Origin of the sequence: Dickeya zeae NCPPB 2538 (genome assembly GCF_000406165.1) — a bacterium.
Taxonomy (GTDB): domain Bacteria; phylum Pseudomonadota; class Gammaproteobacteria; order Enterobacterales; family Enterobacteriaceae; genus Dickeya; species Dickeya zeae.
In genome coordinates this window covers 2,260,015-2,317,060 of sequence record NZ_CM001977.1, presented here as the reverse complement: position 1 = coordinate 2,317,060, position 57,046 = coordinate 2,260,015, and the positions used below count along the sequence as shown (strand labels likewise).

56 protein-coding genes, 1 pseudogene and 1 riboswitch (1 of these 58 cut by a window edge) are annotated in these 57,046 nt (G+C 50.9%); of the genes and pseudogenes, 32 read left to right on the top strand and 25 right to left on the bottom strand.

Translation table 11 applies throughout. From position 1 onward, the window contains the following. The 6 genes from aspS to ruvB all read left to right on the top strand — a co-directional run. A protein-coding gene (aspS, locus tag DZE2538_RS10100) for an aspartate--tRNA ligase (protein WP_023639791.1) crosses the window boundary here: on the top strand, window positions 1–1,666 show its 3' portion. Its footprint begins 125 nt before the window's first position; 1,666 of the gene's 1,791 nt are visible here — the last part of the coding sequence; its start codon lies beyond the left edge, outside the window; it ends in the stop codon at window positions 1,664–1,666. A gap of 1 nt (window position 1,667) precedes the next feature. Further along, window positions 1,668–2,117 carry a dihydroneopterin triphosphate diphosphatase gene (gene nudB / locus DZE2538_RS10095; protein ID WP_038916251.1) on the top strand — a complete coding sequence of 150 codons (450 nt, stop codon included), beginning with the start codon at window positions 1,668–1,670 and terminating at the stop codon, window positions 2,115–2,117. Between the two features lie 71 nt (window positions 2,118–2,188). After that, the gene (locus tag DZE2538_RS10090; protein WP_012884870.1) at window positions 2,189–2,932 is read left to right on the top strand and encodes a YebC/PmpR family DNA-binding transcriptional regulator; all 744 of its coding nucleotides are present in this window, start codon (window positions 2,189–2,191) and stop codon (window positions 2,930–2,932) included. A gap of 40 nt (window positions 2,933–2,972) precedes the next feature. After that, window positions 2,973–3,494, top strand: coding sequence for a crossover junction endodeoxyribonuclease RuvC (gene ruvC, locus DZE2538_RS10085; protein WP_012884869.1), 522 nt, complete (start codon window positions 2,973–2,975; stop codon window positions 3,492–3,494). Between the two features lie 231 nt (window positions 3,495–3,725). Further along, entirely contained in the window at window positions 3,726–4,343 is a 618-nt protein-coding gene (ruvA, locus tag DZE2538_RS10080; protein ID WP_038914023.1) for a Holliday junction branch migration protein RuvA, read from the top strand. 7 nt (window positions 4,344–4,350) lie between these two features. Then, complete coding sequence (gene ruvB, locus DZE2538_RS10075) at window positions 4,351–5,361, top strand: Holliday junction branch migration DNA helicase RuvB (protein ID WP_019845011.1); 1,011 nt, start codon at window positions 4,351–4,353, stop codon at window positions 5,359–5,361. A 120-nt stretch (window positions 5,362–5,481) separates the two neighbouring features. Here ruvB and znuB read toward each other — a convergent pair whose 3' ends face one another. Both znuB and znuC read right to left on the bottom strand, forming a co-directional pair. Next, on the bottom strand, window positions 5,482–6,267 hold the full coding sequence (znuB, locus tag DZE2538_RS10070; protein ID WP_012884866.1) for a zinc ABC transporter permease subunit ZnuB: 786 nt from the start codon (window positions 6,265–6,267) through the stop codon (window positions 5,482–5,484). Then, window positions 6,264–7,022: a zinc ABC transporter ATP-binding protein ZnuC gene (gene znuC / locus DZE2538_RS10065; protein WP_019845013.1), complete on the bottom strand. Its 759-nt coding sequence runs from the start codon at window positions 7,020–7,022 to the stop codon at window positions 6,264–6,266. Before znuC ends, znuB begins: the two co-directional genes overlap by 4 nt. Before the next feature lie 75 nt (window positions 7,023–7,097). On the opposite strand from znuC, the gene znuA reads away from it, so the two are divergent. The 5 genes from znuA (at window position 7,098) to DZE2538_RS10040 (ending at window position 12,187) form a co-directional block, all read left to right on the top strand. Next, window positions 7,098–8,123: a zinc ABC transporter substrate-binding protein ZnuA gene (znuA, locus tag DZE2538_RS10060; protein ID WP_038914022.1), complete on the top strand. Its 1,026-nt coding sequence runs from the start codon at window positions 7,098–7,100 to the stop codon at window positions 8,121–8,123. A gap of 12 nt (window positions 8,124–8,135) precedes the next feature. Then, a complete protein-coding gene (gene mepM, locus DZE2538_RS10055; RefSeq protein ID WP_038916248.1) occupies window positions 8,136–9,554 on the top strand; it encodes a murein DD-endopeptidase MepM in 1,419 nt (472 codons plus the stop codon). Between the two features lie 149 nt (window positions 9,555–9,703). Further along, a complete protein-coding gene (gene lpxM / locus DZE2538_RS10050; protein ID WP_038916247.1) occupies window positions 9,704–10,690 on the top strand; it encodes a lauroyl-Kdo(2)-lipid IV(A) myristoyltransferase in 987 nt (328 codons plus the stop codon). A 413-nt stretch (window positions 10,691–11,103) separates the two neighbouring features. After that, on the top strand, window positions 11,104–11,508 hold the full coding sequence (locus DZE2538_RS10045; protein ID WP_038916246.1) for a hypothetical protein: 405 nt from the start codon (window positions 11,104–11,106) through the stop codon (window positions 11,506–11,508). 256 nt (window positions 11,509–11,764) lie between these two features. Next, a complete protein-coding gene (locus DZE2538_RS10040; protein WP_023639782.1) occupies window positions 11,765–12,187 on the top strand; it encodes a hypothetical protein in 423 nt (140 codons plus the stop codon). A gap of 153 nt (window positions 12,188–12,340) precedes the next feature. On the opposite strand, the gene pyk is transcribed toward DZE2538_RS10040, so the two are convergent. Both pyk and DZE2538_RS10030 read right to left on the bottom strand, forming a co-directional pair. Continuing rightward, a complete protein-coding gene (gene pyk, locus DZE2538_RS10035; protein ID WP_012884859.1) occupies window positions 12,341–13,783 on the bottom strand; it encodes a pyruvate kinase in 1,443 nt (480 codons plus the stop codon). Window positions 13,784–13,967: 184 nt separating this feature from the next. Then, on the bottom strand, window positions 13,968–14,837 hold the full coding sequence (locus tag DZE2538_RS10030) for a MurR/RpiR family transcriptional regulator (protein ID WP_019845019.1): 870 nt from the start codon (window positions 14,835–14,837) through the stop codon (window positions 13,968–13,970). A 365-nt stretch (window positions 14,838–15,202) separates the two neighbouring features. Between DZE2538_RS10030 and zwf the strand changes: the two genes are divergently transcribed. Both zwf and DZE2538_RS10020 read left to right on the top strand, forming a co-directional pair. After that, the gene (zwf, locus tag DZE2538_RS10025; protein WP_038916245.1) at window positions 15,203–16,678 is read left to right on the top strand and encodes a glucose-6-phosphate dehydrogenase; all 1,476 of its coding nucleotides are present in this window, start codon (window positions 15,203–15,205) and stop codon (window positions 16,676–16,678) included. A 154-nt stretch (window positions 16,679–16,832) separates the two neighbouring features. Next, window positions 16,833–17,474 carry a bifunctional 4-hydroxy-2-oxoglutarate aldolase/2-dehydro-3-deoxy-phosphogluconate aldolase gene (locus DZE2538_RS10020; RefSeq protein ID WP_012884856.1) on the top strand — a complete coding sequence of 214 codons (642 nt, stop codon included), beginning with the start codon at window positions 16,833–16,835 and terminating at the stop codon, window positions 17,472–17,474. Window positions 17,475–17,568: 94 nt separating this feature from the next. Here DZE2538_RS10020 and purT read toward each other — a convergent pair whose 3' ends face one another. Further along, window positions 17,569–18,747: a formate-dependent phosphoribosylglycinamide formyltransferase gene (gene purT, locus DZE2538_RS10015; RefSeq protein ID WP_038916244.1), complete on the bottom strand. Its 1,179-nt coding sequence runs from the start codon at window positions 18,745–18,747 to the stop codon at window positions 17,569–17,571. 280 nt (window positions 18,748–19,027) lie between these two features. Here purT and DZE2538_RS10010 point away from each other — a divergent pair, with 280 nt between their 5' ends. Beyond that, on the top strand, window positions 19,028–21,079 hold the full coding sequence (locus DZE2538_RS10010; RefSeq protein ID WP_038916243.1) for a S9 family peptidase: 2,052 nt from the start codon (window positions 19,028–19,030) through the stop codon (window positions 21,077–21,079). A gap of 582 nt (window positions 21,080–21,661) precedes the next feature. Here DZE2538_RS10010 and DZE2538_RS10005 read toward each other — a convergent pair. Continuing rightward, a complete protein-coding gene (locus DZE2538_RS10005) occupies window positions 21,662–21,892 on the bottom strand; it encodes a DNA polymerase III subunit theta (protein ID WP_019845024.1) in 231 nt (76 codons plus the stop codon). Window positions 21,893–22,053: 161 nt separating this feature from the next. Here DZE2538_RS10005 and copC point away from each other — a divergent pair, with 161 nt between their 5' ends. The 3 genes from copC (at window position 22,054) to ftnA (ending at window position 24,147) form a co-directional block, all read left to right on the top strand. Beyond that, a complete protein-coding gene (gene copC, locus DZE2538_RS10000) occupies window positions 22,054–22,434 on the top strand; it encodes a copper homeostasis periplasmic binding protein CopC (RefSeq protein ID WP_019845025.1) in 381 nt (126 codons plus the stop codon). Between the two features lie 18 nt (window positions 22,435–22,452). Continuing rightward, window positions 22,453–23,331, top strand: a complete 879-nt coding sequence (gene copD / locus DZE2538_RS09995) for a copper homeostasis membrane protein CopD (RefSeq protein ID WP_038916242.1) — start codon at window positions 22,453–22,455, stop codon at window positions 23,329–23,331. 306 nt (window positions 23,332–23,637) lie between these two features. After that, window positions 23,638–24,147, top strand: a complete 510-nt coding sequence (gene ftnA, locus DZE2538_RS09990) for a non-heme ferritin (protein ID WP_012884849.1) — start codon at window positions 23,638–23,640, stop codon at window positions 24,145–24,147. 209 nt (window positions 24,148–24,356) lie between these two features. On the opposite strand, the gene DZE2538_RS09985 is transcribed toward ftnA, so the two are convergent. From DZE2538_RS09985 to DZE2538_RS09960, 6 genes are all read right to left on the bottom strand, one after another. After that, complete coding sequence (locus tag DZE2538_RS09985; protein ID WP_038916241.1) at window positions 24,357–25,628, bottom strand: alanine racemase; 1,272 nt, start codon at window positions 25,626–25,628, stop codon at window positions 24,357–24,359. A gap of 11 nt (window positions 25,629–25,639) precedes the next feature. Beyond that, the gene (locus tag DZE2538_RS09980) at window positions 25,640–26,377 is read right to left on the bottom strand and encodes an amino acid ABC transporter ATP-binding protein (protein WP_012884847.1); all 738 of its coding nucleotides are present in this window, start codon (window positions 26,375–26,377) and stop codon (window positions 25,640–25,642) included. Continuing rightward, window positions 26,374–27,018, bottom strand: coding sequence for an amino acid ABC transporter permease (locus tag DZE2538_RS09975; protein WP_019845028.1), 645 nt, complete (start codon window positions 27,016–27,018; stop codon window positions 26,374–26,376). The genes DZE2538_RS09980 and DZE2538_RS09975 overlap by 4 nt, the downstream gene beginning before the upstream one ends. After that, complete coding sequence (locus tag DZE2538_RS09970) at window positions 27,015–27,755, bottom strand: amino acid ABC transporter permease (protein WP_038916240.1); 741 nt, start codon at window positions 27,753–27,755, stop codon at window positions 27,015–27,017. Before DZE2538_RS09970 ends, DZE2538_RS09975 begins: the two co-directional genes overlap by 4 nt. Before the next feature lie 49 nt (window positions 27,756–27,804). Continuing rightward, window positions 27,805–28,641, bottom strand: a complete 837-nt coding sequence (locus tag DZE2538_RS09965) for an ABC transporter substrate-binding protein (RefSeq protein ID WP_019845030.1) — start codon at window positions 28,639–28,641, stop codon at window positions 27,805–27,807. 137 nt (window positions 28,642–28,778) lie between these two features. Further along, complete coding sequence (locus DZE2538_RS09960; RefSeq protein WP_016941272.1) at window positions 28,779–29,171, bottom strand: RidA family protein; 393 nt, start codon at window positions 29,169–29,171, stop codon at window positions 28,779–28,781. A gap of 402 nt (window positions 29,172–29,573) precedes the next feature. Between DZE2538_RS09960 and DZE2538_RS09955 the strand changes: the two genes are divergently transcribed. The 3 genes from DZE2538_RS09955 (at window position 29,574) to DZE2538_RS09945 (ending at window position 31,647) form a co-directional block, all read left to right on the top strand. After that, a complete protein-coding gene (locus DZE2538_RS09955) occupies window positions 29,574–30,326 on the top strand; it encodes an IclR family transcriptional regulator (protein WP_023639773.1) in 753 nt (250 codons plus the stop codon). Window positions 30,327–30,434: 108 nt separating this feature from the next. Further along, window positions 30,435–30,923, top strand: coding sequence for a hypothetical protein (locus DZE2538_RS09950; RefSeq protein ID WP_019845032.1), 489 nt, complete (start codon window positions 30,435–30,437; stop codon window positions 30,921–30,923). A 397-nt stretch (window positions 30,924–31,320) separates the two neighbouring features. Beyond that, a complete protein-coding gene (locus DZE2538_RS09945) occupies window positions 31,321–31,647 on the top strand; it encodes a hypothetical protein (protein ID WP_019845033.1) in 327 nt (108 codons plus the stop codon). Window positions 31,648–32,443: 796 nt separating this feature from the next. On the opposite strand, the pseudogene DZE2538_RS09940 reads toward DZE2538_RS09945, so the two are convergent. From DZE2538_RS09940 to DZE2538_RS21070, 3 genes and pseudogenes are all read right to left on the bottom strand, one after another. Then, a pseudogene (locus DZE2538_RS09940) lies at window positions 32,444–33,547 on the bottom strand (site-specific integrase). Next, complete coding sequence (locus tag DZE2538_RS09935) at window positions 33,522–33,794, bottom strand: excisionase (protein ID WP_023639770.1); 273 nt, start codon at window positions 33,792–33,794, stop codon at window positions 33,522–33,524. Before DZE2538_RS09935 ends, DZE2538_RS09940 begins: the two are co-directional and overlap by 26 nt. Window positions 33,795–33,929: 135 nt before the next feature. After that, window positions 33,930–34,211, bottom strand: coding sequence for a hypothetical protein (locus DZE2538_RS21070; RefSeq protein WP_050568674.1), 282 nt, complete (start codon window positions 34,209–34,211; stop codon window positions 33,930–33,932). Between the two features lie 110 nt (window positions 34,212–34,321). Between DZE2538_RS21070 and DZE2538_RS09925 the strand changes: the two genes are divergently transcribed. Beyond that, on the top strand, window positions 34,322–35,239 hold the full coding sequence (locus tag DZE2538_RS09925; RefSeq protein WP_023639768.1) for a hypothetical protein: 918 nt from the start codon (window positions 34,322–34,324) through the stop codon (window positions 35,237–35,239). Between the two features lie 962 nt (window positions 35,240–36,201). Here DZE2538_RS09925 and DZE2538_RS09920 read toward each other — a convergent pair. Beyond that, complete coding sequence (locus tag DZE2538_RS09920) at window positions 36,202–36,852, bottom strand: DUF6338 family protein (RefSeq protein WP_023639767.1); 651 nt, start codon at window positions 36,850–36,852, stop codon at window positions 36,202–36,204. Window positions 36,853–36,948: 96 nt separating this feature from the next. Between DZE2538_RS09920 and DZE2538_RS09915 the strand changes: the two genes are divergently transcribed. After that, entirely contained in the window at window positions 36,949–37,542 is a 594-nt protein-coding gene (locus tag DZE2538_RS09915) for a TIGR02642 family protein (protein ID WP_023639766.1), read from the top strand. A 189-nt stretch (window positions 37,543–37,731) separates the two neighbouring features. Continuing rightward, on the top strand, window positions 37,732–38,133 hold the full coding sequence (locus DZE2538_RS09910; RefSeq protein WP_050567522.1) for a DUF6979 family protein: 402 nt from the start codon (window positions 37,732–37,734) through the stop codon (window positions 38,131–38,133). 335 nt (window positions 38,134–38,468) lie between these two features. On the opposite strand, the gene DZE2538_RS09905 is transcribed toward DZE2538_RS09910, so the two are convergent. Beyond that, the gene (locus tag DZE2538_RS09905) at window positions 38,469–38,807 is read right to left on the bottom strand and encodes a YebY family protein (RefSeq protein WP_038916239.1); all 339 of its coding nucleotides are present in this window, start codon (window positions 38,805–38,807) and stop codon (window positions 38,469–38,471) included. 295 nt (window positions 38,808–39,102) lie between these two features. Between DZE2538_RS09905 and DZE2538_RS09900 the strand changes: the two genes are divergently transcribed. After that, on the top strand, window positions 39,103–39,498 hold the full coding sequence (locus DZE2538_RS09900; RefSeq protein ID WP_038916238.1) for a hypothetical protein: 396 nt from the start codon (window positions 39,103–39,105) through the stop codon (window positions 39,496–39,498). A 93-nt stretch (window positions 39,499–39,591) separates the two neighbouring features. On the opposite strand, the gene DZE2538_RS09895 is transcribed toward DZE2538_RS09900, so the two are convergent. Both DZE2538_RS09895 and yeaG read right to left on the bottom strand, forming a co-directional pair. Further along, entirely contained in the window at window positions 39,592–40,869 is a 1,278-nt protein-coding gene (locus tag DZE2538_RS09895) for a YeaH/YhbH family protein (protein WP_033581676.1), read from the bottom strand. A 36-nt stretch (window positions 40,870–40,905) separates the two neighbouring features. Further along, window positions 40,906–42,840 (bottom strand): protein kinase YeaG, encoded by a 1,935-nt coding sequence (gene yeaG, locus DZE2538_RS09890; RefSeq protein ID WP_012884836.1) that lies wholly within the window; start codon window positions 42,838–42,840, stop codon window positions 40,906–40,908. Between the two features lie 450 nt (window positions 42,841–43,290). Here yeaG and DZE2538_RS09885 point away from each other — a divergent pair, with 450 nt between their 5' ends. Together DZE2538_RS09885 and DZE2538_RS09880 are read left to right on the top strand one after the other, a co-directional pair. Further along, a complete protein-coding gene (locus tag DZE2538_RS09885) occupies window positions 43,291–44,040 on the top strand; it encodes a MipA/OmpV family protein (protein ID WP_038916237.1) in 750 nt (249 codons plus the stop codon). 114 nt (window positions 44,041–44,154) lie between these two features. Beyond that, on the top strand, window positions 44,155–45,006 hold the full coding sequence (locus DZE2538_RS09880) for an aldo/keto reductase (RefSeq protein ID WP_038916235.1): 852 nt from the start codon (window positions 44,155–44,157) through the stop codon (window positions 45,004–45,006). Between the two features lie 64 nt (window positions 45,007–45,070). Here DZE2538_RS09880 and DZE2538_RS09875 read toward each other — a convergent pair whose 3' ends face one another. Both DZE2538_RS09875 and gapA read right to left on the bottom strand, forming a co-directional pair. Beyond that, window positions 45,071–45,943, bottom strand: a complete 873-nt coding sequence (locus tag DZE2538_RS09875) for a D-hexose-6-phosphate mutarotase (RefSeq protein WP_026357943.1) — start codon at window positions 45,941–45,943, stop codon at window positions 45,071–45,073. 166 nt (window positions 45,944–46,109) lie between these two features. After that, window positions 46,110–47,105 (bottom strand): glyceraldehyde-3-phosphate dehydrogenase, encoded by a 996-nt coding sequence (gene gapA, locus DZE2538_RS09870; protein ID WP_012884832.1) that lies wholly within the window; start codon window positions 47,103–47,105, stop codon window positions 46,110–46,112. 350 nt (window positions 47,106–47,455) lie between these two features. On the opposite strand from gapA, the gene msrB reads away from it, so the two are divergent. Both msrB and DZE2538_RS09860 read left to right on the top strand, forming a co-directional pair. Beyond that, complete coding sequence (gene msrB, locus DZE2538_RS09865) at window positions 47,456–47,872, top strand: peptide-methionine (R)-S-oxide reductase MsrB (RefSeq protein ID WP_023639760.1); 417 nt, start codon at window positions 47,456–47,458, stop codon at window positions 47,870–47,872. A gap of 85 nt (window positions 47,873–47,957) precedes the next feature. Beyond that, on the top strand, window positions 47,958–48,233 hold the full coding sequence (locus tag DZE2538_RS09860; RefSeq protein ID WP_012884830.1) for a YeaC family protein: 276 nt from the start codon (window positions 47,958–47,960) through the stop codon (window positions 48,231–48,233). A 65-nt stretch (window positions 48,234–48,298) separates the two neighbouring features. Here DZE2538_RS09860 and pncA read toward each other — a convergent pair whose 3' ends face one another. The 3 genes from pncA to sppA form a co-directional block, all read right to left on the bottom strand. Next, window positions 48,299–48,937: a bifunctional nicotinamidase/pyrazinamidase gene (gene pncA / locus DZE2538_RS09855; protein WP_038916234.1), complete on the bottom strand. Its 639-nt coding sequence runs from the start codon at window positions 48,935–48,937 to the stop codon at window positions 48,299–48,301. Between the two features lie 54 nt (window positions 48,938–48,991). Further along, window positions 48,992–50,011 carry an asparaginase gene (gene ansA, locus DZE2538_RS09850; RefSeq protein WP_023639758.1) on the bottom strand — a complete coding sequence of 340 codons (1,020 nt, stop codon included), beginning with the start codon at window positions 50,009–50,011 and terminating at the stop codon, window positions 48,992–48,994. Window positions 50,012–50,130: 119 nt separating this feature from the next. Further along, the gene (sppA, locus tag DZE2538_RS09845; protein ID WP_038916232.1) at window positions 50,131–51,981 is read right to left on the bottom strand and encodes a signal peptide peptidase SppA; all 1,851 of its coding nucleotides are present in this window, start codon (window positions 51,979–51,981) and stop codon (window positions 50,131–50,133) included. Window positions 51,982–52,228: 247 nt separating this feature from the next. Here sppA and DZE2538_RS09840 point away from each other — a divergent pair, with 247 nt between their 5' ends. The 3 genes from DZE2538_RS09840 (at window position 52,229) to DZE2538_RS21240 (ending at window position 55,232) form a co-directional block, all read left to right on the top strand. Continuing rightward, window positions 52,229–52,780 carry an NAD(P)H nitroreductase gene (locus tag DZE2538_RS09840; RefSeq protein WP_038914001.1) on the top strand — a complete coding sequence of 184 codons (552 nt, stop codon included), beginning with the start codon at window positions 52,229–52,231 and terminating at the stop codon, window positions 52,778–52,780. Window positions 52,781–52,863: 83 nt separating this feature from the next. Further along, window positions 52,864–54,789 (top strand): DNA topoisomerase III, encoded by a 1,926-nt coding sequence (locus tag DZE2538_RS09835; protein WP_038916231.1) that lies wholly within the window; start codon window positions 52,864–52,866, stop codon window positions 54,787–54,789. Window positions 54,790–54,953: 164 nt separating this feature from the next. Next, complete coding sequence (locus tag DZE2538_RS21240; protein ID WP_050570735.1) at window positions 54,954–55,232, top strand: DUF1496 domain-containing protein; 279 nt, start codon at window positions 54,954–54,956, stop codon at window positions 55,230–55,232. Between the two features lie 36 nt (window positions 55,233–55,268). On the opposite strand, the gene xthA is transcribed toward DZE2538_RS21240, so the two are convergent. Further along, window positions 55,269–56,075, bottom strand: a complete 807-nt coding sequence (gene xthA / locus DZE2538_RS09825) for an exodeoxyribonuclease III (RefSeq protein ID WP_038916229.1) — start codon at window positions 56,073–56,075, stop codon at window positions 55,269–55,271. A 232-nt stretch (window positions 56,076–56,307) separates the two neighbouring features. Continuing rightward, window positions 56,308–56,402, top strand: a riboswitch (glycine riboswitch). Window positions 56,403–56,423: 21 nt separating this feature from the next. Between xthA and DZE2538_RS09820 the strand changes: the two genes are divergently transcribed. Next, the gene (locus DZE2538_RS09820; RefSeq protein WP_012884822.1) at window positions 56,424–57,044 is read left to right on the top strand and encodes a trimeric intracellular cation channel family protein; all 621 of its coding nucleotides are present in this window, start codon (window positions 56,424–56,426) and stop codon (window positions 57,042–57,044) included. The last annotated feature ends 2 nt before the right edge of the window (window positions 57,045–57,046 follow it).

Here is a 57,046-nt window from a genome sequence, read left to right as displayed (position 1 = left end):
AGGTCTGGTGCAGGTGTTCTTCGACCCGGACCGTCAGGAGGCATTTAATCTGGCTTCCGAGCTGCGCAACGAATTCTGCATCCAACTGACTGGTGTAGTGCGTGCCCGTCCGGACACTCAAATCAACAAAGACATGGCGACCGGCGAAGTAGAAGTACTGGCGACAGCACTGACCATCATCAACCGTGCTGAACCGCTGCCACTGGACTCTAACCAGAACAATACCGAAGAAGCGCGCCTGAAATACCGTTACCTTGACCTGCGCCGCCCTGAGATGGCTCAGCGTCTGAAAACCCGCGCCCGCATTACCAGCTTTGTACGCCGCTTCATGGACAGCCACGGATTCCTCGATATCGAAACGCCGATGCTGACCAAAGCTACACCGGAAGGTGCTCGCGACTATCTGGTGCCAAGCCGTGTGCACAAGGGAAAATTTTACGCGTTGCCACAGTCGCCGCAGCTGTTTAAACAGCTGCTGATGATGTCTGGTTTTGACCGTTATTATCAGATAGTCAAATGCTTCCGTGACGAAGACCTGCGTGCCGACCGTCAGCCAGAATTCACCCAGATCGATGTGGAAACCTCGTTCATGACCGCGCCACAAGTGCGCGAAGTGATGGAAAAACTGGTGCGTGAGCTGTGGCTGGAAGTGAAAGGGGTGGATCTGGGCGATTTCCCAATCATGACTTTCGCAGAAGCCATGCGTCGTTTTGGTTCCGACAAACCTGACCTGCGTAACCCGCTGGAACTGGTGGATGTGGCTGACCTGCTGAAAGATATCGATTTCAAAGTCTTTTCTGGCCCAGCTAACGACCCCAAAGGCCGTGTAGCCGCGATTCGTGTGCCGGGTGGCGCACAGTTGAGCCGTAAGCAGATAGATGAATACGCCAAATTTATCGAAATCTACGGCGCTAAAGGGCTGGCTTACATCAAGGTTAACGAGAAGGCTAACGGGCTTGAGGGTATCCAGAGCCCGGTAGCCAAGTTCCTGAACGACGGCATTCTGTCCGCCTTGCTGGAACGTACCGCTGCCGATGACGGCGATATTCTGTTCTTTGGTGCTGATAGCGCGAAAGTGGTCACGGACGCACTGGGCGCGCTGCGCCTGAAGCTGGGCCGTGATCTGAAGATCACCAATGAAAACAGCTGGCAGCCGCTGTGGGTCATCGATTTCCCGATGTTTGAAGATGACGGCGAAGGCGGTCTGGCCGCAATGCATCACCCGTTTACGGCACCGCGTGATATGTCTCCGTCGGAGCTGAAAGACAACCCGACAGCCGCTATCGCTAACGCTTACGACATGGTGCTGAACGGTTATGAAGTCGGTGGTGGTTCCGTGCGTATCCACAACGGTGAGATGCAGCAGACGGTGTTCCGTATTCTCGGTATCGACGAACAGCAACAGCGCGAAAAATTTGGCTTCCTGCTGGATGCCCTGAAATTTGGTACGCCGCCGCACGCCGGTCTGGCGTTTGGGCTTGATCGTCTGGTGATGCTGCTGACCGGTACCGACAATATCCGTGACGTGATTGCCTTCCCGAAAACCACAGCAGCAGCCTGCCTGATGACCGAAGCACCGAGCTTCGCGAACCCGTCTGCGCTGGAGGAGTTATCCATTGCAGTGGTGGGTAAGGGCAAAGCCGCGCAGGATGCAGAGAATCAGTAAGATGAACTATAAGCGACCTGTCTCGGTGTTGGTGGTGATTTATGCCCAGAACACGGGGCGGGTGCTCATGCTTCAGCGGCGTGATGATCCGGATTTCTGGCAGTCGGTTACCGGCAGCCTGGAAGAGGATGAAGGCGCGCGATGTGCCGCACAGCGTGAAGTGAAAGAAGAAGTTAACATCGACATCGCCGCTGAGGCGTTGTCGTTGCTTGACTGTCAACGCCGTGTGGAATTCGAGCTTTTTGCTCATTTGAGACGTCGCTATGCCCCAGGCGTGACGCATAACCTGGAACACTGGTTCTGTCTGGCGTTGCCCGATGAACGTCAGGTAGAAATCAGTGAGCATCTGGCTTACCAATGGCTGGATGCACCCGATGCGGCGCGGTTGACCAAATCCTGGAGCAACCGGCAGGCGATTGAAGAATTTGTTATTTGCCCAGCCCGGCCTTAACCGCTTTTGGGGTGCTGCAACGCGGCAACCCGATAACGTTAGGGAATAACAGGCTTTTTTCGGAGATTTTTATGGCAGGTCATAGTAAGTGGGCCAACACTAAACATCGCAAAGCGGCACAGGACGCTAAACGCGGTAAAATTTTCACCAAAATTATCCGCGAGCTGGTTACCGCAGCCCGTTTAGGCGGCGGCGATCCCGGTTCTAACCCGCGCCTGCGTGCTGCTGTCGATAAAGCGCTATCCAATAACATGACGCGCGACACCCTGAACCGTGCGATCGCGCGCGGTGTGGGTGGCGATGAAGACGCCAACATGGAAACCATCATTTATGAAGGTTACGGCCCTGGCGGCACAGCGGTGATGGTGGAATGCCTGAGTGACAACCGTAATCGTACCGTGTCTGAAGTGCGTCATGCCTTTACCAAATGCGGTGGCAACCTGGGAACCGACGGCTCGGTGTCCTATCTGTTCTCCAAGAAAGGCGTAATTTCTTATGCTCCGGGTCTGGATGAAGATACGGTGATGGATGCGGCGCTGGAAGCCGGTGCAGATGATGTGGTGTCCTATGATGATGGTGCCATCGACGTGTTTACGCCGTGGGAAATCTTCGGTCAGGTAAAAGATGCGTTGGACGCCGCTGGTCTGGTGTCTGAGGCTGCTGAAGTATCGATGATTCCGTCTACCAAAGCCGATATGGATGCAGAGACCGCACCAAAACTGATGCGTTTGATCGACATGCTGGAAGATTGCGATGACGTTCAGGAGGTTTATCACAACGGTGAGATCTCCGACGAGGTAGCGGCACTGCTGTAATGGCAGTCCCTTCCTTTCAACGGGTGACTGGGGAAGAACGATGAGTATTATTCTCGGTATCGACCCCGGTTCCCGTGTGACCGGCTACGGTATTGTCCGCCAGCAGGGACGGCAGATAACCTATTTAGGCAGTGGATGTATTCGTACTGGGGTAGATGATCTGCCTACACGCCTTAAGCTGATTTATGCTGGTGTCAGCGAAATCATCACCCAATTTCAACCCGACTATTTCGCTATCGAGCAGGTGTTTATGGCTCGCAATGCGGATTCGGCGCTAAAACTGGGTCAGGCGCGCGGTGCGGCCATTGTTGCAGCGGTAAATCAGTCACTGCCGGTATTTGAATATGCGGCCCGGCAGGTAAAGCAAACGGTGGTCGGCACGGGGGCGGCGGAAAAAAGCCAGGTACAACACATGGTGAAAACGCTGCTTAAATTGTCGGCTAACCCGCAGGCAGATGCTGCCGATGCACTGGCGATTGCCATTACGCACTGTCATATCAGTCAGAATGCCCTGCAGGTGAGTAGCACGAGGCTCAACCTCGCGCGCGGTCGGTTACGCTAAAATGCGCCGGGAAACCGGCGTTTTTTTTACAGCAGCGATCGGATCTTCTGCGCGTCTTCTTCATGCGATGGCAACCCACACGACGAGGGGAGGCTGGCTGAGCAGAGTAATGCAGCGTATTACGCCCATTCCTGAAGTGCGCACGCGTTTTTCGTATATTCGGCTGGATATCTATCCAGCCTTTTTTTATGATACAGAATTACACCTTAGCCCATACCGCAGGAGCATCACGTGATAGGTAGACTCAGAGGCATTATTGTAGAAAAACAACCCCCGCAGGTACTGCTGGAAGTTGGGGGGGTGGGTTATGAAGTGCATATGCCGATGACCTGCTTTTACGAGTTGCCGGATCTCGGTCAGGAATCGGTGATTTTTACCCATTTTGTGGTGCGTGAAGACGCGCAACTGTTGTTTGGGTTTAACAATAAACAAGAGCGCTCTTTGTTTCGTGAACTGATCAAAGTCAATGGCGTGGGGCCGAAGCTGGCACTGGCGATTCTATCAGGCATGTCGGCTCAGCAGTTTGTCAGCGCGGTGGAACGCCAGGAAATTAACGCGCTGGTGAAATTGCCGGGAGTCGGCAAGAAAACCGCCGAGCGGCTGGTTGTGGAAATGAAAGATCGCTTTAAAGGCCTGAATGGCGATTTGTTTAATGCCGCCAGTGATATCGCCTTGCCAACGGCAACCGGGAATGCAACACCGGAAACGGACCCGCTGGCTGAGGCTGAAGCTGCGCTGGTCGCACTCGGTTATAAACCACAGGAAGCGGGCAGGATGGTGAGTAAAGTCTCTCGACCGGGCGCTGACTGCGAAACCCTGATCAGGGACGCGCTGCGCGCTGCGTTGTGAGGTATATATGATTGAAGCCGATCGTCTGATTTCACCTGCGGCAGCCTCTGATGAAGAGATACTGGATCGCGCCATTCGTCCTAAGCTGCTGTCAGAGTATGTCGGACAGCCGGTGGTGCGGGAACAGATGGAGATTTTTATCGAGGCGGCCCGCAAACGAGGTGATGCGCTTGACCATCTGTTGATTTTCGGCCCGCCGGGGTTGGGGAAAACCACACTGGCGAATATTGTCGCTAACGAGATGGGCGTCAATCTGCGTACGACCTCCGGACCTGTGCTGGAAAAAGCAGGCGATCTAGCGGCGCTGCTCACTAACCTTGAACCACATGATGTGCTGTTTATCGACGAAATTCATCGTCTGTCACCGGTGGTGGAGGAGGTGCTCTATCCTGCGATGGAAGATTATCAGTTGGACATCATGATAGGTGAGGGGCCAGCGGCACGTTCCATCAAGCTGGATTTGCCGCCTTTTACGTTGGTCGGTGCGACAACCCGCGCGGGTTCGCTGACATCACCGCTACGAGATCGTTTTGGTATTGTGCAGCGCCTCGAGTTCTATCAGGTGGCTGATTTACAGCATATCGTGCAACGCAGTGCGCAATGTCTGGGGTTGGATATGACGGGTGACGGTGCGCTGGAGATAGCCCGCCGGTCACGCGGTACGCCGCGTATCGCTAATCGACTGCTGCGCCGGGTGCGAGATTTCTCCGAAGTGAAATCAGACGGTGCAATTTCAGCAGACGTCGCTGTGCAGGCGTTGGATATGCTGGCGGTTGACTCCGAAGGTTTTGATTATATGGACCGCAAACTGCTGCTGGCGGTTATCGATAAATTTATGGGTGGTCCGGTGGGGTTGGACAATCTGGCGGCGGCTATCGGCGAAGAACGCGAAACCATTGAGGATGTGCTGGAGCCTTACCTGATTCAGCAGGGTTTTCTGCAACGTACGCCACGGGGGCGCATTGCGACACAGCATGCCTATCGCCATTTCGGGCTAACTCGTGAACATGGTGAGTAAATAGGACAAGACGATAGAGTCAACCACATCTATCCGTTATTGCCGCCAGTTTATAAGCTGGCGGCAACTCTGGTTCTTGCAACAGGTGGGGATTGTTTTACCGTAGCGCGATACGCCAGATCAAGCAGCCTGCTTTTTTAGCAGACTGAGAATGAACAGCAGTGATGCGCATAGCACAACGGAAGGGCCCGCTGGTGTATTCGCTTCTGCTGAGAAGGCAAGCCCACCGGTGACAGCCAGAATACCTGCGCCCATCGCGCAAAGAGCCATCTGTTCCGGTGTGCGGGAAAATCGGCGTGCGGTAGCGGCAGGGATAATCAACAGTGAAGTGATGATCAGTGCACCGACAAATTTCATCGCCAGCCCGATGGTTAATGCGGTGACCAGCATCAGAATCAGTTTGGTGCGAGCGATAGCTACACCGTCAACGTGCGCCAGTTCAGGGCTGACTGTCATGGAGAGTAGCGCCTGCCACTGCCACCCCAACACAGCGAGTACCAGCAGTACACCCGGCCCTATCAGCCACAAATCTTCACTGGTGACGGCCAGCAGGTCGCCAAACAAATACGCCATCAGGTCGACGCGGACATTATTCATCAGACTGACTACTACCAGACCCAATGACAGTGCACTGTGCGCCATAATGCCGAGCAGGGTATCGATCGCTAGTCCTGGGCGTCTCTCCAACCAGACCAGACCCACCGCCAGCAACAGGGTAATGGCGATCACCGCATAGAACAGGTTAACGCCTAACAATAACCCTATCGCGACGCCGAGTAATGAAGCATGGGCGAGAGTATCACCAAAATAGGACATACGGCGCCACACGACAAAAGAACCAAGCGGACCTGCCGCCACAGCCAGACATACCCCTGCCAGCCAGCCGGGCAACAACAACTCAATCATGCGTTATTACCATCCTGTCGTTTTAAGATAATTTTTCCGTTCAGATCGTGACGGTGATTGTGATGATGGCGGTAAATAGCCAGCTGTCCGGCACCACGGTGGCCGAACATGGCTAAAAATTCCGGGTGCAGCGACACGACTTCCGGCGTGCCCGAACAACAAATATGTTGATTAAGACACAGAACCTCATCGGTTTTCGCCATCACCAGATGCAGATCGTGGGAAACCATTAACACACCGCATTGGTACTCTTGCCGCAATTGATTAATCAGCTCGTACAACGCCAACTGTCCATTGACGTCGACCCCCTGCGTGGGTTCGTCCAACACCAACAGTTGTGGACGGGCGAGGATCGCGCGCGCTAACAAAACGCGTTGGGTTTCGCCACCCGAGAGCTTTTGCATCGGCTGTTCAAGCAGATGGCCTGCCTGCACACGTTTTAATGCCGGCATAATGTCTTGCGTCTTCACCCCTGGGCGTAATTGCATAAAGCGTTTTACCGTTAAGGGCAAGGTAGGGTCCAGATGCAGTTTTTGCGGTACATACCCAATGCCAAGACCCGCAGACCGCGTCAGTGTACCGCGGGTGGGAGGTTGCAAACCCAGCACCACCCTTACCAGCGTGGATTTCCCCGCGCCATTTGGCCCAAGCAACGTCAAAATACGACCAGCCTGCAATGTAAAAGAAATATCATTGAGTACAGATTTGTTGCCAAACTGCACGCCAATATTTTCCAGTGAAACCAGCGTTGACATAGAATTCTGTTTGCAGAGGATGTGTGACGTTATAATATAACGCGTTTTTGTTAATAAATCGACGGATGATTAGGTATGTTGCGAATAACTCATTATAAATGGCTAAACACCGTGCTCGCCACGGGTGCATTATTGGCTGCTTTGGCTAGTGCGTCGACGGCCTGTGCTGCCGTGGTCACCTCTATCCGCCCGCTGGCATTTATTGCCGCCGCTATCGCCGACGGTGTGACACCCACGGAAGTGCTACTCCCGGACGGCGCATCGCCGCATGATTATGCACTACGTCCGTCTGATGTACAGCGCCTTAAATCGGCGCAACTGGTTATCTGGGTCGGTCCAGAAATGGAAGCCTTTCTATCTAAAGCGTTACAGCCATTACCTGCAGAGCGGCAAATCGCCTTAAGCCAGCAACCGGCAATCCGCACGCTATTGTTACAAGAATCACATCCTGAACAGGCGGCAGCAGAAAATGATACGCATCATGACGCTGATCATGACAATCACGCCAGCCTCGAGCATGATCACAGCAATGAGCCTGAAAATCATCAGGATAGCGATGATGATGGGCATCATCACGGTGAGTTTAATATGCATATCTGGCTGTCGCCGGAAATGGCGCAGGCGTCGGCCATTGCGATTCATGCAAAATTAGTGGAACTCATGCCGCAGAATAAAGACAAACTGGATGCAAATCTGCGTAAATTCACTGAGAAACTTGCACAGGCAGATAAAAATATTGTTAATATGCTGACGCCTGTGCGTGGCAAGGGGTATTTCGTGTTCCACGATGCCTATGGCTACTTCGAACAGCATTACGGGTTGACCCCGCTGGGGCATTTTACTATCAACCCGGCTATTGCACCCGGCGCACAGCGTTTAAACCAAATACGAACACAGTTGGTTGAGCATAAAGCGGTTTGCGTTTTTGCTGAACCACAATTCAGGCCAGCGGTCATCAATGCTGTCGCCAAGGGAACTGACGTGCGCATCGGCGTGCTGGACCCATTGGGAAGTGACATTGCACTGGATCAAGACAGCTATGTGCGTTTTCTGTCGCAACTGTCTGAACAGTATTTGAGCTGCCTGAAGGAAAAATCATGAGGATAGGAATAAGTGCAGCAGATAGTCCGAACTATCGCTCTGGCGTATAACAGCCTGCCCCGACCTCACCGTGTGATGTTGGGGTCACTGACTGTTGTTACACTGGCCGCCGCTGTCTGGCGGCCAATGACATATCCACCAGTCAATGACGCACCTGTTATCGTAAGAGACGCGGAAAGCGAAAAAACGCAAACACAGACCCAGAGCCAGGCTCTGAACCCTCCTGCCAGTGAACCTCTGGACAGTAATCCGTTGCCGCCTGTCGCTGCCCAGCAAACGGCTGCCTCTGCACCAACGACGGATGTTTCCGAAGTTAACAGTGAACCGCTGGACCAACCCTCAACGACTAATGGTATTGCCAGCGACGAGCTGGATGACAAAGACTCTGATAATACGCATGAGTACGTTGTTTCTACCGGTGACACACTAAGCAGTATTCTGACCCAGTATGGCATTGATATGTCCGATATTGCCGCACTGGCGGACAAGAATGCGGCGCTGCGGAATTTAAAAATTGGCCAGCAATTGAGCTGGACGTTGGATGTAGATGGTGCGTTGCAAACCCTGACCTGGCAAGTTTCTCGACGTGAAAGCCGCACGTATACTCGCAGCGGCGACGCCTTCCGTGAGGAAATCGAAAACGTTGAGGGCGACTGGCAAAACAAGGTGCTGACCGGACGGCTCGACGGCAGTTTTGCCAGCAGTGCTCAGGCTGCTGGGTTGACCAGTAGCGAAGTGCGCGAAGTGATTCGTGCATTGCAATGGCAACTGGATTTCCGCAAGTTGCGTAAAGACGATAGCTTTGCTGTGTTGATTTCCCGCGAGATCCTGGATGGTCACAGCGAGCAGAGTGAGTTGCAGGGCGTTCGCTTGCGTACAGGCGGGAAAAATTACTATGCGTTCCGCGCTGAAGACGGCAAATTCTACGACCGGGAAGGTTCAGGCCTGACGCGTGGATTCCTGCGCTTTCCCACCATGAAGCAGTTCAAGGTGTCTTCTAATTTCAATCCACGTCGTCTCAATCCGGTCACCGGCCGCATTGCGCCGCACCGTGGCGTCGACTTTTCTATGCCGGTAGGCACCCCGGTGCTGGCGGTGGGTGATGGTGAAGTGGTTGTTGCAGAGCGTGATAGCGAGGCCGGTAATTTCGTCGCCTTGCGTCACGGGCGTCAGTATACCACCCGCTATATGCATATGACCCGCTTGCTGGTGAAGCCAGGGCAGAAGGTGAAACGCGGCGACCGAATTGGGTTATCCGGCAATACCGGACGCTCAACTGGCCCACATCTGCATTATGAACTGTGGATTAACCAGCAGGCGGTTAACCCGCTCACAGCGAAATTGCCACGCTCTGAGGGCTTGATGGGTAAAGAACGTCGTGATTATCTGGCGCATGTGCGCGAAGTTCTACCTCAACTGCAACTGGACTGAGTGTCGTTGTGGATGATTGACAGCCGGCAGTCAACGCTGCCGGCTGTTTTTTTATCACGTACGGGCAAATGTCTGGCCAGTGCGTGTTCAATTGCAAAACATCGGGTAGCGATTATCATTAACCCGATTTTGTGATGAAGAGTGGTTGCATGGAACAAGAGAAGAAAGAAAGAAAAACCAACGCTGAATTCATCCCACAGTTTACGTCGGCTTTTTTGCATCCGCGTTACTGGGGAATTTGGTTGGTGGTCGGGGTAATGGCACTGCTGGCATGTATTCCCGCCCGTCTGCGCGATCCTATCCTGGGGACGCTAGGTCGGTGGGTAGGGCGATTTTCTAAAGGTGCCAGGCGGCGCGCACGCATCAATTTGTTGTTATGCATGCCGCAACTGACGGAAAACGAACGCGAGCATATTATTGATGAAATGTTTGCGACCGCGCCGCAGGCGATGTTGATGATGGTGGAACTGGCAATATTGCCAGCAAGCCACGCTTATCGTCGCGTTTGCTGGCACGGTATGGAGATTGTCGATGCGTTGCGGGAGCAGCAGCGTAATATTATTTTCATGGTGCCACATGGCTGGGCTGTCGATATCCCCGCGATGCTGATGAGTTGGCAAGGTCAGAAAATGGCGGCCATGATGCACAATCAGAAAAACCCGCTACAGGATTATTTGTGGAATACCTTGCGCCGTCGTTTTGGTGGTCGTCTGCATACCCGTAATGATGGAATCAAGCCGTTTATTGGGTCGGTGCGCGAAGGGTATTGGGGGTATTATCTGCCAGATCAGGATCATGGCGTGGAGCATAGCGAGTTCGTCGATTTCTTTGCGACCTATAAAGCGACACTCCCTGCTATTGGCCGTTTGATGAAGGTCTGCCGGGCTGAAATCGTACCGCTGTTTCCGGTCTATAACGGCAAAACGTCACAACTGGATATCTATATCCGCCCGCCAATGAGCGACATCAATGGCGCAGACGATCATACTATCGCCCGTCGTATGAATGAAGAAGTCGAGCATCTGGTGGCGCCGAATCCTGAGCAGTACACCTGGATTCTGAAGCTGTTGAAAACCCGTAAACCGGGGGAAACTGAGCCCTATTTGCGCAAAGATTTGTACCCGCGCAAGAAATAAATCATACGCGTGGTTTAAGAGCTCAGCCAATAAGGGCGATACCATAAGTATCGCCCTTATTGGTTTTCACCGGGTTATAGGTTGCCTTATCTGCGTTTTTAAGATGCTATTTTTGTGCTGTGTACCCAACACGTAGGTGTCCGGTACATAAGACTCGACAGGAAATACATAATCTGTAACAGTTAACCTCTGCTTAATTTAATAACCGCTGGAACTTATAAAAAAATTTAAAAATAGCGTTGAATACCGCTCTTTTTTTCTCAGACTATTCCATATTCTTTTTATTATCGCTTTTGATTTAATAACCCCCGAAGCCGCTCTGTTATGACTTCAACCGTTAGCCACCATAAATAATGTGAGATTGCTTATTTAATTCCGGCTAATAAAAAAATTTCTGCTGAAGGATTTCAACCATGAATCTGAAACCACTGTTTTTAGGCGTTTTACTGGCAACGACTTATGTAACTGCCAACGCAGCGACCACCACGGTGGAAAAAAGCGCAACTAACGCCACGGCAGCCAGTACGACACCCGCATCGGCGGAGTCTTCACTGGGTAAGGCGGTGGATAAAGCCAACACGGACGCAGCCAAACGGGCAGAGCTTGACGCATCAGCCGTGAAAGCCAATGCCAGTGGGGATGCAACCATAAAACCTGAAAAGGCCACGGCACAAACACAAACGAAAGCTGAAGAGAAGTCAGCGAAGAAGGTGGTGAAAAAACATCATACTGATAGCGCTAATACCAGGGAAAAAACGAAAGCCAGTACCGGAGAAAAACAGGACGACATAAAAAATACCACCACGAATGCCCAATAAAACGTCCGTTGGTCAATAAACAATAAGATGAACATCGCGCAATAATAAAAGAAACAGTAGTATTTGCGCAGATGGCAATAATTTACCGGTCAGGAAATAGCGATAGGTGTTATGGCAATGAAGCCCAATTTGCCAGATAACCAGAACGCTATTCCTGACTGGTGTTATACCCAAAATAATTCGAGTAGTGCAGCCACATGCCTGCAACTCGGCGTATGAAGGGTATATATCCCTTTTGGATGAAAGGTTGGTTTTTATGAATAAATCACTTTTATGTCTTGCGTTACTGACTGCACATATTCCTTTTTCCCTGGCGGAGAGTTGTCGCGCCAATCTGTCCGGTGGTCAGGATTGTCGCTATAACGACGGCTCTACATCGACCAGTCGTACTAATCTATCGGGGGGATTTGATACCCACTACAGTGATGGGCGAAGTAGTACCAGCCGGGCTAATCTGTCGGGTGGCTACGATACCCACTTTAGTGACGGTACCAGTAGCACCAGTCGTGCAAATCGCTCTGGTGGATTGGATACCAACTACAGTGATGGTTCAAGCAGTACCAGTCGTAGCAATCTTTCTGGTGGTTATGACGTGTATTACAGCAACGGACAGATCAAACGTAGCCGCGCCAATCTCTCCGGTGGGCTAGATAGCGAGCCTGTGGCGGGGGCGCGTTAGCCCTACGTGGATCAGGCAAAAAACGAACGCAGGGTAGAGGGTGCCACTGGTGAATGAGTAAAAAAATGGGGCAGCGTCAACAGCCCCATTTATTACTACCTAAGATGCACGATAGTGCGATTACCGGGTATCACCGGCGTTGCCTATAGGCGGTTATTCAACCCGCAGTACGCGCACAGTATTGGTGGTTCCGACCGTTCCCATCACGTCCCCTTGGGTCACGATAACCAGATCGCCGGAGACCAGGAAGCCTTTGTCACGCAGCAGCAGTACCGCATCATTCGCCGCAGCGACGCCATCGGTATAGCTGGTGAACTGCACCGGAGTGACACCGCGGTACAAGGCAGTCAGGTTAAGGGTATGCTCATGACGCGACATGGCAAAAATCGGCAGGCCTGAACTGATACGAGACATCATCAGTGCGGTGCGGCCGGATTCGGTCATGGCGATAATCGCGGTCACACCGTTAAGGTGGTTGGCCGCATACATAGCGGACATGGCGATTGACTCTTCCACGTTATCGAACTGCACGTCAAGGCGATGCTTGGAGACATTGATGCTGGGGATCTTTTCTGCGCCCAGACACACTTTAGCCATCGCGGCAACTGTCTCTGCCGGGTACTGACCCGCCGCAGTTTCTGCAGAGAGCATCACGGCATCGGTGCCGTCGAGTACGGCGTTGGCGACGTCCATCACTTCCGCGCGGGTTGGCATCGGATTGGTGATCATCGACTCCATCATCTGCGTCGCCGTAATAACGGAACGGTTCAACTGACGAGCACGGCGAATCAGTTTTTTCTGGATACCGACCAGTTCCGGGTCGCCGATTTCCACGCCCAGATCACCACGAGCAACCATGACCACATCAGAAGCAAGGATAATGTCATCCATCGCTTCATCCGTTGATACGGCTTCCGCACGTTCTACTTTGGAAACGATTTTGGCGTTGCTACCAGCTTCGCGAGCCAGACGACGGGCATAGTGCAGGTCTTCGCCAGTACGAGGAAAGGAGACTGCCAGGAAATCTACGCCGATTTTGGCTGCAGTAACGATGTCTGCTTTATCTTTTTCCGTCAGCGCTTCCGCCGACAGGCCGCCACCGAGTTTGTTGATGCCTTTGTTGTTAGACAGCGGGCCGCCGACAGTGACTTCGGTGAACACTTTCATGCCATCGACTGCCAGTACTTTTAACTGCACACGGCCATCATCCAGCAGCAGAATATCACCTGGAACCACATCGTTGGGTAATCCTTTATAGTCGATACCCACTCTCTCTTTGTCGCCTTCGCCTTTTTCCAGGTTGGCATCCAGCAGGAACTTGTCGCCGACATTCAGGAAAATTTTCCCTTCTTTGAAGGTCGATACACGAATCTTGGGCCCCTGAAGATCACCCAGAATGGCAACATGGCGGCCAAGTTTAGCTGCGATTTCGCGAACTTTGTCTGCCCGCAGCAGATGGTCTTCCGGCGTACCGTGAGAAAAGTTCAGGCGGACTACGTTTGCGCCTGCGGCAATGATCTTTTCCAGATTATTGTCGCGGTCCGTAGCCGGCCCCAGCGTGGTAACGATTTTGGTTCTTCTGAGCCGTCTGGACATGTATAACTCCGTTGACTGGTGAAGCTGTTGTAATGTGGTAATGCCGTCAGGCGAGGGCACGGTATAGCGCCGTTTTTGCCGCTCTGCGCTGTCCGGATGCCGCGCCTGTAGTTATGATTGGGCGACAGGTCGGTCTTATCATCGATATCACTCCTTGTCACCCGATGTTGATGTTATAGCATAATTAGTTGAACGGGTTGCTGAATCGTTCTTCCTTATCAAATCTCGATTCGCGTAATGCTTCCTTGACCCGCTTCAAGTTATCGCGGAATTTTGCACCGCGCCGCAGAGTAAAGCCGGTTGCCAGCACGTCGATCAGTGTTAACTGTGCGATACGCGACACCATCGGCATATAAACATCGGTATCTTCCGGTACATCAACCTGCAGGACTAGCGAGGCTTCGCGAGAAAGCGGCGAGCCTTCCGAGGTAATGGCGATCACGGTCGCGTCGTTTTCTCGCGCCAGCCGCGCCATCTCCACCAGGCTTTTCGTGCGTCCGGTGTGTGAAATCAGCACCACCACGTCGCCTTCGCCGGAGTTCATACAGCTCATGCGCTGCATAACCAGGTCGTCAAAGTAAACCACGGGGATATTGAAGCGAAAGAACTTGTTCATTGCATCGTGGGCTACCGCAGCCGAGGCGCCAAACCCGAAGAAGGAAATTTTGCGCGCCTGGGTAAGCAGGTCTACCGCGCGGTTGATAGCCTGGATATCCAGAGATGATTTCACCTGTTCCAGCGCGGCCATGGTGGATTCGAAAATCTTACTGGTGTAAGACTCTACCGAGTCGTCTTCCTCTACGTTGCGGTTCACGTAAGGCGTACCATTGGCCAGACTTTGCGCCAGATGCAGTTTAAAATCGGGAAAGCCTTTGGTGTCCAGACGACGACAGAAGCGGTTAACGGTAGGCTCGCTGACCTCAGCCATGCCAGCCAGAGTGGCGATACTGGAGTGGATGGCTGTTTGTGGTGAGGCAAGAATAACCTCCGCCACCTTTCGTTCTGACTTGCTCAACAGCTCCAGATGACTCTGGATTTTTTCCAGCATATTCATATGACAACGACCATCTATGGTATTTTGGATTTCAGCCAAAGGTGAAACCGATGCGGATTTTGTGAAATATACTACGAGCCCGCTACGGTTGGCAGAGGTGGACACACCCAGCGATCGGCTTTTTTTGTCAGAACATGATGTGTGTCTAACTTTCAGAACAGTAATTGACTGTCAGAAACGATGGAAAATTTCTCTTTTAGGCGGATGCCAGACTCGTTTCCTTCATCGGCACAACAGGTTCTGAGGCCTTATGATATCAGAGTCAGTCGATAATGTGGTTTTCTTACGGGTTTACTGGCTTGCGTCAAAAAGAGTACATTATTGATGTAATAAAATTACAGCGTCCTGCAATGAGGAGATTGAAAATGGCGGTAACGTCAACAGCCCAGGCGTGTGACCTGGTTATTTTCGGTGCGAAGGGCGATCTTGCGCGCCGTAAATTGCTGCCTTCACTGTATCAACTGGAAAAAGCAGGCCATATTCATCCAGAAACCCGCATCATTGGTGTCGGGCGTGCAGCGTGGGACCGCGACACGTATGTCGGCGTGGTGCGCGAAGCGTTGGAAACCTTTCTCAAAGAGCCGCTTGATGCGGCGCTATGGGCAACATTGAGCAGCCGCCTCGATTTCTGCAACCTTGATGTGGAAGATACCGAGGGGTTCAATCGTCTGGGAACGATGCTCGATCAGCAAAATCGTACCACCATCAACTATTTCGCTATGCCGCCCAGCACATTCGGCGCCATCTGCCGTGGTCTGGGGACAGCGGGCCTTAACAAAGAGCCCGCCCGCGTGGTGATGGAAAAGCCGTTGGGTACTGATCTGGCATCATCCCGGGTTATCAACAACCAGGTGGCGGAGTTCTTTAACGAGTGTCAGGTCTACCGTATCGACCACTACCTTGGCAAAGAAACCGTGCTGAATTTGCTGGCGCTGCGTTTTGCCAACTCCCTGTTTGCCAACAACTGGGATAACCGCACTATCGATCACGTCCAGATTACCGTGGCGGAAGAAGTGGGGATTGAAGGGCGCTGGGGGTATTTCGATCAGGCCGGACAGATGCGTGACATGATCCAAAACCATCTGTTGCAAATTCTGACCATGATTGCCATGTCGCCGCCTGCGGACCTGAGCACCGATCGTATTCGCGATGAAAAGGTGAAGGTGCTGCGCTCGTTGCGCCGTATCGATCGCTCTAATGTGCATGACGTAACCGTACGTGGTCAGTACACCGGCGGCTTTGTGCAGGGCAAAAAAGTCCCTGGCTACCTGGAAGAAGAAGGGGCCAACAAGGCTAGCAATACCGAAACATTTGTGGCGATTCGTGTTGATATCGACGACTGGCGTTGGTCCGGCGTACCGTTCTACTTGCGCACCGGCAAGCGTTTGCCGTCGAAATGCTCGGAAGTGGTCGTTTACTTTAAAAACCCGGCCCTCAATTTGTTCCATGACTCCTATCAGCAGTTACCACAGAACAAGTTGATCATCCGCCTGCAGCCGGACGAAGGGGTCGAAATCCAGATCCTTAACAAGATCCCTGGGCTGGACCACAAGCATCGGTTGCAGACCACCAAACTCGACCTGAGTTTCTCCGAAACCTTTAATCAGCAACATTTGGCGGATGCCTATGAGCGGTTGTTGCTGGAAAGCATGCGCGGCATTCAGGCGCTGTTTGTGCGTCGTGACGAGGTGGAAGAAGCCTGGAAATGGGTGGACTCCATTATGGATGCCTGGGCAATGGACAACGATTCTCCCAAGCCTTATCAGGCCGGGACCTGGGGACCGGTGGCGTCTGTTGCCATGATTACCCGTGATGGGCGTTCCTGGAACGAAGTGGAATAAAGCGGTTTTGCACCGCCGAAAGGTGGAGTGAGGCCGTTAGCGTTTTTTTGGCTGACGGTGCGGTCGGACATCCGTGGGTAACTGCGGATCCCTGTGGCAGGGGCGCGCCAGATATTAATCAATGCCCGTTGGGCATGACTGGAGATTACCCTCGATGAAAAACTGGAAAACCAGTGCGGAACAAATTCTGACAGCCGGTCCGGTTGTTCCTGTTATTGTGATTAACAAACTGGAACACGCGGTACCGATGGCGAAAGCCCTGGTAGCGGGTGGCGTTCGTGTCCTGGAGTTAACGTTGCGTACCGATTGTGCGGTAGAGGCTATTCGCCTGATCGCACAGGAAGTGCCGGACGCTATCGTTGGCGCAGGTACCGTTACCAACCCACAGCAGCTGGCGGAAGTGACCGCAGCGGGTGCGCAGTTTGCCATCAGCCCCGGCCTGACCGAACCGTTATTGAAAGCAGCAACAGAAGGCACTATTCCGTTGATCCCTGGGATCAGCACCGTGTCCGAGCTGATGTTGGGGATGGACTACGGATTACGTGAGTTTAAATTCTTCCCGGCTGAAGCAAATGGCGGTGTGAAGGCATTGCAGGCGATTGCCGGTCCGTTTGGCAAAATTCGCTTCTGCCCAACCGGCGGTATCTCACTGAAGAATTATCGTGACTATCTTGCGCTGAAAAGTGTGCTGTGTGTTGGCGGTTCCTGGCTGGTGCCCGCTGATGCGTTGGAAAGTGGTGACTACGACCGTATCACCGCGCTGGCGCGTGAAGCGGTTGCTGGCGCAACAGCCTGATAGCGTTATCCCTTTCTTCATATCAAAAAGCCCGCATGCGGGCTTTTTTTGCATTCTGAATCGACGAGCCGACAGGCCCGTCTTATACAGGATATCAGCCGTTTACGCTGACGGCAGACGCGCAGGATTTCGCTAGCTCTACCGCTGCCTCAGTATTGTCGGCCGTCGCCAGCGCGACCCCCATACGACGCCGTCCGCTTATGTCTGGCTTGCCGAAGAGGCGAATCTGGGTATGCGGCTTTAGAGCCTGTTCCAGACCTTGATAGCGCACATCGTTGCTGGTTAGCTCTGGCAGGATAACCGCTGAGGCGGATGGTCCGTACTGGCGAATTGTGCCGATCGGTAAGCCGAGAAACGCGCGGACATGCAAAGCGAACTCGGACAGATCTTGTGAAATGAGCGTCACCATACCGGTATCATGCGGGCGTGGCGACACTTCACTGAAAATGACGTCATCGCCACAAATAAACAGCTCCACGCCAAACAAACCGAACCCACCCAGCGCTTTTACTACGTTGCCAGCAATCTCTTTAGCCCGCGCCAACGCCAGGTCGCTCATGTGTTGTGGCTGCCAGGATTCACGGTAATCGCCATCTTCCTGACGGTGGCCGATAGGGTCACAGAAGTGCAGGCCGTCGGCGGCGTGGATGGTCAATAATGTGATTTCGAAATCGAACTTCACCAGACCTTCGACAATCACTTTTCCGCCACCGGCCCGGCCGCCTTCCTGTGCGTAGCGCCAGGCGTGATCCAATTGCTCCGGTGAACGGATAAGACTCTGGCCTTTCCCTGACGAACTCATAACGGGTTTGACGATGCAGGGAAAACCTAATTCCTGCGCAGCCTGACGAAATGCCGCTTCGTCGGCGGCAAAGCGATAACTGGATGTGGGTAACCCCAGCGTTTCTGCTGCCAATCGACGGATACCTTCGCGATTCATGGTCAGGCGGGTGGCCTCAGCGCAAGGCACGACTCGCTGCCCTTGCTGTTCCAGAGCGACCAGCATATCGGTAGCGATAGCTTCGATCTCCGGCACGATATAGTCCGGGCGTTCCTGTAACACCAGCTGTTTTAATGCGTCACCGTCCAGCATATTGATGACATGGCTGCGGTGAGCGACTTGCATCGCCGGGGCATCAGCATAGCGATCAACCGCAATCACCTCGATTCCCAAACGCTGACACTCAATCGCTACTTCTTTTCCCAGCTCACCGGAACCTAGCAGCATAACGCGAGTGGCGCCGGGACGCAGGGCTGTTCCCATTGTTAACATAACCTGATACCTGATGGTGTTGTGAAAAGAGGGGGTAAACACGGGCGGACTATGGCCCGAACGTGGCCGCAGTATAAACGAAAACGTTTGCGTTTGGCATCACTCGCGTACCGGTACGCAAAAGCGAGTGAAAATCCGTGCAGATCTCGGTATAGGCTGGATTCCCCTACTGATTCATGACAGGCTTTGGGCATTTGCCGTTGCGCCATGGCTGGTTTGCCAGTGTGGGGCGATGATGATAAGGCAGTGTCTGATAAATGAATGGAAAGGAGTGATGTGCATGAGCGCGCCGCAAGCCGAAAAACGCCCGCATAAGATGACAATGCATGGCGATACCCGTATCGATAACTACTATTGGCTGCGGGATGATGAACGCAACAATCCGGATGTGCTGGCCTGGTTACAGCAAGAGAATCGCTATTGCGAACAGGTGATGGCGCCTCATGAAGCACTGCGTCGTACGTTGTACGAGGAAATGGTGGCGCGGATCCCCGGTGAAGATGTTTCGGTGCCTTATGTGAAACGCGGCTACCGCTACCAAAGTCGTTACGAGCCCGGCAAAGATTACGCTATTTATCAGCGCCAGCCGGAGCAGGAAACGGGGGCCGATACCTGGCAGGTATTGCTGGATGGCAATCAACGGGCGGCTGGCAATGAGTTCTACAGCCTTGGTGCGTTGGGGGTAAGCCCTGATAATCGACTGATGAGCGTGGCAGAAGACTTGCTCTCCCGTCGGCAGTATGTGGTGACGTTTCAGGACCTGACCACCGGTGAGTGGCTGGAGGACCGGCTGGAGAATGTGTCTGCCGGTAGTGAATGGGCGGCAGACTCTCGCACGCTCTATTATGTGCGTAAACACCCGCAGACGTTGCTGCCTTATCAGGTGTATCGCCATCGTCTGGGGGATGATTCGCAGCAGGATGCGCTGGTGTATGAAGAAACAGATGATACGTTTTATCTCAGCCTCGATAAAACCACGTCCGAGCGCTATATCCTGCTCTATCTGGAAAGTACTACCAGTACAGAAATTCTGTTGTTGGATGCGATTGACCCACAGGCAAAACCGCGGGTGTTTTTACCGAGGCGGGCGGATCACGAGTATGTGATTGACCATTTTCGTGATGATTTTTATGTTCGTTCCAACAAAGACGGCAAAACCTTCGGCTTTTATCGTGCTCACGATGCCAACGAATCAACCTGGCAGCCATTGGTCACCCCACGCCCGGACTGTGTGCTGGAAGGGTTCGCACTGTTTGATGAGTGGTACGTGGTTGAAGAGCGTGAGCGCGGGTTGACCCAGATTCGCTATATTCACTGGCAGACGGCAGTCTCTCGCCAGATTGCGTTTAATGACCCAGCCTACGTGAGCTGGCTGAGCTATAACCCAACGTTCGAGAGCACACAACTGCGCTACGGTTACTCTTCAATGACCACGCCGATGACCATCTATGAACTGGATATGGCAACCGGTGTGCAGGCGGTACTCAAACAATCCGCGGTAAAAAATTTTGATGCCGACAATTACCGCAGCGAACGAGTCTGGATAACCGCCCGTGATGGTGAATCGGTACCGGTATCGCTGGTGTATCACAAAGACTGCAAACTGGCGCAGAGCCCATTGCTGGTTTATGGCTATGGCGCTTATGGCAGCAGTATGGATCCAGAGTTCAGTAGCAGTCGTTTAAGCTTACTGGATCGTGGTTTCGTGTATGCGCTGGCGCATATTCGTGGCGGTGGGGAATTGGGACAGCAATGGCACGATCAGGGGCGGTTGTTCAACAAGATGAACACCTTTACCGACTTCATCGATGTTACGCAAGCGTTGCTGGCGCAAGGCTATGGTGACCCGAAAAAAACCTTCGCCATGGGGGGCAGCGCTGGTGGGTTACTGATGGGGGCGGTTATAAACATGGTGCCTTCGCTGTTTTATGGGGTGGTGGCGCAGGTGCCGTTTGTCGATGTACTCACGACCATGTTGGATGAGTCCATCCCGCTCACCACCGGCGAATATGATGAGTGGGGTAATCCGAATAACGCGGCTGATTACCAGTACATCAAGCAATATAGCCCTTATGACCGCATCTCGGCGCAGTGCTATCCCCATTTGCTGGTGACGACCGGCCTGCACGACTCACAAGTTCAGTATTGGGAACCGGCCAAATGGGTCGCGAAACTGCGTGAACTGAAAACCGACGATCATCTGTTGTTGTTACACACCGATATGGGGGCGGGTCATGGCGGTAAATCTGGCCGTTTGGCCCAGTTTGAAGACATTGCCCAGGAATTCACCTTCCTGTTAATGCTGCTTGAAAGCCAGACTTTGCAGGGTTAGTACACCGGACAGGGGAAGCGGAGCAAGACTGGCACGTGGTTTGTTGAGCCCTAACGTCAGAAAAGGCCGTACCAGAAAAACGCTACTAAAAACCAGACAAGAAAAGCGAGAAGCCAGACGGGAAGCGTTGGAACTGCGATCACCGGGTGTCAGGAGGCAGAGGGTGATCGCAGGATGTTGCCTTAATGGTGCTCTGTTCGGTGAACAACGAAACCTATGGCAACGCAGTTAGTTTCAGCTAATTTCAGGCTGCGGTTGAGCCCGTTTAGCCCGTTTTTCCGCCCGTTTTTGCTCGGCGGTTTTCAGCGGTTTTTTCTTGGCGTTTTTCTTGCTGTCCATTCCTTTACTCATATTGTGCCTCGCTTGGTAAAAGGTTGGTATGCCTGTTTATTAACCTCCTGTTTGTGAGGAGATGCAAGTGAAAAAGTGCTTTTTTGGCCAGCAAATGACGGCGAAGAATTGAGCAGGCAAGGGCTAATTGAATAGAGAAACGATGGCGAAAATTGTATAGGGTGGGTAATCAGGCGCTATCCGTTTGTATTGGATAGCGTTGCTGTGAGTTTGTACTAATGAATGGCGCCGTTATTTGCTGTTTGGGTCGTACGGTAAGGTGGAGAACTGGTGGGATAGCTCCCGGTAGTAACTGACCCTTTCGCGAAAATAGGGACGCAGATGTGCGGGTTGTTGCTGTTCGATTTCATCCATGATCACCGGCATATTATAGCGTTCGCGAAACGCCACGCCAGATGCCGCCAAATCCACATTGACCTTTTCCATTTCTTCATAAGGCAGGTCGGCCAGATTGTATCCCATGATTGCCTCCTCTTTGTTGCGCCACAAAAGTAAAGCAGAAGTGCGGAATTGGCAAATCCTGTTACTCTGCGGACCCTCGACAAGGCGGTGGGCGGCCCGTATCCTTGCCGTTGTTTTGCGTTAACTGAACACAACAGAAAATGATTAGAAAGGATAAGACAATGTTGAAGCGTACGTTTTTTCCGGTGATGAATGCAGTACTGTTCGTGGGAAGCCTGTTTATCTCTCAGGCTGCACTGGCGCATGCCCATCTCAAAAGCCAGACTCCAGCGGCAGACCAGGTGGTTGCAGCACAAACAGCACCGTCTTCTCTGACGCTGCTTTTTTCTGAAGATATCGAACCTGCGTTCAGTGGCGTTGAATTGACGCTAGCGGGGCAGGCGGTGTCGGTAGGCAAGGCGACGGTAGAAAGTGATCACCATAATGTAATGGTGGTGCCGATTGAAAAGCCGTTAGCCAGTGGTAGCTATCAGGTTTCCTGGCATGTGTTGTCTGTCGATGGTCATAAAACGCAGGGAAACTATCGTTTTGACGTCAAATAATACGATAGTGATTGGCTGATGCTGCTGGAGGCGGTATACGCTGCATTGCGTATCGGACATTTTTCTAGCCTCATGTTGCTGGTGGGGACAGTCTGTTATTGTCGGTTACTGTCCCCCCGTACCTACCGTGCGCAGTTGGTGTTACGGTTGTATGGGGTGATGGTGTTCAGCAGCATCGTAGCGGTGTTGACCGCTGTTGGCATCCTGGCGGCTCAGACCGGATTGATGAGCGGTGACTGGCGTAATATCGGTGATGTGAGTACCTGGTATGCCGTACTGGGTACCCGTTTCGGGATGCTATGGATCTGGCAACCGGCGCTGGCGTTAATCACGTGTGCGATGGTGTTCTGGCACCGCAGTGGATGGCTAACGGGCATGCTGGTGTCTGGCGTAGCCCAGCTCTGTGGTATGGCGTGGGTAGGTCACGCGGCGATGTTGGAGGGATGGCCCGGGATAGTGCATGGCTTGAGTCAGGCGATACACTTGCTGTCGGTGACATTTTGGGTCGGCGGACTGCCTCCTTTATTGCCGGTATTACGGGATGCGCAGCGGGTGTCGGCACGTGACGATGCCATCCTAACGATGATGCGCTTTTCTCGTTTCGGTCATCTGGCGGTTGCGCTGGCAATCCTGACTGGTTTGGTGAATGCCCGATTGATTCTCGGCTGGCCATTGCCGCCGTTCGGGGTGTATAGCGCGTTGCTGGCGGTGAAGGTTTTTCTGGTCGCTGCCATGGTACTGTTAGCGTTGTTCAATCGTTACTGGGTAGTACCGCGCTTTCAGCATGCTGGGCATGCTGCTTACGGTTATTTTCTTCGGTTGACGATGGCAGAACTGTTGTTGTCTGTTCTGGTGGTTGGGCTGGTCAGTGTTCTGGCGACATTGTCTCCGGCATGAGTGCACTGGTGAGCGAAGGGGAATATGCCGGTGTCAGGCATATTATGCAGACAAGCATACTGACTTTATTTTTTATAAACCTGGATTTTTAATAAACCCAGAATGCTTAATAAAAAAGTAATGAAAATAATTATCAAAGCCATTTCTAACTATGTGAATAATGAAAATTATTCGCATAACTAAATGATAATGCATTGAAGTTATAAAGGATTTATTGCAATTTCGTGTTAACGAAATGTTTTAAATTTCGTCTTTTACAGGCATAATAAGAAAACCAGTCACCTGCCAGTAAAATAAGGAACGGCCATGTTAAAAAAAGAAATGATTCAAAAGCTGAATGAACAGCTTAATCTTGAATTTTACTCCGCCAATTTATATCTGCAGATGAGCGCCTGGTGTGGCGATAAAGGTTTTGAAGGTGCATCGGCTTTCCTGAAATCACATTCCCGTGAAGAGATGGATCACATGCAACGCCTGTTCGATTATCTGAACGACACCGGCAGCATGCCGCAATTGGGCGCGATTGCCGCACCGCCGATCGAGTTTGATTCGTTGCAGGATGTCTTCAAACTGACCTATGAGCATGAGCAGTTGATTACCCAAAAAATCAATGAACTGGCTCATGCTGCTATGACATTGCAGGACTATTCCACCTTTAATTTCCTGCAGTGGTATGTGTCGGAACAGCACGAAGAAGAAAAACTGTTCAAATCCATTCTCGACAAGCTGGGTATGGTGAATGCACAGGAAGGCGGCTTGTTCTTTATTGATCAGGATTTGAAAAAAATGGCGGCTTCAGTAACCCCATCTGCCTGATATGAAAAGGGTAATAGTCTCCCTATTACCCGTTCCCTTTTTACCCATTCCCCTTGCGATGCTTTTGCCAGCCGTTCCTCCTCCCACGTTAAATCAAATCTGCTGTAACACCGTTTGTGTTTAAGGTCTTATTGCCGCGGTGTTTGTCATTCAGTCATTTTCAATCGTCATAATGGTATAACCACATCCGAGGGGCCGAGGTTAGCGTCTTAAAATACGGTTTCCAGTGAATCCGTTACGCAGTAATGGTCATCAACCAATGGCAGGTAGCGCCATTTATCAAATGCCGTACAAGGATGGGAAATGCCACAGCCCACCCAGTCTCCGGGCTGTAGTGGTTCTGTGTCTGGCAGGATGAGGTACGCGTGCTGATCGTTAACTTCCGTGATGCGCAACTGCGCGGCCGAACGTGCCGCGCTGCCGTCTGCCTGGCGGATCCATAACGGAATAGGTAAATCTTGATCGAATGGCACATCGCGTCGACCAAAATCGAGAAATGCCAGTCCAGGTTCTGGACGTGACAACACGCGCCCCCAGATTTCCAGTGCGGCAGTGAAATGGTGGTGACTACCGGGCTGGGCGAATGGTGCGATACGCGCATAGAGACCATTATCATGCGCCATATAGGCACCGGAGCGGATTAAGGGGATAATCGGTAATGGCAACCGGGCGCTAGTCAAACAGTCTGTGACCACATCAAACCACGCCCCACCACCGGCGCTAAGGATAATGTTGTCGCTGCCGAATAAGCGCTTTTCCGCCAGCTGTGCGGCGGTGGTGATTAGCATGTGGCAATAGTATTTCACTCGTGCGATACCGGAGGCATCCCGCCCGGCGCCCAATGCACCTTCATACCCTGACACACCAACCAACTGTAACGATGGGCTTGCCGCGATGGCGTCGGCAATCATCACAGCGTCCTTAAGTGAGCGGCAACCAGTACGGCCGCCGCTGACTGACATCTCCAGCAACACCGAGATACGGCTATGACCAAGATGCTGTTCCAGCAGTTTTACCCCGTGTAGTGAATCGACGTAGCAGAGGAAACCATGGTCGGGGTGCTGTTGTTGCCATTGCGCTATCCAGCGGATACCCGCAGGGTCAACCAACTGATTGGCAAGAAAAACATTACGAATGCCGAAGTGACGCAGTGCACGCACTTGCGCAGGCGTCGCGGCGCTGATGCCCCATGCGCCACCTTCGGTAATCGCCCGGCGCAAAACAGTCGACGACATAGATGTCTTGCCATGAGCTGCCAGCATCACGCCTCGCTCGCGGCAGAAGGCCGCCAACTGGCGCAAGTTGTTCTCCAAAGCGGACTGCTTCATCAACATCAATGGGGAGAACACCTTTTCACTGCTTAGTACCGGCGTTCCTATGGGCAAGTATTCCGCACCGCTACCGGCAACAGATTTAAAACGCGGTGCGGTGTGTGGCGCATCCAGTAAGCCATCAGCCTGCAACGGAAAGTGAATCGACATGACGCCTCCTGTTAATGTTCAAGTACGCGGGATAAAAACTGTTGGGTACGGGGATTCTGCGGATGCACGAAAATCTGCTCGGGCGACCCTTGTTCTGCGATTATGCCTTGATCCATGAACACTACACGGTCAGCTGTTTTGCGTGCGAAGCCCATTTCGTGGGTTACCACCACCATCGTCATGCCGTCACGAGCCAGACTGCGCATGACTTCCATTACTTCACCGACCAGCTCAGGGTCGAGTGCAGACGTGGCTTCATCAAAGAACATAATCCTGGGTTCAACCGCCAATGCCCGGGCGATGGCAACCCGCTGCTGTTGCCCGCCGGATAACTGCGCAGGATAGTGGTGCGCGCGCTCCGCCAGCCCGACACGTTCCAGTGCAGCCATACCGCGTTTCGTGGCCTCGGCTTCAGGTAATTTTTGTGCTTTTATCAGCGCTAAGGTCACGTTGCCAAGCGCCGTTTTGTGTGGAAACAGGTTAAATTGCTGAAACACCATGCCAACGTGGCCACAGATCTCATGGCTGCGGTTGGTATCATGCAACGGCACATCATTGACCCAAATCTCGCCGCTGTCGGCACTTTCCAGGCCGCTCATAATACGCAATACGGTGCTTTTGCCGGAACCGGATGCACCAATTAGCACCAACACTTCACCTGGTGAGACGTCAAGGCTGATGGCTTTCAACACCTGGGTGGTGCCGAATGATTTGGAAATACGGCTCAGTGTAATGGCGGATTTGCTCATGATAACTGGCTCCTGGCCTGGTGATGTTGAACCCAACGGGAAAGCGGAAAACAAACGGCGAAATATAGCAGGGCGACCAGCCCATAAATGATGACCGGCTGGCCGATGCGATCGACAATTGCCTGCCCCTGATGCATCAGCTCTGACATGCCAATCATGCTGACTATTGAGGTATCCTTAATCAGCGACAGGTATTGCCCAGTCAGCGGGGGCAGCACGATGCCACGTGTCTGGGGCAGGATCACACTGAGAAAGGTCTGGCGTTTGGATAACCCTAAAATCCACGATACTTCCCATTGCCCTTTGGGAACCGATTCAATACCAGCGCGGAACACTTCTGCGATATAAGCGCCCTGATAAATACTCAGCCCCAGGATCCCGGCGGCGAAGAGGTTAATGTCATAACCGAAATAAGCGACGCCAAAGTAGATAAACATCAGCGTAATCAGCACTGGTGTGCCGCGAAACAGCTCGATGTACAGCAGGGCGAGTTGTCGGGCGATGGGCAATCGGCTGGTGCGTAGCACCGCTGCCAGCAAGCCGAGCAACGTACTGCCAATAATCGCTGCTACCGAGAGCACCAGCGTGGTACCAAGCCCGGTTAACAGCAACGGTAGTGAGCTGCTGATGATGTCGTTCATAGCGCATTCTCCCGTTTTAGCAGCGAATTAGTCAGCCATTGTTTTATCCGCCCGGCGACGGGCTTTTTTACCGGTGTGACCAGCGGAGGGGTAAACAGACGCCTTCCTGCCAGATGGCCCAGCCATGAAAACAGATTACTGAGCAGCAAATAAATCACCGTCACAATGCTGAAGGTCTGGATATACAGCAATGTGCGGGCATTGATGACGGTTGCGGTGCCCGTCAGTTCCGGCAGGGCAATGGCGGATAACAACGAGGTACCTAACAGCAATTGGATCAGGTTGTTGATAATGGCAGGCCACACAGCGCGTGTGGCCTGTGGCAGCACTACGCTCAGGAAAATGTGCCGACGTGGAATACCCAGAATCCAGGCGGCTTCCAGTTGGCCTTTCGGTACAGATTGAATGCCGGCCCGAAAGGTTTCCGATAAGTAGGCGCCGACATTAATGCCTAATGCCAGTATCCCGGCTGTTGTTGCACTCATGGTGATGCTGAGTGAGGGCAGCCCGAAGAAAATAATGAAAATTTGTAATAGCACCGGCGTGTTACGAATGAACTCCACATAGCCGTGACTCAGCCAGCGTACCGGTGCCAGCGATGAGGCTTTTGCCAGCGCCGCTAACAGGCCAAGTGTTATCGCCAGTGCAAAAGCCAGCAGGGTGACCTGCAATGTCAGCCAGGTGGCCGTCAGAAACGTACCACCATAGTGCCACAGGGTTAGCCATTGATAATTCATGGGTCTGCTCCTTTGAGCGGCGCAACAGTGAATGTTGCGCCACGCGCGGTCAATATTGTGGGTTCAGTGGGTAGCGAGGTTTACTGCCAAACCATTTCTGATACAGCGTTGCATTTTGGCCGGATGCATTAATCTCAAACAGGAATTCATTCAGGTAATTCAGCCAGACCTGATCGCCTTGCTTCACGCCGAATGCGTTGTATTCAAGCGGAACCAATGCTTCATTGGTGACCGTCAGTGTTGGGTCGAGCTTACTTTGATAGGCGAGGAAATTATTATCTTCGATCATCGCATCGGCCTGGCCTTGTTTTACCGCCAGAATGGCTGCCTGGGATGAGTCGTATTCCTGAATCTTGACATCGATACCGAGATTACGCACTTCGTCGCCGTTTGTTGAGCCTTTCACGGTGGCGATGGTTTTGCCAGCCATATCATGAGCGGACTGAATGCCGCTGTTCTTACGCACCAGCATAGCTTCGCTTGCCACGACATACGGGGCGGTGAAACTGATTTCTTTGGCCCGTTCCAGGTTGCGGGTGAAGTTACAAAACACGACATCCACTTTATTGGTCTGCAGGTTAGGAATACGGTTGGCACTGGTGGTGTTGACCATCTCCAGCTTGACGCCCATCGCTTTTGCCAGGGCTTTGGCCAAATCCACATCGTACCCATCAGGATTGCCTGCCTGGTCATAAAAGCCGAATGGCGCGAAGCTCAGACAATCGCCAACGCGTAGCGTCCCACGTTGCAAAACGGTTTGAAGGGCAGACTGCGGCGCAGCGTTGTCAGCCTTCTTCTCATCGGTAGGCGTACAGCCTGCCAGGGTCAACAACACCAGCGCGCTGGCAAAGATCCTGGTATTTATTTTTAGCGATGTTGTGTTCATTTTATGCTCTCTTATTGAATGGAGATGATATGAAAACCGTTATTTTGCAGAAAAGTGGAAAACGCTTATTAATAACAGGCACCCTGGTTTTGACGCATAAAATTAAAATAATTAACCTGTTTTTAGCGTGGGATTAATTACTTGCGATCGGCACGAAAGCATTTCATATCCACTTCCACTTTGCAGTCGACGACTAAATCCTGCACGCTACAAATTCGTGCGGGGGGATGGCCGTTAAATATTTCACTGAATACTTTATTAAATGAACTGAAGTAACGGGCGTCGGTTAATACCGCGGTGACGTGGACGACATCCTCCACACGGTAACCCGCTTCACGCATGATAGTCAGGCAATTATCGAACGCTAACTGCGTTTGCTCGATGATGCCACCTTCCACCACTTCACCATTACGCATAGGCGTTTGACCGGAGATATACAGCCATCCATCGGCTTCGACGGCCCGTGCGAATGGCAGTTTTTGCCCGCCGGTACCGGTCCCACCCTCAATGCCGTAGCGTTTGATCGTCATGCCGCATGCTCCTTATTCGTGATAACTCGGGTATGGTGTTGCTTACACTATTGTCCGGTATACCAGACTTGAGTCTGCAATACCGGATAGATCAAGATTTGCACAGGATTTTTATTTTTGCAATATAGGAATCCCTATTTAATTTTTAATCCTGCTGACAGGATCCCAAAAATAAGAGAAACGAATATCAGCTTTAGAGATGAAAACACCGATTGTTTTGTTTTCATTAACGAACATTATTTATTTGCGCCGGATTGGGGCACTAAAATAGAGCGCAGGTATTATCGGTATTCAGAGCAAAAAATTATTTTATCGGGATGGGTTAACGAGGGCTTGCGGTGTATGATGCTTTCTTTTTTCAGCGTATTTATCATTGCATGATTGCAACAGGAGAATGTGCCTATGTCTGACGAGAAAACGTCACGGGCGCGCGGTGTAGACCGGGTCATCGAGATTTTTCGCCAACTGCATATTTCCAGAAAACCCATGGCCATGCGTGATTTGATTGACGCAACAGGTGCTCCCCGTTCCAGCGTCTATGAACTGGTGAGCCTGCTTAGTGAGGCTGGCTTGTTGGAACTGGATGCTGATGGTGCCGTGTTCTTCGGGCGTGAGATGCACTACTATGGTGCGGACTACATGGCGCACAATGATTTGATTCGTCGGGCGCACCAACTCATGGTGGAACTCGTTGCGCGTCATGGTGAAACCGTGCAGCTCTGCATGCTGGAAGGGAATAAATACACCGTTGTGCTATCGGAAAGTAACGCGCATCCCTTCAAGATAACCTCGGATATCGGTGTACGCGTTCCCATCCCGTGGACGGCGACGGGACGGTTGCTACTGAGCAATTGGTCAGATAGTGCCATTCTTGAGCTGATCCCAGAAGAGGATTATCGACTGGCGAATGGAACCGTTCTGGATAAACAGGCGTTTCTTGATGATATTCATCGGGCAGGGCTGCAAGGGTATTGCCAGACGGAAGGGCTATCAGAAAGTTTTACCTGTTGCATGGCTGCCCCGATTCGCTCACGTAGTGGTCAGGCGGTAGCGGCTGTCTGCTTTATGATTAGCCGCGATACGCCGCCAGAGCGCCGTAAAATGTTATTGGAAGAGTTGATTGTTTCCGGGCAGAAGCTGTCTGATTTCACCTGATACTGCTGGCGGGGGGGCTCGTCAGTCGACATGACGATGTCACGAGACCAGTGAGAATGAATAAAAATTTTTGCAGATCATTTATCAAGTAATGCGAGGAAAGGAAGCATGGCATCACACACTACCGTCATTATTGACTGGAGCGGCCCTTACGTTTATTCGGATATACAGGAAAACCCAGAGTGGGGAAATGGCCTCTATCTGGTGACGGGCAAAAGAAAGTATGAACGGGAGGCAACAATCCAGTACTGTGGTATTACCGAAGGAAGCTATGTAGGACGATTTAAGTCTCATCACAAGGCGTTTGAGGTGACCAGAGAACAGGAGTTTTGGCTGGGGTCTATCGTCTACCCTGACGATGCCTCCCGACACTTTCTTGAGATTGCCGAATCCATCATCATTTATTTCTGGCAACCAGAGCTTAATGAGAAAAAAAGAGCCTATCCACCGCGGCCAATAACATTGGTGAACAAGTGGTTTAAACAGGATGGCTCCCCCAGGGTAAGGCAGCATACGCTATGCAAAGATTTGAGTGATGTGATTTCCTGGGATGGCGAGTTATGGCGCAGTGGTAACCTCCACGTGTGGGAAGAATGAGTACGATTACCGCAGACATTCATTGAGTGTCTGCGGTAATGCAGTTATCAACTTTTTTACATGATTATATTATTTTTGAAAGATTACTGTTGGAATGATAATGGATAAGTAAAATAAGAATAAAAATCAAACCATATTTAATAACGACATGTCTTTCATTACATTATCTGATTTCATTTCCTTTTTAATATTTAATGGTTTGATTTTTATTTAAGACCATGATCATGGTTTAATCATTAGTAATGATGCTATTAATCAATGCCTCTCGGTTTTTTGTTTTTTTGAAAAAAGTAAATACCCTGCTAGTCTTAATTAATGTATGGTGATGAAACGCTATATGAGAAAAGCTAATAAATAAAATAATTAGTATTGGCTAATAATAATAGAGGACAATATCATGAGACAAGTGCAAAAAATCACTGTTAATAATAAAGGTGCGTATGTCTTTAATTTTTCAGTTCAATGGCTGGGAAGCGACGGTAAGTGGAACACCACTGACTGGAACAGCGGTAATTACCCTGTAGCCCAATCCCGAACCACACCTCCGCTTGATGAAATCGGTGTACCGGGTGATGCACTGGCTGTTACACCGTATGGACATGCTGTACTTGGTTCGTCAGGCCAGGGGCATGCGTTTGTTGCTCTGGCAAAGAACGGACAGATCGCAACCTATGACGCTGTTGGTACGACTATTATTGGGTTTGATATTCAATTGATTGAATAACCGAATAGTGCACTATGGTTTGATATTTCAATCATAAACAATGGCAAAAATAAATCAGCCTGTGTCTGGTTAACTTGGCTATGCGACTACATATTGGCTCGCTTTGTGTAGAGACTAATATTAACGTTATGGTTGTATGTTTCTAATCGAGTAGTTTGGGTGATTTGCAGTAATCATATCCACTTTGTGGATATCTGGCTATGGTCCCGACATGGGAGAATATCTACTATGTCGGGGCCTTTTTATTGATGGCTCATTTTATTAAGAGGTCTTTTTAGTAGAGTATATTTATCTGTTTTTGATAGAGGAGATGCCTTGTTTTTACCTAATTAAATCGATCCCATTTTTTATAATGTCATAGTAAGACATTCAAATCCTTATATTTTCACTTTACAGGGGGGAGCTAAAACAAAGGAAATAGTGGAAAAAACAGCGTGATACATTTTACGGACACTGGAGGAAACCGGCTTGATGTGTGATATATATTCTTAACCTATTATTCGGCCACAAAAAATAGTAGATATCCAGCTTGCAGCAATTTACACCGGGTACGGAATTTCGGGCCAATTCCGGGCATTTTCGTTCCGACTAATGTTTTTTTGTTTTAAATCAATGATATAAAAAAAGACCGAACACGATTCCTGTGCCCGGCTGTTTTGATTTAACTAATTGATATTTATTGGTAAATTGATATTTTTAGCTCAAAAATCACTCAATAATACCGTCTTTCTCCGTCCTTTAATGTCATATACATGCGCGATTTTTCGGAAATCGACGGACGGATTTCGGGCACAAATCACAGCATCGTCCACTCTTTTTCTCTGCTATCCAAATATTTGTCAGTCATCTTCATTGATTTATGACCAAGGAGCTTCTGAGCAAACTCTTTCCCATATTCCTTTTCATACAGCCGACCGGCCAGACTTCGTATTTCATGAAACGTCGGTGGCTAATCTGTGAATGTCAGTCCGCAATTTTTTCTGGCAGCAACAAATGCCTTAGTCAGTGTATCTGGATGAAGAGCTCCAGGCACGCGGCCTGTTTTGCGGCTATCTGAACCGATCAGGTATTCACTGCTATTTGATGCCACGCACCGTTCTACAACATGTCTCAGCGTGAGGCTGGCGGCATTCAGTTTCAGATCCAGCGGGAGCGAGATTTGCGCCCCTGTTTTTCCTTGGACGACCCACAGCCTGCCTTCTCTGATGTCGCTCTTTTTCATTTCACAAATGTCCTCACGTCGCTGGCCGGTAACCAGCCCCATCAGTATGCCTAACTCAACCCATTCTGGCTGATTTGCGCATGCTGCAGCATGAATCCCCCAATACTCATCAAGTGTAAGACGTTCGCGTTTAACACGCACGTTCGGTGTTTTTGTCACTTCTGCTGGGTTGTTTGTGGTGATGCCATTCGCGATCGCTTCGCGGAAAATATCAACCAGTAACGATCTCATCGTTGATGCTGTCGTATTTTTACCTGCGTCAATATAGCTGTTAATAAATTCTGCGATATCCTTTGTTGTGATTTTCGTAATGTCCTTTTTCCCAAATTTGTTACATAGATAGCCTATCTGCTTCGTTCTGGCCTTGATTGTGTTATCTGCTAAATCTCTACGTTTCAATATCGATTCATAACTCTTCATCCAGTCCATGAATGTTGTTGCAGGCTCGCTATCATCCTTCTTCTTTATCAGGCGCTGCATTAAAGCAACTGGCGTAAAGTTGCTTTCAATATAATTGTTTGCTTCTATTGCCTGGGATATTGCGTCTCGGCGAGATATCTATCCCATTGATATTTCTTCCCCGGATACTGGGTTTCTCCAGTAAAATGCCTTACGTGTCTTCCGGTAGGTGAGATTTCTGGGTAAATTGGCATCATACCTTTTGGGGCGTTTTGCCATAACCATGAGTAATTTTCTCCATCAATGGTGATAACTCTGGGTTTTCCTGCATCACCTTTTTAGCCAGTGAAAAACTTTTAGGGTTTATATAAATGGCATTCTCAGTAACGCGGTATTCTCTGCCATGCTTTTCTGGCGCTGGATATATTTTCCCTGCACGTGCCCAACGCTGAAGTTTTTGGATGGTTGGAGGCTTTTCTGAGTATTTTTTTTCTTGCCATTCTTCTAATGTTAATAGCTTTGTCATCGGTCAGTCCTCGGGAAAAGGGCATGCCAAAGACACGCCCTTATTTTGGTCGTTTTATTTATGTAAGGAAGGGGCTTTGGTTAGCAAAAAAGCCGCAGGTTGGGCAGCTCTGTTATTTGTTATCGAGCCGGTCTATTAAACCTCCCGAGCCTTTAACATGGCATCAGCCATTTCATAACTGTTGTCAGCCCAGCGGTTCATCATATCTTCCATCTCTTCTGGTGCTATCTGCGAAAGCCAAGCTTGTATCGTCTTTGCTGCAAAGTAATCGCGTAACGTCATGCCGGGGAACTGGTAAAGGTAGTTAAAGGCGATGATTTCTGGGCAGTCTATGGTTGTTCGTCTTGTCATGATGTGATTGATGGGCGGGGGCTGTATGATTGGCGGGTGGGGGAGAGGGAAGAGATTTTGTTGCATGCAGTATATATGACATTTCGTGACTTCTTTAAATCATGATCTAACTAATTGTATTTTAATATTTATTAAGGTATAGAAGGAAAGAAAATTCTTGTCTATGAGGTATGCAAATGGAAGATGAGAGTACCTTTAGAATAAAATTTGCCTTTTATCATTCTAGTTGGGAGTTTGATCCTAATTCAGTACCTGAGTTGAAGGCTAATGGAAAACGTGTATTACCCAGCGAATTTACCCTGGAAATGAGGCATCATATTTTTTGTCCTGAATGTGCCACTCCACTATCAAGACGGCCTCAAAACAAAGATAAAGCAACTGATGGTAGAAATCCTAGTTTTGCTCATTTACCATCTTATTCTCATATATATTGTAGCCTTCGTGTAAAGACGGCTAAAGGGAGACAATATAGTTCAGAAGAAGAGGCCAAGAAGGCAATTGCAAATGATCAGCTTGCAATAGTCGAGTCCTTTATGAAAGAAAAACCAGAGATTCCTGAAGGAAACAATGGTGTTTACGATCAAAATCATATTGAAGATCAGGATGGAGAAATTAGTGATGTGCCTATTGGTCGTCACCGAGGTCAGAGTTTTAAGTTGCCCTCGAAGATTACTACTGTAGCAGGGATATGCAGAAATTTTGATCAGAACTATTACAAATATTACGTATTGCCTGGTGAGAAAAATGCTGAGAGATTAGACAGGTTATTAACAAATATAAATAATATACAGAGCACGACGAATACACCAAAACTATACTACGCGAAAATATTGAGCAGCTTTAGCAAGCCGAGGGATCACTCGATAAGAATGACGAGGCTAGCTTGGAACTCTGCTGGCGAATACAAAGATTTTTATTTCAAACAAAATAATAAGGATTCGCTTGGACATGGAGTCAATGAGGACAGTAGAGGACGAATTTTATTAATGTATGGTGTGGTAACAGTTAACGGCGTTGGCCTTTGCATTTCACATGTTGGATGGGGGGAGTTTGCATTACTCCCTGAAAAATATAATTATCTGTTTGATAACTGAGGGATGTATGTCTAAAAATTTATATCCAACTATACTTTTCAATTTTGAAAAAAGCAAAAGAGCATTATTGGATATTTCAATGGAATTACTATCTCAGATATTCCCATGTAAGGGAAATTAGCTGCAACTTTTTATAATTGAAAAATGGTGTAATAGTGCCTGAAGCAAGACCGATCGTTGTAATGTAATGCCCATAAACAGAATCGCTAGAGATAGTAAATTTCGGAAAGGGATAAAACCTTTTTATGGTGGATTTATCCCTTTATGAATCATTTACCTTTCTGAGTAGGAGGCGGAGGAGGCGGTGCAGGTCTTACCAAGTTCTTAGGAACATCAGGATTTCGACCCTCTGTAGCAACTCGAGATTTATTGGGTTGAGTAATTGTTTTTTTGTTCATAAATTCCCTATAGATATTAGGTGTTAGTTTTCTTTGTGGGTGGTGTGGGTGGTGTGGGTGGTGGGGATGGCCTAATATTTTGGGGCGGAGGGGGATTTTTTCCATCAAATGTAGGCTGTTGGCGTTTTTTCTTGTTAACTTCCATTAAGTTCTCCCTTTAATACTTATTAAGTAGTAAGTCTATTACCCTTCTTTTTTTGGCGGCGGTGGCGGCGGTGCTGGTCTAACATTTGTTGCTGGGGGGGGATTCCTGCTGCCATTAAATCCGTTTCGCGAAGAAGGAGGGAGCGGAACTGATGGCGTAGCCTTACTCATCACTAATCTCCAGTAGTTTATTGAGTTGGTTTTTTCGGCGGTGTTGGAGGTGCTTTAGGTCTGGAGTTTGTTGGGGGTGGGTTGCGTCCATATTTTAAAATATCAGCAGAGTTATTGCTTTTGGATGTATCGTTCATTTTATTTCCTCAATATTACTGATGATTTTTTGGTGGTGGTGGTGGTGGTGGTGGTGACGGCCTTTTGTAGATAGGAGGGTTAGGATTTTTCCCTCTCTCAATTGGTACCGGGCTATTGGGGTGATATGGTGGTGGTGTTGGTGCTTTCCTCGACATAAGAAACTCCTGCTTGTGCTTGAAGAAATTCAACCCACTTAATATCGCTAACACTAACCATGAATAGTTTTACTGTTGGCATATCTTTATAACCCTCATCTGTTACCCAACTAGGGTCTTGAAGGATTACATGACCTTTAGTTGGGTCTGAAGGCCATTCTGTGGGCCATCCAAAGATGCGACGCTCATCTTTTAGATGTAGGATAACAAAATTCTCATTCTCTTTAAAAGTCCCATACCATTCGCAATGATAAGATGTTTCTTTAGTTATTTTCCATTTCCTTAACAAGCCATGAAATTTATCGTTATTTGCCAATGTACTAAAAGAAAATCCGATTGCAATAGCACATATGTATGACCAATAAAAATCAGATGTTACTGTCCAACTACCAAATATAGGACCTAAAATTTGACCAAGCCAAATCAAAAAATCTTTGAGCATCATAACAATGAATTGAATAAAAGCAGTGAAAATTAATGCTTGAATTATTCGTTCGAATTGAGCTTGTTTTGGATATGATGTGAATGAGTGGAAAATCCATGCACTAATAAAACCCGGCAGCAAATATTTTAATATGGTAAATATTTCGCTGCTAATTGATTCCATTTAAATTCCTTGTGTTAATTTTTAATGAGCAAACAGCAGTTACCCAGCCTGTAATGGGCAGTACAATCAAGTTGCTATCATAATAGGACTGACCAGATGACCATAACCATAGAACAACTGATTAAGATGCATGATCCGCGCTGTATGAGTATTGAATCACTGAATGTGGGGAGAGGGCAAGCACTTCTGACCAAAGAGCAGATTTTGGGTGGACTTGCTATAGCACAACGCCATAAATCAGTAGGCTATGATGTGCTGATGGCGAAATATCGCCACGATAGTCAGGCCGAACAACGGATCCGCGCCGCGATTACAGATTGGGTAAATATTCGTTCCGATTTAGATCATGCATATAGTGCCTGTCAATTGGCGCTCAATATGATGTTGGAGCGTAATTTGCCAGCCCAGATAAATCACATCAGTAAATTGTTATGCAAGTATGGACCGAGATTTTCGCAAGTGCGCAAGAATATTGATTTGCTGCGTGCTGAAATTAAGCGTCTGGAAAAGGCCCGTAGCCAGGTAAAAACCGCGTACAAGGAATATCATCTGATCGGTCAGCAAATTGTCGCACTGTCAGCAAGAGTTGATGCGGAATGTCAGGGGCTGAAGGCATGGGCCACCCAGCAGGCGATGCGTAGTAACGTCTCTTGGTGTAAGGGCATTCGGACCGGTCTATGCACCCTATAATGAGTGTGGGGATACGGCAACCTATCAGCATTTTCTTGCGTCGTTGGCTAAATAAGGCTGCACAACAACAAGAAAATAGCAACATGAACAGACACTGGTGAAACAGTATTACAACACTTATACGCTGAGGGTTCAGAAGCACTTTATTTCTCAGCAAGAAAAGGTATCACGATATAGAGGTGTAATGATATGAACATTGATGTTTATGGGCCAACTGCCGTTGCAGTGATCAGAAAATATGTTAATGGGCAAGAACTAAGGGAATGCTGGGCACGAGAGATTGCTCTTTTGACAGAGTATAAATCAGCAAGAGAAAAACCATGTCCTAGAACAGCATTTTTAGGATTGTGCGAGGACGGATACGTAAAAGGTATCGCACCTAAAAAATATCTTTTACGAAAAGGAAAAAATAAAGACTATGCGATTGCAGGAGCAAAAATTATTTTAAATCATTTTGAGAAAGAATACTTGCCTAAAGAATTATGGGTCATGATTAAGGAAACCATTCCAACCAGGCCAGATACATATAATAAACAGATGCATGTGGTTTTAGCATTAAAAGACGAAGGGTTACTGCAACACCCTAATTGACCTTATATTCATACGTGTTAAATCTCCCAAGATACTGAAGCGTGATTTGCAAAACGGGTTGGTTTTTATTAAAAATCAATGTCATAAAAAAAGACCGAACACGATTCCTGTGCCCGGTCTAGGGAAATGGCTCTTGGGAGAGAGCCGTGCGCTAAAAGTTGGCATTTGTTGCAAGTTGCATCACAACCTGCTCTTTAAGCGTAGACGACCCCTCTCTGTTTTCCAGTTTGGCACGCGCTTTGGCGGTCAATTCCGAAACAATCTGTACACTTTGTGACAACCAACGCAAACCTGCATATTGACGAGCCACTCGCTTTTCTGTCGTGCTATATGTGCTATTGGCACAGGCGTTGTGCCCGGTCAATAAAGGGCTGCAGACTCATTTTTTGCCCTGGGTTTTTCGGGTCATCCAGAAGGATGGTTTCCAACGGGCTGGCGTTTACTTTACCGGTGCTGACTTGTTCACGAGCGATGTCGTTAAGCGGATACTGTACCAGCGTGCTGGGGTTAATCACGTACATCGCGTTGTTAGCCCGGCAGATCAACTGAACCTCTTCGCGGTTAAATGCCCAATTTGCGCCATATTCCAGCTTACTTAAATTTGCCAATTGCGGTGCGGCTAATGCCTGCGCCGACAGAACCGAGACAATCAGTGACAGCACTACTTTTTTCATCGTGATATTCCATGTAAAGCGCACCCTGACCGGAGGTCAACTCAGGCATACTGTCGGGTGCTGGATTCGCTATGGTTAAGGCGTGAGATAAACCAGTATGACTGAAACCGCGATCATAACGGCCTGCTTCGATGAAGTCGAGCTAACGGCGTAGCGAGTGCAGCTGATGTGTAGGTGAGCATCGGGGTACGCAAGATTAAGGATAAAATGTGGAGACCGAATAATGGTTAAGGTGCCGTTGAGGTGATTCCTGAGATGTTGCAATGGGAAACAACCATCAACGGGATTACACATAATGAAAAAAATCATTGCCGCGGCTGCGCTGTCGGTCGCGTTGGTTGGCTGTGCGAATCAGTCAGCCTCTATGCGGATGGCCGCTGAAACGGCGGATTATGGAACATTACCGGCAGATTATAAAAAACAGATTTACAGCTATTGCAGCTTTGCGCTGAAAGACCCGTATAGCGCGCATTATTCGTTTATGACGCCATACAAAGGTTATTTGGAAAAGGACTCATTGACATCAAAGAATAAAGTCACATTTGGCTGGGTGGTCCCGGTGGTGATCAATGCGAAGAACGGGTTCGGTGCCTATATGGGAAAACACAAGATGCTGTTTGTATTCTCTGAGGGGAAAATTAAAGACTCGTCATTCAACAAATCGTTCGGCAAGGTGGTACCGGTTATTTAAGTTTTTGCTGGGTTGATGAAATACCGGGCCGTACAGCAGAAAAGGGCGAGGGGAAACAGCCAGCGTGTTACACGCTGGCTGATGTTGGTCTGGTTAATTATTGACGGTTTGTTTGTGAAAGATTTCGCGAAAGACAGGATAAATATCGTCCTGATCGCGAATATGCTGCATGGCGAAGTTATCAAAACTTTCCCGCAGCACTTCATATTCTCGCCACAGCGTCTGGTGAGAGCGGCGGGTGATCTCTATATAGCTATAGTAACGCACCACTGGCAGCAGGCGGGTGGCCAGTAATTCACGACAGAGCGGCGAATCGTCCGCCCAGTTATCACCATCGGAAGCCTGCGCGGCATAAATATTCCACTGCGCGGGGTTATAACGTTCTTTGACGACATCCTCCATTAATTTCAGGGCGCTGGAGACAATCGTGCCACCGGTTTCCTGAGAATAGAAGAATTCCTGCTCATCCACTTCCTTGGCCTGTGTATGGTGGCGGATGTACACCACCTCCACATTTTTGTAGGTTCGACTCAGGAACAGATACAACAGGATGTAAAAACGTTTGGCGATGTCCTTGGTGGCCTGGTCCATAGAACCCGAGACATCCATCAGACAGAACATCACCGCCTGGCTCGACGGTTCCGGCCGACGTTCGTAATTCTTGTAACGCAGGTCGAAGGTGTCGATAAACGGCACACTGGCGATACGCTGGCGCAACTCGGCAATTTCCTGACGCAGCCGCTCCTCCTCCAGCAGCTGAGCCGGTTCCGTGTTTTCCAGCAATGCCAGGTCTTCCTCTCGCTGGTGAAGCTCACGCCGTTTACCGGCGGTCATCGCCATGCGGCGGGCCAGCGAGTTTTGCAGTGAGCGCACGACGCTGATATTGGCGGGGACGCCATTGGCGGTGTACCCCGCACGGTGAGTTTTGTACTCGTTCAGTTGCCGATGCTCGGTTTTTTTCAGGTTCGGCAGCGCCAGATCTTCGAACAGCAGGTCAAGATATTCATCTTTGGATATCTGGAACACGAAATCATCCTGACCTTCACCGTCTTGCCCGGCATCCCCCTGACCTGAGCCACTACCGCCGCCGCCACCCTGAGGGCGTTCGATCTTGTCGTTCTCGACAAAGTGATCGTTACCGGGATGAACCCGGTGACGAACCCCGCCACGCCCCTGATGGAACATTGGTTCACTGATATCCGCGTTGGGGATCGAGATAGACTCCCCATTTTCCACGTCGGTGACCGAACGCTTGTTGATGGCCCCGGCAATCGACTGCTTTATTTGCGACTTGTAACGGCGCAAAAAACGCTGGCGGTTAACCGCGCTTTTGTTCTTGCCGTTCAAGCGCCGATCAATGAAATAGGCCATGTTTCCCCCAAACGACATGCCTGTCGATGTCCGGCATCAGGATGACTTCCTCACGCGCAGGTACCATTCGCACAGCAAACGCACCTGTTTGCGGGTGTAGCCTTTTTCCATCATGCGATCGACAAAGTCGTCGTGTTTTTTCTGCTCTTCCGTCGATGTTTTGGTATTAAACGAAATCACCGGCAGCAGCTCTTCGGTATTGGAGAACATCTTTTTCTCAATGACCGTACGCAGTTTTTCATAGCTGGTCCAGTTCGGATTACGGCCACTGTTACTGGCGCGGGCGCGTAATACAAAGTTGACGATCTCGTTGCGGAAGTCTTTCGGGTTACTGATACCCGCCGGTTTTTCGATTTTCTCCAGTTCGGCGTTAAGCGATTCACGATCAAACAACTGACCGGTATCCGGGTCACGGTATTCCTGATCCTGAATCCAGAAGTCGGCATAGGTCACATAGCGATCAAAGATGTTTTGACCGTATTCCGAGTAGGACTCAAGGTAGGCCGTCTGTATTTCCTTACCGATGAATTCGGCGTATTTCGGAATCAGGTAGCCTTTCAGGTGTTCCAGGTATTTCTCCGCCACATCCTGCGGGAACTGTTCCCGCTCAATTTGCTGTTCCAGCACATAGAACAGGTGAACCGGGTTGGCCGCCACTTCGCTGTGATCAAAGTTGAACACGCGCGAGAGGATCTTAAAGGCAAAACGGGTGGAAAGCCCTTTCATGCCTTCATCTACACCCGCGTAATCACGGTACTCCTGATACGACTTGGCTTTCGGATCGGTATCCTTCAGGCTTTCACCATCGTATACCCGCATTTTTGAGTAGATACTGGAGTTTTCTGGATCTTTGAGCCGCGACAGAATGGAGAAGCGGGCCAAGGTTTCCAGCGTGCCAGGCGCGCAGGGGGCGCGGCTCAGCTCACTGTTTACCAACAGTTTGTCATAAATTCTGACTTCTTCAGAAACCCGCAGGCAGTAAGGCACTTTGACGATGTAGACACGGTCGAGAAAGGCCTCGTTGTTTTTGTTGTTACGGAATTGCACCCATTCAGATTCGTTGGAGTGCGCAAGGATAATCCCGTTAAACGGCAGCGCGGCGATACCTTCGGTACCGTTATAGTTGCCTTCCTGTGTGGCGGTCAGTAAGGGGTGGAGCACTTTGATCGGTGCTTTAAACATTTCCACGAATTCCATCACGCCCTGGTTGGCACGGCACAGCGCGCCGGAGTAGCCATAAGCGTCCGGGTCGTTTTGTGCGAAATGCTCCAGTTTGCGGATGTCCACTTTACCGACCAGCGCTGAAATGTCCTGGTTGTTTTCGTCACCCGGCTCGGTTTTGGCGATCGCCAGTTGGGCCAGGATAGAAGGCCAGACTTTGACGACACGGAACTTGGTGATGTCACCACCGAATTCCTGCAGCCGTTTAGCCGCCCAGGGAGACATGATGGTGCCCAGATAGCGGCGTGGAACGCCGTATTCTTTCTCCAGGATTGACGCATCTTCTTGCGGGTTGAACAAGCACAGCGGATGGTCGTTGACCGGGCTACGCTCGCCGTTGGCACTCAGGATATAAATAGGAACACGCTGCATCAGCGCTTTCAGCCGTTCAGCCAGCGAGGATTTACCGCCGCCGACCGGGCCCAGCAGATAGAGGATTTGTTTCTTCTCTTCCAGCCCTTGCGCGGCATGTTTCAGATAGGAAACAATTTGTTCAATGGCTTCTTCCATGCCATAGAACTCTTCGAACGCAGGGTAGCGGGCAATTACCCGGTTGGAAAACAAACGAGACAGACGTGGTTCCTGGGCGGTGTCTACCATAACCGGTTCACCGATAGCCATTAACAATCGCTCAGCGGCGTTCGCATACGCACTGCGGTCTTGCTGGCAGATGGTAAGGAACTCTTGCAGAGTGAACTCTTCGTCTTTGGCAGCGTCGTAACGCTGACGATAATGATCAAATATGTTCATAGCGTTGCCCGTCCTTCGTCGATTAACACAGAGTAAGAGAGCGAATGGTATGTATAAAGCCTATGTAATGGATGGCTCTCCCGGAAGAAGACCTCATACTGGAATACAGCAACCCTTATGCCAACTTGGCTGGCAACGGGGCGGGGGATAACTGGCACCCGGCTATAGTCAGTGGAAATCCTCTGCCTTGTTTAAAGCGTAGTTTGCATCCATAAATTTGCCTCTATTCTTGCGTCGCATTTTTAAGATATTTCAATGACTCACTTCGGCATGAAGGCGTAAAGCTGGCTTTTTTATCCGCCAACACAGACCCGATGCGGGGTGATGGTGGGGCAGACGAAATCGTTATAACTTATGTATCTTTCACATTAATGTGATGTATGTAGGACTCCGGCGCTGCTATGCTGCCGAATGCGATCAAATGTGTAACATCGAAGGAGTGCGACGACCGTGAAAAAACACGTATTCACTTTCTTAACGGCGACACTGGCTGGCGCTGTTACGACAGGCACCGCACTGGCGGAGGAGTTCTCGCTGGGCGTGGGTGCGGTTGGCGGAACGGCACTATACCGTGGCGATAGCGGGCATGTTTATCCTTTCCCAATGGTGAACTATGACGGTGATAATTTTTATCTGCGTGGTCTGCAAGGCGGGTATTACTTGTGGAATGACGCACAGAACAAGCTATCACTGACGGCCTATTACAATCCTTTCGGTTTTAGACCGGGAGACAGCGATGACAGTCAGATGAAGCAGCTCGATCGGCGACGTGGCACGTTGATGGCGGGGCTGGCGTATCGTTACGACGCCCAGTGGGGAACGTTGCGCACGGTTTTCGCTGGCGACACGTTAGACTACAGCAACGGTCTGGTGTGGGATTCCGCCTACCTTTATCGCTTCAATGCCGGTAACTGGAGCCTGACGCCGGGAGTCGGGGTTACCTGGTCGAGTGAGAACCAGAACCGCTACTACTATGGCGTGACGGGTGATGAAGCGGCACGCTCCGGATTACGCAATTACCAACCGAATGATGGCTGGTCGCCCTACGTTGAGTTGAGTGCGGGTTATCAAATCAATTCCAACTGGAGTTCCTGGGTGAGCGGACGTTATATCCACCTGTCTGATGACGTGAAAGACAGCCCGATGGTTGATAAAAGTTATAACCTGATGCTGGGCGGTGGTGTCAGTTATCGTTTCTGACATGGCGTGCTCGCGCATTGTGCATCGGCTGCACAAAAATGGGGTGTGTTCACCCCATTTGCACATTAATGGCACGGCTGAGGTTTGTTACCCTGAGCGCAGGAGGGTAAGAACATGATAAAGCAGGTGGTATTCCCAGATGGGAAAACAGTTCCCGCGATTGGTCAGGGAACCTGGTTTATGGGCGAGAGTGCGCAACGACGACGTGCGGAGGTCAGTGCGCTGCAAGCGGGTATCGATCTGGGCATGACGCTGATTGATACGGCGGAAATGTATGCGGATGGTGGCGCGGAAGAAGTGGTCGGAGAAGCGCTGTGTGGCCGTCGTGATCAGGTTTACCTGGTTTCCAAGGTGTATCCGCATAATGCCGGTGGTGAGCGGGCGATTGCCGCTTGCGAACGCAGTCTGAAGCGCTTGAAAACCGATTATATCGATCTGTATTTACTGCACTGGCGTGGCCGGATTCCGTTGACTGATACCATTACCGCGATGGAGCGCTTGCAGCTGGCGGGCAAAATTGGTCGCTGGGGTGTCTCTAATCTGGATACGCGGGATATGGTTGAACTGTGGTCATGTCAGGGAGGCAATCAGTGCCAGACTAATCAGGTGCTGTATCATCTGGCTTCACGCGGTATCGAATATGATTTACTGCCCTGGTGCCAGCAGCGTCAACTTCCCGTGATGGCGTACTGTCCGTTGGCTCAGGCCGGGCAATTACGACATGATTTATTAGCGCATCCGGCGGTTGTGCAGGTTGCTCGCCAGCAGGCGCTGACACCCGCCCAGGTATTGCTGGCCTGGGTAGTCCGCCAGTCTGGTGTTATTGCTATTCCCAAAGCCAGTACGCTGGCGCATGTCAAAGAGAACGCTGTCGCACTCGATGTGACGTTGTCACCTGAGCAGATAGCTATCCTCGATGAGGCCTATCCTGCGCCTCGTCACAAACAACCGCTCGATGTCGTCTGAGCGGGACAACAAAAGCATGACTGGCTTTCGCCAGTCATGCTCAGCAGAAACAACAATAATAAGATTATTTACGCAGACGAATCGTAGAGGTCAGGCGTGCCGGGGCTTGCGTGGTTGCCACTGCCGGTTGCGTCACACGGGCCGTTTCGACACAAACAAAGGTCTGGTAGCCGTCATCCGTCATATCGCTGATGGTGCGAGACAACTCTGCACCTGGGTTCCAGGCCACAACATCGCTGTGATGCGCGTGATGCACTTCAATGGTGCGCTTCAGTTCAGGGTCTTCAATCAGGCTGACTGATGCCGGATGTGTATAGATACGATCGGTACGGGTTGCGAAGGTCAGGTCGCCTTGCTGGGTATCGGTTTTACCGTCGTTAACCTTATCGATGAAGGTCTCACCCAGGCCGCTAATCCGAATTTTACTGATGTCACCAATCTGGAAGTAGGTATGCAACGCCGTGGTCAGGCTGTAGTCACCGTGGCATTCGAGCTCCATGCGGCATTCTTGAGCCGTCAAATGGAAGCGAGCCAGAACGGTAAACGTATGCGGCCAGGCGGCGCGTGTCTGTTCTGAATCACGTAAAGTAAACGCGAGGGTCACGCCATTCGCGTCTTCGCTGTGCGAGGTGAATTCCCAGGCCAACAGGCGACCAAAGCCGTGATTGGGCTGCGCAGCCGGACCAAACCAGGGGAAGCAAATAGGCACACCGCCGCGAATGGCCACACCGTTTTCAAATGGCGTGTTGTCGCTTAACCATAGCACCGGCTGTTCGCCAGTAGGCTGCCAGCTCAGCAGGTGAGCACCCTGCAAGGCAACGGCGGCACGAACCTGCGGATGGTCGACCACAATCACCGGCAGTTGGCCCAGTTGACGTTGGCTCAGGTGGGTGGTGATCGCATGACTGATGGGAAGTGAATAAATGTTGTCGTTCATGGTATTGGTTTTGCCTTAGTGTTCTTGTTGTATACCCTAAATACTTCGAGTTTTAGGACAATACGCCCGTGTTGAACAACGCCCCTGCAACGTGAAGTATGACGGGTATCTACCCAATAAAAAAGGGCGACTCACGTCGCCCTCTTATCATCTGTTCATCGCCACATTACTTGGAGATGTGAGCGATCAGATCCAGAACCTTGTTAGAGTAGCCAGTTTCGTTGTCATACCAGGAAACCAGTTTCACGAAGGTGTCGCTCAGTGCGATACCCGCTTTGGCATCGAACACAGAGGTCAGTTTTTCGCCGTTGAAATCGGTGGATACCACGTCATCTTCGGTGTAACCCAGAACGCCTTTCAGCTCGCCTTCAGAAGCGGCTTTGATAGCGGCACAAATTTCTTTGTATGTTGCCGGTTTTTCCAGACGGGCAGTCAGGTCAACAACAGATACGTTCGGGGTCGGTACACGGAACGCCATACCAGTCAGTTTACCGTTCAGTGCCGGGATAACTTTACCTACAGCTTTAGCTGCACCGGTAGAAGACGGGATGATGTTCTGAGCTGCGCCGCGGCCGCCGCGCCAGTCTTTGTGAGACGGGCCGTCAACGGTTTTCTGAGTCGCAGTGGTAGCGTGAACCGTGGTCATCAGCGCTTCAACGATACCGAATTTGTCGTTGATAACTTTAGCCAGCGGTGCCAGGCAGTTGGTGGTACAAGACGCGTTAGACACGATATCCTGACCAGCGTAGGAAGCGTGGTTAACACCCATAACGAACATCGGCGTGTCGTCTTTAGACGGGCCAGTCAGAACCACTTTTTTAGCGCCAGCCTGGATGTGTTTACGTGCGGTTTCGTCGGTCAGGAAGATACCGGTTGCTTCAGCAACAACGTCAACACCAACTTCGTTCCACTTCAGGTTAGCCGGATCTTTCTCAGCGGTAACACGGATGGTTTTGCCGTTAACAACCAGGTGACCGTCTTTAACTTCAACAGTACCTTTGAAGCGGCCATGGGTGGAGTCATACTTCAGCATGTATGCCATGTATTCCGCATCCAGCAAATCGTTGATGGCAACGATTTCGATGTCAGAGCGTTCCTGTGCAGCGCGGAAAACGATACGGCCAATACGGCCAAACCCGTTGATACCTACTTTGATAGTCATATATTCCACCAGCTATTGGTTTGTGAATAAAAGGTTGGTTGTAAAATTACAAAAACCTTACTGAGCGTCAAGCGGAATCGTGTCAATCGTTGCGGTAAGTCAAAAGTCCGCTCAACAGTTGCACGATAAACAGCTATCAGCCTAACTAAAGGACATAACCCAATCATATGAGGAATGCACAGGCATGGAAACACCTGCCATAGGTGTAATTGTGATAGCGATCACAATTAAATGTGCCATTACTGCGTGGGGATAAGTGTAGGCCAAAATAGGCTGTGGCGGTGTTAACTTTTTGTTAGAATTATGCAGCATCGTTCTGGTGAAAAAAATCGTGTTTCAGTGAGTATTTGATGACCAAGACAACTGTTTTCCAACGCAATCTGGATGAGTTAACCGACTTGCAACGGCACGTGACACAGCAACGGGGGACCGAAAGCCCCTATACCGGTAAGCTGTTGCATAACAAGCGCACGGGGGTTTATCACTGCCTGTGCTGCCATCAGCCGTTGTTTTATTCCGATAGCAAGTATGATTCCGGCTGCGGCTGGCCGAGTTTTGATCGCCCGGTGAATGAGCAGGCTATCCGCTATCTTGATGATCATTCCCATCATATGCACCGCATCGAGATCCGTTGTGGTCAGTGTGACGCTCATCTGGGGCATGTCTTTCCAGATGGTCCACAGGAGACGACCGGCGAGCGTTATTGTGTGAATTCTGTGTCACTCAGCTTTATTGATGCGGAAAATGGTCAGCAGACGGATGGTTAGCCGGGCTAATACAATAAGATTGACTTGAAACCAATAGATTGACTTGAAACGTTTCAGCTAAATCTGACTTCAGGCAGAAAAAAACATGCAATTAGACGATTTAATAAACAGCATGACGCCGGAGATTTACCAGCGTCTGACGACGGCGGTGGAACTGGGAAAGTGGCCAGATGGCGTGGCCCTGACGGCGGAACAAAAAGAAAACGCACTACAGATGGTGATGCTATGGCAGGCGCGTAATAACAACGAGGCTGACCATATGACGATCAATACCCGTGGTGAAATCGAAATGAAAAGTAAGCAGGAATTAAAACAGCGCTTTGCGGGTGATACGATCACCACGCTGAAACCACAAGACTAAGCATGAGACATGTCGGTGGTTTGGGCACGCCAGCGCTGAGCGCTGGCGTGATGAGAAGAGCGTTATTAACCCAGTGACGCAATAAACGTTGCCAGAGAAACCTGGGTGGCACCGTGTTTTACCATCACGTCTATCGCCTGCTGGCTGTCGTTGGGTTGCAGGTTAACGCCTCTGCAGCCGTCTGCCAGCACCTCGGTTTGATACCCCAGCGCTAGCGCATCCAGCACGGTGTATTTGACGCAATAATCAGTTGCCAGCCCCATGATGGTCAAACGGGTAATGTTTCTGGCTTTCAGCCAGTCGTTCAGGTCGGTGCGGGTACGGTGACCGTTATCGAAAAATGCGCTGTAGCTGTCGATAAAGGGATGCATTCCCTTACGCACCACCCAGTCGATGGCGCGCTGATTCAGTCGGGGGTGGAGGTCGGCACCCGGTGAACCCTGTACGCAATGCACTGGCCACCAAATCTGCGGCAGGCCATCCAGTTCGCCTTGTTCACCCACATGGGTACCGGAGTTAATGGCGAAACTGCGGTGATCGGCCGGATGCCAGTCCTGACTGGCTACCACCATGACGCCAGCCGATTTGCAGGCCGCGATAGCCTGATTGGCGATCGCGACAACACTATCCCCATCCGAGACAGCCAGTGCGCCCCCCGCACAGAAGTCATTTTGGATATCCACCAGCAAGAGTGCTCTGTTCATCGTCTCTTCTTCTCATTGATGTTGTATACCCTTAATACATCGGCTGCAGGTGATTTAATCTTTATCGCTTAATTCTCCGCGCAGGTTTTGCTGCATGAGTTGGCGAATTTGCTCAGGGGAGAGATCGTTTCGGCTTAACAGGTAATGCAGTTTCGTCAGCGCCGCCTCAACCGTCATATCAAACCCGCTGATAACGCCCGCTTGTGCCAGTGCATTACCCGTCGCGTAACCATCCATATTGACCCGGCCGGAGATACATTGCGTCAGGTTAACCACTACGATACCGCGTTCAGATGCGCGGCGTAGTTCATCCAGTAAACCTGAACTTTGTGGCGCATTACCGACACCATAGGAGCGCAGAATCAGTGCCTTGACTGGCTGGCGCAGGAAATTACTCACTACATCGGCGGAGATACCGGGATAGATGGTTACCACGCCGATAGGTTGTGGTGTGATGGCATGGACAATCAGTGACCCGTCGAGTGGTTCGGGATTCGCGGGTGTTAAGCGGCGAATGTGGATGCCGGCTTCCAGCAAGGGAGGAAAGTTCGGGGATGCGAAAGCATCAAAACCATCGGCATGTGCTTTGGTTGTCCGGTTGCCGCGCAATAATTTGTTGTTGAAGAACAGGCTCACCTCATTGACCGGATGATTGGCTGCCACGTACAGCGCATTGAGCAGGTTGGTTTGCCCATCAGAGCGCAACTCTGCCAGCGGAATTTGTGACCCTGTCACGATAACCGGCTTGGCGAGATTCTCCAGCATGAATGACAACGCGGAGGCGGTAAACGCCATGGTATCGGTACCATGCAGAATGACGAAGCCATCGTACTGGTCATAGTTTTGCTGAATATCGTTGGCGATGAATTGCCAGTCCGAGGGTGTCATATCGGAAGAGTCAATCAGCGGCGTATATTCATGAATCGTGAATGCCGGCATCTCCGGGCGATGGAATTCCGGCATTTGCGCCAATTGCTGTTGCAGGTGACCAGAAACCGGGACATACCCGTGGGCGGAGCGCTGCATACCGATAGTGCCACCCGTATAGGCGACGTAGATGGATTTCTTTTGCATGGATGTTATGGGTCGGGACTCGATTGGTTATAGAAAGGGTTGGCCCTGAAATGCTGGGATTATAAAAAGGTTTCAGTGGTAAAGACAGCCCGACTCGCGTCGGGCTGTGTAAGGGAGTGTTATCGTAAGTCGCCGCAGTTCAGGCACAGCGCGTAGCGATTTTGCGGATCGTTTAGCGCGTCCAGAATTGAGGTCTGGGCACGAACGGTTTGCGCCAGTTGAGCCACCGGTGCCGGTACTAACGCCTGCATGGCGGAAGGCAACAGCGCATAGACCGAACTTCTGACCTGACTGAACATCACATTGAGCAGATCCGGCTCTTCCGTGTACCAGCTCAACTGATACTGTTCCAGTTTGGCCAGCTCAGCGGCTTTCTTCACGGCATCGTCGAAGTCGCCCAATTGATCCACCAGGCCATTGGCTTTGGCGTCACTGCCGACCCAGACATGACCCTGGGCTATAGCATCGACTTCCTGCGGTGTCTTCTGGCGTGACTGGGCTACCAGCGAAATAAAGTTCTGGTAACCACGCTCGATGCTAAGTTGCATCAGTTGGCTCACTTGCGGTGGCAGTGTCTTGGTTTGAGACAAATCAGCCAGCGGCGAAGTGGCAACGCCATCAGTGTGCACACCAATGCTATCCAGCGCGTTTTCAAACGTGGTCACCACGCCGAAAATACCAATCGACCCGGTCAACGTGTTGGGGCTGGCGATGATGGTGTTAGCTGGCGTAGAAATCCAGTAACCGCCAGACGCCGCCATCCCCCCCATGGAGACGATAACCGGTTTACCTGCCTGGCGTGCAGCCATCAGTTCAGAACGAATCAGCTCAGACGCCGTTACGCTACCGCCGGGGCTGTTGACCCGCAGGATAATGGCCTTCACTTTCGGATCCAGTCGTGCATCGCGAATCTGTGCGGCGGTGGTATCGCCACCAACGTATCCAGGGGTTTCTTTACCATCGATAATGGTGCCGCTGGCAAATACGACCGCTATCTCATTACTGCTCGTGGCCGGTGGCGTCGTGGTGTAATCATAAATGCTGGTGAAATTGAAGTTTTTAGTTTTGGCATCCCACCCAAAGGCTTTGATAAGCGATTGCTCAATCGCTGAATGGGGAGCCACTTCATCCACCAGTTTATTTTCCAGCGCGTAACGCGCGGTATCACCGTCCATCTTTTGCAGACCAGCGAGGACCGCATCAGCGCCTGGGAAAACTTGTTGCGGGGTGATTTGACGGTTGGCCGCGACAGTCTCGAGATAGTGCTGCCAGAGGGTAGAAATCCAGCGATTATCGGCTTCACGGGCATCGGGCGACATGTCATCGCGGATAAACGGCTCGACGGCGGATTTGTACGTGCCTACCCGGAAGATATGCGCGGTGACTTTCAGCTTATCCAACAGCGTCTTGTAGTAGAGGTTATTGGTCGCAAAGCCATGCAGGTCAACATTTCCCTGCGGGGTCAGGTAGATTTTGTTGGCGAAGCTGGCCAGATAATATTGCGTCTGGTTGAAATTGTCGCCGACGGCAAAAATCGGTTTGCCCGCATCACGGAATTCGCGCAGCGCTTTACCGATGTATTGCAGTGAAGGCTGGTCAGCGCCGACAAAGTCAGACAAATCCATCACCATGCCGGTAATGTTGCTGTCGTTTTTGGCCTGTCGAATACTGTCGACAATATCAAACAGCGAGTTTTCCTGATGGCGACTTGCCGACGCACCGAAAAATTCGCGGCCGAACTGGCGCAGCTTGTTATTAACGGAGGGCTTATCCACCACCACCCCTGTCAGATCCAGCAACAACGCCCCCCGCACCGGTTCGGTCGGCGGGGCTTTGAACTGGCTGTAGATCCCGATAGCGACCAGGATCAGGCAAACCAGAAAGAGGTTAAGGATAAATTCGCGGATGAAATTCAGCAGGCGCCATCCCCATCTGAATATTCCACTGAAAATTCGCCACATTGTGCGCATGTCCACTCCGTCAAAAGAAAACTGGGTTTAAGCTGTGCTTCGGGTTAGCGGTGATATTTGCGCGAACGCATCCGAACGCGAGCACTGGCGGTATCCTAATGAGCGACAGAATAAAAGTCAGCTATTTATCTTGCCGCAGGGTCAGTAGCAGGGCGCTAACTTGTAACAAATCTTCTACCTGTGCTACCGTGGCGCGCAACCGGATTTTATTCACCGACAGCAGATTTTTCATGACAGGAGAGATGTGATGGATGCTCTGGAATTGCTACTGAATCGCCGTTCGGCGTCGCGCCTGGCCGCCCCTGCGCCGACAGGTGAGGTACTGGACAATATCCTGCGAGCGGGTTTGCGGGCTCCTGATCATGGTGCGCTACAACCCTGGCGTTTTTCCATTATCCAGGATGACGGGTTATCCCGTTTTAGTGAGTTGCTGGTTCGAGCAGCATTGCAGGATAAGCAGGATGAGGCGGCGATTGAGAAAGCACGTCAGGCACCGTTCCGCGCACCGATGATCATTACCGTGGTAGCGCACTGCGTGGATAATCCGAAAGTGCCTCATTGGGAGCAGGTGGTATCGGCCGGTTGTGCGGTACAGGCGATGCAAATGGCCGCACTGGCGCAAGGTTTCAACGGTATCTGGCGCAGTGGTGCCTGGACTCATCATCCGCTGGTACGCGATGCATTTGGTTGCCGTGCGTCGGATGAAATCGTCGGTTTCCTCTATCTGGGGACACCGCAGCTTAAAGCCTCCGCCGCTGTCGCGTCCGTTGATAGCACGAAGTTTGTCAGCTATTTCTAATCCTGTATTGACGATGTTTCCCTTGCGCCACATGCCCGATGGGCAGTGAAGCAAGGGATATCCGTTCTGCTGTGCGGTGTAACATGCGACTGTTTATTGCGGAAAAACCCAGTCTTGCCAGAGCGATTGCCGATGTCTTGCCTAAACCGCACCGGCGGGGCGATGGCTTCATTGCCTGTGGCGAACAGGATATGGTGACCTGGTGTGTGGGGCACCTGCTGGAACAGGCACAACCAGACGTTTACGATGCCCGCTACGCGCGCTGGTCGCTGGCTGACTTGCCGATCGTGCCACAAAAATGGCTGCTCCAGCCGCGGCCATCGGTGAGCAAGCAACTGAATGTGATCAAAAAACTGCTGACGCAGGCCGATGAAGTGATCCATGCCGGTGACCCGGACCGGGAAGGGCAGTTGCTGGTCGATGAGGTGCTGGAGTATCTGGCGCTGCCTGAAGCGAAACGCCAGCAGGTACGCCGTTGTCTCATCAACGACCTGAACCCGCAGGCGGTGGAGCGTGCAGTATCGCGCCTGCGTGAAAACCGGGAGTTTGTGCCGCTGTGTGTTTCCGCGCTGGCGCGTTCACGTGCTGACTGGTTATATGGCATTAATATGACCCGCGCCTATACCCTGCTCGGGAAGAATGCCGGATATGAAGGCGTGTTGTCTGTCGGCCGGGTGCAGACACCGGTATTGGGGCTGGTTGTCCGCCGTGATGAAGAGATAGACAATTTTGTGCCGCGCGACTATTTCGAGGTTAAGGCTCATATCGTTACCCCTGCCAACGAGCGGTTTGTCGCGCTGTGGCAGCCTAGTGATTCGTGTGAGCCGTATCAGGACGAAGAAGGGCGTTTGCTGCATCGCCCGCTGGCTGAACACGTTGTTAAACGCATTGAAGGGCAGCCCGCACAGGTCACAGCCTATAATGATAAACGGGAATCGGAAACCGCACCGTTGCCGTATTCTCTTTCCGCCTTGCAAATTGAAGCGGCTAAACGCTTTGGTTTGAGCGCTCAACAAGTGCTGGATATTTGCCAGCGGTTGTATGAAACGCACAAGTTGATTACCTACCCGCGTTCGGATTGCCGGTATCTGCCGGAAGAGCATTTCGCCGGGCGACACGCGGTACTGAACGCGATTGCCGCACATCAGCCGGATTTATTGCCACAGCCTGTGGTAGATCCTGAGCGCCGTAATCGCTGCTGGGATGACAGCAAGGTTGACGCACACCACGCCATTATCCCCACCGCGCGTAGCACCCGCACGTCGCTGACCGAGCAGGAAAGTCAGGTTTATGGGTTGGTTGCCCGGCAATACCTGATGCAGTTTTGCGCTGATGCGGTGTTTCGCAAATGCGTTATCGAGCTGGATATCGCTGGTGGCAAGTTTGTGGCAAAAGCCCGTTTTTTGGCAGAAGCGGGGTGGCGCACGTTGCTCGGCCATAAAGAGCGGGACGAGGAAAACGAGGGAATGCCATTGCCGGTGGTGGCGAAAGGCGATGAATTGCTGTGTGAGAGGGGCGAGGTGGTTGAGCGACAAACTCAGCCTCCCCGGCCGTTTACCGACGCGACGTTGCTATCTGCTATGACCGGGATTGCCCGCTTCGTGCAGGATAAGGCGCTGAAGAAGATCTTACGTGAGACAGATGGTCTGGGTACCGAAGCTACGCGCGCAGGCATTATCGAACTGTTGTTTAAACGCGCGTTTCTGATAAAGAAAGGGCGGCATATTCATGCGACTGACGCGGGTAAGGCGTTGATCCATGCATTACCACCGATCGCCGCGCACCCGGATATGACGGCACACTGGGAGGCGACGTTGACGCAGATTAGTGAAAAGCGTTGCCGCTATCAGGATTTTATGCAGCCGTTGACACAATCGTTGTACGAACTGATTCAGCAGGCACGACAAAGTGGTAATATCTCGGCGTTCAGAGGGTTACCGCCCGTTAAGCGCGCTTCGCCCGAGAAGCGCAAACGTCGTCAGTCACGTTCAGCCAGCACCAAGGAGTAACGCAGATGAAAGCATGGGGCACCTTCCTGATGGCAACAGGCTTGTTGCTATCTTCCGCTACGCAGGCGGCGACGCAAACCACCGTGGTGACGCAGGGACATCCCGTCATTTTGCCGGGAAATACCGTTGCCACCCAGGGCACGGTATCTGGCACGCAGGGTGCCATTAATACGCAGGGCGTTGCCAATGCTCAGGGTACGACCAACACAGACGTGGTGGTGCCTGTGCCGCCACAGGTCGTGTGGGGTAACGGTGGTAATGCCGGTGGCAATGTTCAGCGAGAAACTCAGGTCAATTGCATGAGTTGCTGCATTTATCAAAACAGAAGCTACTCCGAAGGCTCGGTCGTCAGGGCGGAAGGGGTGTTACTGCAATGCCAGCGGGATAAAGGCAACCTGGGCACCAATAATCTGGTGTGGCGGATCCTCAAAGATCAGCAATAAACAGCGATAACGGGGCGATGTAGCCCCGTTGTTCTTTCAGAGAGTGAATTCCGCCCATACCGGCGCATGGTCAGAGGGTTTCTCCATTCCCCGAATGGCGTAATCAATGCCGGTGGCGGCGCAGCGGCTGGCCAGCGGTGAGGTCGCCATGATCAGATCGATACGCAGTCCTCGGTTGTCATCAAACCCTGATGAGCGGTAGTCAAACCACGAGAACTTATCCTGACATTCGGGATTAGCAGCCCGGAATGTATCGACCAACCCCCAGTTTTTCAGCCGCTCCATCCATTCGCGCTCTTCAGGCAGGAATGAACACTTCCCAGTACGCAGCCAGCGTTTACGGTTATCTTCCCCAATACCGATATCCAAATCCGTCGGGCTGATGTTCATGTCGCCCATGATAAGCACCGGCTGATCCGCCTGATGGTGCTGCTCGAGATAGTGCTGCAAATCCTGGTAAAAACGGGTTTTGGCAGGAAACTTGACAGGGTGGTCACGGCTTTCACCCTGCGGGAAGTAGCCGTTCACCACGGTTAGTATGCCGAGTGGCGTTGCCAGATCCGCCATGATGATACGGCGCTGTGCGTCGTCGTCGTCGGTGGGAAAACCACGCCGAACTGCCAGTGGTTCAGCTTTGGTCAGCAGCGCAACACCGTAATGGCCTTTCTGTCCATGATAGAAAACGTGGTAACCGAACTGTTTTACATCGTCGAGTGGAAACATGTCGTCATGGACTTTGGTTTCCTGTAAGCCGATTACGTCAGGCTGGTGTTGTTCGATGATTGCGGCCAGTTGATGGGGACGGGCTCGCAGCCCATTGATATTGAAAGAAACAAACTTCATGTTCGCTGCCGTTGTTAAAAAAACGTGCTCTGATGTTAGCAGAAAGGCGGCAGAGGAGTCACGGTGGCGATACGATCGTGTCAACAGTCATAACTATCGGTGATGGCTGGTTGAACCGGTTACCAATAGCCCGTATACTCCGCGCCTTGCAGGAGAGCGGAAGGCACGACATGCCTTCCCGCCGAAGGCGCAAACTCCCATAATCGCTCAGGCCACCTTACTGCACATTTCAATGACGCCAACTGGAGAGCGGTTGCCAGACAACCCACCGAAGGGGCAAGCGGTACCACCGCGTAAACTCTCAGGTAAAAGGACAGAGGGAGGGGCACATTTCACAAGGGTACGTGTGTGCTGACCTATATCTATCTGATCGCTATTACTGCTGAGGGAATGTCCGGTGCGCTGGCTGCTGGTCGTCGTAACATGGATATTTTTGGTGTGTCGATGATCGCCTTTATTACCGCACTGGGTGGCGGTACGGTGCGCGATATCATGCTAGGCAATTATCCCATCGCCTGGACGCAACACCCCGCCTATATCTATCTCACCATCGGTGCGGGTCTACTAGCCGTGCTGGCATCGCGTGTGATGCATCATTTGCATCGGCTGTTTTTGGTGCTGGATGCCATGGGGTTGGTAGCATTTACCATCATCGGTTGCAATGTGGCTATCGAGTTGGGTTATTCACCCACCGTGGTGGTGATGGCTGGCATCACCACCGGTATCTTTGGCGGCATCCTGCGGGATATTTTTTGCAACCGGACGCCCATGGTATTGCGTAAGGAACTCTACGCCTGCGTGTCACTGTTGGTGGCGCTGGTGTACCTTAGCCTGCGTGAAATCGGCGTTAACCACGACCTCAATCAGCTCATCTCTTTTTCTATCGGTCTGGCGCTACGTCTGGCCGCCATTTTCTGGTCCTGGCAGTTGCCGGTATTCAGTTATATGCCGGAGCGCTGGAAAGAATAATG

Coding starts and splice junctions, on each gene's coding strand:
- nudB (WP_038916251.1), top strand. CDS start 1,668: ATGAACTATAAGCGACCTGTCTCGGTGTTGGTGGTGATTTATGCCCAG.
- DZE2538_RS10090 (WP_012884870.1), top strand. CDS start 2,189: ATGGCAGGTCATAGTAAGTGGGCCAACACTAAACATCGCAAAGCGGCA.
- ruvC (WP_012884869.1), top strand. CDS start 2,973: ATGAGTATTATTCTCGGTATCGACCCCGGTTCCCGTGTGACCGGCTAC.
- ruvB (WP_019845011.1), top strand. CDS start 4,351: ATGATTGAAGCCGATCGTCTGATTTCACCTGCGGCAGCCTCTGATGAA.
- znuB (WP_012884866.1), bottom strand. CDS start 6,267: ATGATTGAGTTGTTGTTGCCCGGCTGGCTGGCAGGGGTATGTCTGGCT.
- znuC (WP_019845013.1), bottom strand. CDS start 7,022: ATGTCAACGCTGGTTTCACTGGAAAATATTGGCGTGCAGTTTGGCAAC.
- znuA (WP_038914022.1), top strand. CDS start 7,098: ATGTTGCGAATAACTCATTATAAATGGCTAAACACCGTGCTCGCCACG.
- lpxM (WP_038916247.1), top strand. CDS start 9,704: ATGGAACAAGAGAAGAAAGAAAGAAAAACCAACGCTGAATTCATCCCA.
- DZE2538_RS10045 (WP_038916246.1), top strand. CDS start 11,104: ATGAATCTGAAACCACTGTTTTTAGGCGTTTTACTGGCAACGACTTAT.
- DZE2538_RS10040 (WP_023639782.1), top strand. CDS start 11,765: ATGAATAAATCACTTTTATGTCTTGCGTTACTGACTGCACATATTCCT.
- pyk (WP_012884859.1), bottom strand. CDS start 13,783: ATGTCCAGACGGCTCAGAAGAACCAAAATCGTTACCACGCTGGGGCCG.
- DZE2538_RS10030 (WP_019845019.1), bottom strand. CDS start 14,837: ATGAATATGCTGGAAAAAATCCAGAGTCATCTGGAGCTGTTGAGCAAG.
- zwf (WP_038916245.1), top strand. CDS start 15,203: ATGGCGGTAACGTCAACAGCCCAGGCGTGTGACCTGGTTATTTTCGGT.
- DZE2538_RS10020 (WP_012884856.1), top strand. CDS start 16,833: ATGAAAAACTGGAAAACCAGTGCGGAACAAATTCTGACAGCCGGTCCG.
- purT (WP_038916244.1), bottom strand. CDS start 18,747: ATGTTAACAATGGGAACAGCCCTGCGTCCCGGCGCCACTCGCGTTATG.
- DZE2538_RS10010 (WP_038916243.1), top strand. CDS start 19,028: ATGAGCGCGCCGCAAGCCGAAAAACGCCCGCATAAGATGACAATGCAT.
- DZE2538_RS10005 (WP_019845024.1), bottom strand. CDS start 21,892: ATGGGATACAATCTGGCCGACCTGCCTTATGAAGAAATGGAAAAGGTC.
- copC (WP_019845025.1), top strand. CDS start 22,054: ATGTTGAAGCGTACGTTTTTTCCGGTGATGAATGCAGTACTGTTCGTG.
- copD (WP_038916242.1), top strand. CDS start 22,453: ATGCTGCTGGAGGCGGTATACGCTGCATTGCGTATCGGACATTTTTCT.
- ftnA (WP_012884849.1), top strand. CDS start 23,638: ATGTTAAAAAAAGAAATGATTCAAAAGCTGAATGAACAGCTTAATCTT.
- DZE2538_RS09985 (WP_038916241.1), bottom strand. CDS start 25,628: ATGTCGATTCACTTTCCGTTGCAGGCTGATGGCTTACTGGATGCGCCA.
- DZE2538_RS09980 (WP_012884847.1), bottom strand. CDS start 26,377: ATGAGCAAATCCGCCATTACACTGAGCCGTATTTCCAAATCATTCGGC.
- DZE2538_RS09975 (WP_019845028.1), bottom strand. CDS start 27,018: ATGAACGACATCATCAGCAGCTCACTACCGTTGCTGTTAACCGGGCTT.
- DZE2538_RS09970 (WP_038916240.1), bottom strand. CDS start 27,755: ATGAATTATCAATGGCTAACCCTGTGGCACTATGGTGGTACGTTTCTG.
- DZE2538_RS09965 (WP_019845030.1), bottom strand. CDS start 28,641: ATGAACACAACATCGCTAAAAATAAATACCAGGATCTTTGCCAGCGCG.
- DZE2538_RS09960 (WP_016941272.1), bottom strand. CDS start 29,171: ATGACGATCAAACGCTACGGCATTGAGGGTGGGACCGGTACCGGCGGG.
- DZE2538_RS09955 (WP_023639773.1), top strand. CDS start 29,574: ATGTCTGACGAGAAAACGTCACGGGCGCGCGGTGTAGACCGGGTCATC.
- DZE2538_RS09950 (WP_019845032.1), top strand. CDS start 30,435: ATGGCATCACACACTACCGTCATTATTGACTGGAGCGGCCCTTACGTT.
- DZE2538_RS09945 (WP_019845033.1), top strand. CDS start 31,321: ATGAGACAAGTGCAAAAAATCACTGTTAATAATAAAGGTGCGTATGTC.
- DZE2538_RS09935 (WP_023639770.1), bottom strand. CDS start 33,794: ATGACAAAGCTATTAACATTAGAAGAATGGCAAGAAAAAAAATACTCA.
- DZE2538_RS21070 (WP_050568674.1), bottom strand. CDS start 34,211: ATGCAACAAAATCTCTTCCCTCTCCCCCACCCGCCAATCATACAGCCC.
- DZE2538_RS09925 (WP_023639768.1), top strand. CDS start 34,322: ATGGAAGATGAGAGTACCTTTAGAATAAAATTTGCCTTTTATCATTCT.
- DZE2538_RS09920 (WP_023639767.1), bottom strand. CDS start 36,852: ATGGAATCAATTAGCAGCGAAATATTTACCATATTAAAATATTTGCTG.
- DZE2538_RS09915 (WP_023639766.1), top strand. CDS start 36,949: ATGACCATAACCATAGAACAACTGATTAAGATGCATGATCCGCGCTGT.
- DZE2538_RS09910 (WP_050567522.1), top strand. CDS start 37,732: ATGAACATTGATGTTTATGGGCCAACTGCCGTTGCAGTGATCAGAAAA.
- DZE2538_RS09905 (WP_038916239.1), bottom strand. CDS start 38,807: ATGAAAAAAGTAGTGCTGTCACTGATTGTCTCGGTTCTGTCGGCGCAG.
- DZE2538_RS09900 (WP_038916238.1), top strand. CDS start 39,103: ATGAAAAAAATCATTGCCGCGGCTGCGCTGTCGGTCGCGTTGGTTGGC.
- DZE2538_RS09895 (WP_033581676.1), bottom strand. CDS start 40,869: ATGGCCTATTTCATTGATCGGCGCTTGAACGGCAAGAACAAAAGCGCG.
- yeaG (WP_012884836.1), bottom strand. CDS start 42,840: ATGAACATATTTGATCATTATCGTCAGCGTTACGACGCTGCCAAAGAC.
- DZE2538_RS09880 (WP_038916235.1), top strand. CDS start 44,155: ATGATAAAGCAGGTGGTATTCCCAGATGGGAAAACAGTTCCCGCGATT.
- DZE2538_RS09875 (WP_026357943.1), bottom strand. CDS start 45,943: ATGAACGACAACATTTATTCACTTCCCATCAGTCATGCGATCACCACC.
- gapA (WP_012884832.1), bottom strand. CDS start 47,105: ATGACTATCAAAGTAGGTATCAACGGGTTTGGCCGTATTGGCCGTATC.
- msrB (WP_023639760.1), top strand. CDS start 47,456: ATGACCAAGACAACTGTTTTCCAACGCAATCTGGATGAGTTAACCGAC.
- DZE2538_RS09860 (WP_012884830.1), top strand. CDS start 47,958: ATGCAATTAGACGATTTAATAAACAGCATGACGCCGGAGATTTACCAG.
- pncA (WP_038916234.1), bottom strand. CDS start 48,937: ATGAACAGAGCACTCTTGCTGGTGGATATCCAAAATGACTTCTGTGCG.
- ansA (WP_023639758.1), bottom strand. CDS start 50,011: ATGCAAAAGAAATCCATCTACGTCGCCTATACGGGTGGCACTATCGGT.
- sppA (WP_038916232.1), bottom strand. CDS start 51,981: ATGCGCACAATGTGGCGAATTTTCAGTGGAATATTCAGATGGGGATGG.
- DZE2538_RS09840 (WP_038914001.1), top strand. CDS start 52,229: ATGGATGCTCTGGAATTGCTACTGAATCGCCGTTCGGCGTCGCGCCTG.
- DZE2538_RS09835 (WP_038916231.1), top strand. CDS start 52,864: ATGCGACTGTTTATTGCGGAAAAACCCAGTCTTGCCAGAGCGATTGCC.
- xthA (WP_038916229.1), bottom strand. CDS start 56,075: ATGAAGTTTGTTTCTTTCAATATCAATGGGCTGCGAGCCCGTCCCCAT.